Here is a 57,181-nt window from a genome sequence, read left to right as displayed (position 1 = left end):
CAGGCATCTGTGAAATCGTTTATTGACATACGAGGCATAAACACGTTGGATGGCTCGCACGCACCCTCCGCCAACAAAAACAATCCCGGACCGCACCGGGCAAGGAGACGTCCAATGCGCTTTCATGGCCTTGATCTCAACCTTCTGGTGGTGCTCGACGCTCTGCTGGTCGAGCAGAACATCACCCGTGCCGGGGAACGGCTGTTTCTCAGCCAGCCGGCCACCAGCGCCGCACTCGCCCGCCTGCGGGAGTACTTCCAGGACCAATTGCTGGTACCCAACGGACGCAAGATGGTCCGCACGCCCAAAGGCGAAGCACTCATCCAGCCCGTTCGCGACTTGCTGATCCAGATGCGCTCCACGCTGGAAAACCGAGCCGAGTTCGAGCCGGCTCAGTCGCAGCGCAAATTTGTGCTGATGGCCTCGGACTACGTCTGCACCGTGCTGTTGCCTCAGGTCAGCAGGCGCCTGAACGAACTGGCACCGATGGCCAGCCTGGAAATGATCCCGCCCAACGACACCCCGCGGGAAACGCTCGAACGAGGGAACGTCGACCTTCTGGTGTTGCCGGCCACCCACCTGGGCGACGACCATCCGAGCCTGACGATTTTCGAGGACCGTTTCGTCTGCATGACCTGCCAGGACAACCCCCTGGTTGGCGACAGCCTGTCGTTCGAGCAGTACAAGCAGATGGGGCACGTCCTGGTGCGATGGGGTATGCAGCGGGTGCCGTCGATGGACGAGTGGTTTCTCAATCGCTACAACTTCGAGCGCCGTGTCGAGGTCATCACCAACGCCTTTAGCAACGTGCCCACGTTCCTGCCGGGCACCCTGCGCATCGCCACCATGCATCTGCGCCTGGCCCAGCAGTGTGCGCGCGAGCTTCCGCTGAAGATTCTGCCGGTACCCTGGGATGCACCCAGGCTGGTCATGGCCATCCAGTGGAATCGTCACCAGCAGCATGATCCTGGGCTGAGCTGGCTACGCAGCCTGATCGTGGAAAGCGCGGCAGCCATGCCAGACGTCTGAACAGCAACCCACGGCAGCGGCATACCAGTCCACAGGTATCCATCGATCGAATGCTTCGTATGCCAAATTAAGATTTCTCGTATGACTGGACGCTGCGTAGCTTATCGAGGCGAGCCATGCAGCCAAGGGAGCATGGCTCACACTCCGCCACACGTGGGGTGTCCAGAACAAGAACCGACCAGAGAAATCGCCATGCCTCAGCTCCTGTCTTACCTCATCACCGCCGAACATTCCGCAGCCCGCTACGCCTGCGTGGCAGTATTCGTCACCCGCCTGCATCGCTCAGCCCGACGCTAGCGTTCGCTGCCCCACCATCCTTCTAATTCCGCTGCGGTACGACAATCGCCCGCCGTGCGGCTATCCCATGCCCGTCCACCTGGCCGCCACGCCAGGTCGCTAGCTATATGGAGTCATCAGCCATGAATATCATCGGTCTGCAATACCTGACCTTCGGCGTCGAAGACCTGGCCGCCGCCCACCGGTATCTGCTGGATTACGGCCTGGACGTCAGCGAGTACGACCCCGAGGTCGGCGGTACCTACATTGCCCTGGATAGCACCGGCGTGATCGTGCGCCGCAGTGACCACTCCGGCCTGCCGCCACTGCCGCCCGGCGCATGCTCTCCCTGCCTGCGCGAAACCCATTATGGGGTCGCCGACGACGCCACCCTGGTGCAGTTGTACCGCCTGCTGGGCGCCGATCGCGAGGTGAGCGTAGATGCCGACGGCACACTGCACTGCCTCGACGATTCCGGCTTCGGCATTGCCTTTCAGCGCGCTCGGCGCCAGCCGATCCACGCGCCGCGCCTGGGCTTCAACGTGCCGGGCCAGACGCCGGGGCGCGCGCCCAACGACTGCGGCGCTGACCCCTCGGCAGTGATCAAGCCACGCTCACTGTCCCATGTGGTGTACTTCGTCGAAGACGCTGCCAAGGCCGAGGCGTTCTACCGGCGCCTGGGCTTCGTGGTGACTGATCGTCTCAACCAACTGGGGCCGTTCATGCGCCCTGCCGGGACCCATGATCACCACACGCTGTTCATGCTGCACAGCCATAACGAGCACATGGTCGGCTGCAACCACTTCACCTTCCACTTCGGCTCGGCGGGCGAGGTACTGCAGCAAGGCTGGCGCTTCCAGCAAAAGGGCTACCAAAGCTTCTGGGGGCCGGGACGGCATCTGATGGGCAGCAACTTCTTCTGGTACTTCAACAGTCCCTTTGGCGCCGTCATGGAATTTGACGCCGACATGGATCACCACGACGACAGCTGGGTGCCGCGGGCGCTGGAGCCCGGTGCAGACAATTCGCAGATATTCCTTTTCGAGGGTGTCGATAAATGGGCCCCCGGTGAGTGAGGCAGCCACCATGGAGCGCCGTCTTTGCCACCGCGACGAGCTGCCAGACCACCTCGCCCGAGGCCTGCTGCGCGAGGGCCGGCATGACCGGGTGTTCGCCATCCGGCGCGGCGCCGAAGTGATCGTCTGGCTCAACGACTGCCCGCACAACCACCGCCCTCTGGAATACCAGCGCGACCAGTTTCTCTCGGCCGACGGTCAGCACATCGTCTGCTACGCCCACTCGGCGCACTTCGACCTGCGCACCGGCCATTGCTTTGCCGGGCCGTGCGTGGGGCGTTATCTGGTCCCGGTGCCAGCACGAATAGATGGTGCGGGAAATATCTGGATTCCCGACCAACTGCCCGCTCCATCAGCCCTGAACCAAGCCTGAACGAGGTCATCACCATGTTTCAGTACTTCCCAACCAACTATGTGTGGAGCCTGTCAGCGATCATCGCCCTTACCCACGGCGGCAACATCGGCGAGGTGAACACCATGTGCGCGCCGCTGCGCGATGCCGCCCTGGCCGGCGACGATCCTGGCACCGAAGCTTTCTACGCTGCCTGGAAAAGCGGTGGCGACCGCCTGGTGGCCCTTGCCGACGACGACCTGGCGCGCAATCGGCGCCTTTCCGCAGGCGAGAAGCTGGGGCGTGCTGCCCTCTATTACAGCCTCGCAGAACGTATGCAGGCGCACGGCTTCAAGCACCGGCTGGCGCTCTACCAACATTCCCTAGTGCTGTTCGACCAGGCCCGACGCCTGAGCCGGGAAAACTGCGCACGGGTGCAAATCCCCTACGGCGAAGGTCACCTGAGCGCCCTATACGTGCGCGCCGGCGGCCTTGCTCCAGGGGCACGGGCGCCGATCGTGGTGATCATGAACGGCCTCGACAGCACCAAGGAGATGCTGCAGAAAAGCGTAATGGGCCGGCTTTTCGCCCAGCGCGGCCTGTCTGCGCTGTTCGTCGACCAGCCGGGTACCGGCGAAGCCTTGCGCTTGCATGGCCTACCGGCTCGTCACGACAGCGAGGCATGGGCCACTCCGGTAGTCGATTGGCTGCAGCAACATCCTGAGGTGGACCCGACGCGCATCGCTGCCCTCGGCGTCTCCCTGGGTGGCTATTACTGCCCACGGGCGGTGGCCTTCGAGCCACGATTCGCTTGTGCCGCGGTGTGGGGAGCGAACCACGACTGGCGCGCAGTGCAGGAGGCACGGCGGCGCCGCGAAGGCGAGAATCCGGTACCGCACTACTGGCAGCACGTGCAGTGGGTCTTTGGCGCCAGTAGTTTCGACGACTTCATGGCCAAGGCGCAGCACATGCATCTTGACGGGATCTTGGAACGCATCCGTGTGCCCTTCCTGGTCACCCACGGCGAGCAGGACCGGCAAATCCCCCTGCAGTACGCCCAGCGCACCTTTGACCAGCTGGTGAACAGCCCGGACCGCGAACTGGTGGTGTTCACCGAGCGCGAGGGCGGCGTCGAACACAACTCGCTGGACAACCCCAGCAACGCTGGCAACCTCATCGCCGACTGGCTGGCCGAACGGCTGGGCGGCGGCGTCGCCTGATTCATTTGGAGAAGCACCATGGCTCTTATTCAGAAAGCGCTGATCATCGGCGGCGGCGTGGGCGGCATGTGCGCCGCGATCCAACTGCGCAAGCTAGGCATTGCCGTCGAATTGGTCGAACTCAATCCCGCCTGGGCGCCGGATGGCGCTGGCATCACCATCAGTGGCCCCAGCCTACGAGCCTTGCGCGAGGTCGGCGTAGTGGACGAAGTCCTGCGCTTGGGCGGCTGGTGGCGCGCCATTGACCTGCGTGACGCCCAGGGCAACCTGCTGCGTACCGTGCCCATTGCGCCAGCGCTCGGCGCCGAGGACTTGCCCAGCGCGGCGGGTATCCAGCGGCCTGTGCTGGCGAAGATTCTCAGCGCCGCCACCCGCGCTGCCGGTGCCACTGTGCGCTTGGGGCTCAACTTTGAAAGCATCACCCAGGACTCCGATGGCGTCGACGTTCTATTCAGCGACGGCAGCGGTGGTCGCTACGACCTTGTAGTTGGCGCCGACGGCATCAACTCTGCCTTACGCCGCCTAGTATTCCCGGACTTCGCCGGCCCGGTGTTCACCGGCCAGGGTTGCTGGCGGGCAATCGTGCCCCGCCTGCACGAAAACTCCACCATGTACCTGAGCGATACGATCAAGGCGGGCATCAACCCCATCAGCGACGATCAGTGCTATCTCTACCTGCTGTACAAGCGCGACGGCCTGGATTTCATTCCGCCAACAGCCTGGCCGGAGATTTTCGCCGACCTGATGGTGCCTTTCACCGGTGAGCTGGCGGACATCCGCCGGGGGCTGCTCGACGGCAGCCTGCCAGACCCGCACCTGTTGTACCGCCCGCTGGCCGGGCACATGATTCCGGCGCCCTGGCACCGCGGTCGGTTGGTGCTGCTCGGCGACACGGTGCACGCGACCACTCCGCAGCTGGCCTCGGGCGCCGGCATCGCCATTGAGGGCGCTCTAATCCTGGCGGAGGAACTGGGTCGCCGCCATTCGCTGGAAGGCGCACTGACCGCTTACGCCGGCCGCCATTTCGACCGTGCAAACCTGGTGGTGCAGGCATCGGCCACCCTTGGCCACATCGAACTGAGTGGCGGCGGGCCACAGGCCCATGCCCAGGTCATGCATCAGACCCTCGAGCTGTTGCGCCGGCCGATCTAGCGTGGCGCGAACATCCGGGCACGTACCGACTGCAGATGGCTGCGCATTCGCTGCTCAGCCAGCAGCGGATCGTGCCCGGCGATGGCTTCGAGTATTGCCAGGTGCTCGCTATGGGTCTCTGACTTGGGTGCATCGGCCTGGCCAAACACGCTCTCGATCTTTGCATCCAGGCCAAGCTGCGCTTGCAGCCGCAGGCTGTCGTAGAGCATCAGCAACAAGGTGTTGTGAGTGGCTACGGCGATCGCCCGGTGCAGGGTCTCGTCCTGGCGCTTCCATTCCAGATAGCTGCCAGCGGCCGCCATGTCCACCAGGCTTTGGCGCATCGCCGCAAGGTCAGCAGGAGTGGCATGGATGGCCGCCTGCCCGGCCAACTGCGGCTCCAGCAGGATGCGGGCACCGATGATGTCGCTGATGCTGATGGCCGAAGCCCAGGCGTGGTCGTCCATCACCGCCTGACGGGAGCCGATGAAGGTGCCCTTGCCAACGTGTCGCCAGATCCGCCCCTGCTCCTCCAGGCGCCGTAAAAGAGTGCGCAACCGCCCCCGGGAAATACCCAGTTCCTCGCAAAGCTTGGGCTCCGGGGGCAGCCGTGTGTCGCCGCGGGCAGCCGCCTGTTCAATGTATTCGCTCAGCCGCAAGGCATCGTCGTCGCTCATTACGCCAGTTCTTTCCTGCATATCAAAGCCGCCATGGTAGGCCGTGCCAATAGCGCTTGCAAGGTGACAGACGCACTCTCCAGCACCTCAATAAATAATTAAGATCATTCAATTTATTAATTGACACATGTCAATTAGTCGATTTAGTTTGATTGGGCGGTGTAGTCCGCCGCTCCAGCAGTCCCCCCCAGCTTCGGAGGCTTCCCAATGCATCACAGCTTCAGCAGCACCCTCATACACTCGTGCCTGACTGGCACGCGGCCTACGGAGCGTCGGTCATGAGCGCGCCGCAGACCTCGCCGGTATTCGTTTCCAGCGCGGCCGTGCGTGAAGTGTTCAATTGGCCGGACGCCATCTCTGCCCTGCAGGCCGCCTATGCCCGGCCTCCAGTGCCAAGTGCCGTGCCGCCGCGCACCATCGCCAGCGCTGACCGGACCTGGTTGCGCACCCTTCCAGCCATCCCCCCAGGCGGGCGTTACTACGGTGCCAAGCTGATGGGCATGGCATTGGGCGCCGACCTGCCGGGCGTGGAGTACGTGATCGTGCTCTTCGATCGACAGACCAGCCGCATCGCCGCCTTCGTCGACGGCAACCTGGTCACTGGTCTGCGCACCGCCGCCACCACCGCAGCAGCGCTGGACCGCCTGGCCCCAGCGGGGCCGGCCCGGCTGGCGGTGCTTGGCAGTGGCCTGGAAGCCGCCATGCATGTGCGTGCATTCGCCAGTGTCCGCCCGCTCAGCGAGGTTGTCGTCTTCAGCCCGACACCTGAACGCCGCGCAGCGTTTGCTGAAGCCGTCAGCCGAGATCTTGGGGTCAGTGCACGCCAGGTCGATTCCGCCCAGGCCGCCGTGGAGGGCTCCGAACTGGTTCTGGCGGCGGCCCGTTCGCGCGGCGAACAGCCGATCCTGAACGGCGAATGGCTAGCCGCTGGCGCACAGGTGTACTCCATCGGCTCGACCGTACCCGAGCAGCGCGAAGTGGATGTCTCGGTGATTGCCAGAAGCGATCTGATCATCGCCGACATGCTCGAGGAAGTGCTGGAACAAACCGGCGACATGATTGCCGCAAGCGCTGCCGGGATCGACGTGCGCGCCAAGGCGATCTCCCTCGGCGACCTGCTCAACGGCAATCACGCGCAGCGCATCCGCTCGGCTCAGTCGCTTCTTTACAAGTCTGTCGGCAGCGGCCTGCAGGATATTGTGGTGGCCGAACTGATCCTGGAAAAGGCGCTTCAGGCCGGTTTGGCCACCCCCCTGCCCATCAACTTCGAAACCAAACGCTAAAGGAGCCAATCATGGCCAGCTACAGCCGCAATGAAGCCCGTGAATGGGCCCGCGAACACCTCGTTGGCGTTGCCAACGTGACGATCCCCACCGTCACATCGGACTTCAAACACCTCAATGAAAAAGCCATTCGGCACGACATCCAGACCAGCATCGCCCACGGCTTCGTCGGCACCTTGAGCTGTTCCGAGGTCGCCATCACCATGGACGAGTACGAGCAGTTCGTGCGCATTGCCGTGGACGAGGCCGCGGGTCGCCTGTTCGTTGTCCACCACGCGGTGTTCAACACCCTGGAAGACAACATCGAAGCCGTGCGCCGGGCCGAGGCGGCCGGGGCCGAACTGGTGCTGCTGGGCTACCCGCCGTACTTCCACCCGCGTTCGCTGGAAGAGATCTACACCTACACCAAGGCGATGTGTGACGCCACCAAACTGGCCGTAATGCTCTTCCCTATCCCGACCTGGGGCTTCTCGCGACTGGACCCGAGTGACCTGCCAGTGTCGTTACTGCGGAGGTTGATCGACGACTGCCCCAATGTGGCTGCGATCAAGGCCGAGGGCGGTGCGCCAAACATTATGGCCGCCATCGAAGTTCACCGCGCCTTCCACAAGGAAGTGGTTATCTCCTCGCCCATGGAACACGAATATATCCCACTGGCACAGCTGATCCCGATTCCGTTCTGTGGCACCAACTTCTCGGCCTACTACGGCCCCGTGCTGCCGCAAGTCCACCGCCTGATCCAAGAGGGCCGCTTCGACGAAGCGACAGCGATCTTCCACCGCATCGACCCGGCGCGTAAAGCGTTCGCCAGTGTTCCCCAGGCTGGCGGCGGGCTGATCAACCGCGCGCTGTGGAAATACGAGTCCTGGCTGCAGGGCTACAACGGCGGCCCTCTGCGTCACCCCACCGGCCGGGTCTACGCCCGCGACATGGCGGCCCTGCGACGCGGGCAGGAAGCCGCTGGCCTCAACCCTACCGCCGACCCGGACGCTGACTTCTTCGTCGGCCGCAATCCGGCATGACCCTCCCTTTTTCAACCAAGGAGATATCTGGCGTGACAACCTTACAAAACCTACCCCTGCGTGACCCCAGCCTGTTGCGCGAATCAATGCTGATAGACGGCGCCTGGGTCCAGGCCGACAGTGGCAAAACCCTGGAGGTGCGTAACCCGGCCAACGGCCAACTGCTGGCCCTCGTCCCCGACGCCGGGGCGGCCGAGACCGAGCGCGCCATTGCCGCCGCCGAACGTGCCCAGCGCCGCTGGCGCGAGGAGTTGCCCGCCGAGCGGGCAAGGATCCTGCTGCGGCTTCATCATCTGCTGCTGGACAACATTGACGACCTGGCGCTGATCCTGACCTCCGAGCAGGGCAAGCCGCTGACCGAAGCCTACGGCGAGTTGAAGTATGCCGCCGGCTTCATCGAATGGTTCGCTGAAGAGGCGAAGCGTGCATACGGTGACCTGATTCCGCCGAACGTCCCGGGGCGGCTCATCCTGGTGCAGAAGGTGCCCATCGGTGTGTTCGCTGCCATCACGCCGTGGAATTTCCCAGCGGCGATGATCACCCGCAAGGCGGCACCAGGCTGGGCCGCCGGCTGCGCCGGCGTGATCAAGCCGGCCCGTCAAACGCCGCTGTCGGCGCTTGCGCTGGGGGTGCTGGCCGAGCGCGCAGGATTGCCGGCGGGGCTCTGCAACATCGTCACCGGCGCTGCCCAGCCAATTGGCCAGGCCTTGACTGACAGCCCGGTGGTACGCAAGCTGTCCTTCACCGGCTCAACCGAGATCGGCGCTCGCCTGTTGGCCCAGTGCGCTCCCACCATCAAGAAGACCAGCATGGAACTGGGCGGCAATGCGCCTTTCATCGTCTTCGACGATGCCGACCTTGAAGCTGCGGTGAGCGGCGCCATGGCAGCCAAGTACCGCAATACCGGGCAAGCCTGCATTGCCGCCAACCGCTTCCTCGTTCAAGCTGGAATCTACGAAACCTTCGCCGCCCGCCTGGCCGAGCGCTCGGCTGCCTTGGTGGTGGGCCACGGCGTCGAGCCCGGAGTCGCCCAGGGGCCGTTGATCGACGACCAGGCGGTTGCCAAGGTCGAAGAGCACATCGCCGATGCCTGTGCGAGAGGCGCCCGTATACTCACGGGCGGGCAACGCCATGCACTGGGCGGCAACTTCTTCGAGCCGACGGTGCTGGCTGACGTCCCTCTGGAGGCCAAGATCTTCGCCGAGGAAACATTCGGCCCGGTAGCGCCGCTGTTCCGCTTCGAAGACGAAGCCGAGGCCATTGCCCTGGCCAATCACACGCCGTTCGGCCTCGCGGCCTATGTCTATACCCGCGACCTCGGGCGGGCGTTCCGGGTAGTGGAAGCGCTGGAAACGGGCATGGTCGGCGTCAACGAAGGGCTGATCTCCACCGAAGTCGCGCCTTTTGGCGGCGTCAAGACATCGGGGCTTGGCCGCGAGGGCTCGCGCTACGGGCTGGATGAGTACCTGGAGCTCAAGTACGTGGCGCTAGGGGGCCTGAGTGCCCCGGAAGTTTCGCAAAAGTCATAGCATGGACTCACCGCCATTACGACCGGTGCTTGGATAAACAGCCTAAAAGGCTGCTTTGCCAAGCGCTCGGCCGTCGTCCCCTCAAGCGAAAACGGCCAGAAAACCCATCAGTCGCGCGTGCGACCATCCAGCCCCAACGGCGTTTCAAACTGAATCCCGAGCAGTACACCCGCCGAAATACCATCATGGCTGTCACAACCAAAATGCGGCGCATTCAACTGTTCGAACTCCATACATTATTAATACACGGGCTTACCACAGTACCATTCGAGACCAGGAAGATTGCATCAAGGTCCAGAGAAATTTAATTACGCGGCGTGCCATGTGAACTGCCAACCTACGCATAGGCGCCCTCTAGAAACTTTTATTCATGATTGGTCAGCCTTACCTAATGCGCCGACAACGCATAGCAGTCAAAGGGGCGGCTCCGCCAAGGGGCTGAAAGTATCAACCCTGTACTGACCTGAGATTGGAGCGTGGTTTCATCATCAAGTATTCGGTAGCCAGCAGCGTAACCTGCCAATGCTGTCGGGTGCTGTTCGCCGTGACGCGAGCCACCGTCTTCACGCTACAATCTTTTTTTAGTCCACGCATAGACCCCATTCAGTCCTTTATTCGTACGCGACTCACGGAAATACAATCGGACGTCGTCGACGCCCCCTATGTCGGGCACGAGCAAACTAGTTCTGTTCAATGGCCAAATCGCAAACGTAGAACATTCCCTTAAATTTGAATCCGCCTTTCTGAACTGAACCATTGTCTCGGGGCACTAGGTGCAGATAAATCAGCTCCTCCGTTTGAGTATTGGCCTCAATTCGGCCATTTTTCAGTGCCCAGCCCTATATACCCATCTGCGTTGGCTCGACCTGATCAGCAATCATCTCTTTAGTGAGTTGAGCTGGCTGGCGGTTGTGGTTATTTTGATGAAGAATCCCATGTACAACGATCTTCGTAAATTCGTATATGGACTCCTCCTCGTTACAAACCTCCTTTGCTTTGGCGCCCGTGCCGACTGCACATATTCGGCCTCTTACTACGGCATCGTTTTGATGCAGGGCCATGATGGGCTATTCGCGCGTCGGCTCCCAATCGCTTTTACGTGCTTTACGCACCTGGACATTAAGGGTTTTGCCGACGCCGGTTCGACCGGTTTGCCATTGCTCGAGTTGCTTCGCAATCGAGGTGTGTGGGGCTTCTCCCGGATGAATGGGTCAGGCCGCTGCCCGATCCAGTTGGTAATCAGTGCCGTTGTGCAGCATCGCCCAAGCCATGCGTGCAGTTTTGTTGGCCAATGGTTGTCACCCATGCTTTGACTATTCAAGCGTATTGCCTGGTGGATAGATGGTCTGAGTTGTGCAACCGGGTCGGAAACAAGAAGTCCTCGCTGCGTAGCCTGTCCGACGAAATCCAAGTGCTGCCCGAACACTGCGTTTCGCAGGCTCGCTCGCAGCGGCCATGAAGCCGCTCGTGATGTGGCTCGGCGCATCGCAGCGACGGCGCAATACGTGCGCTCTCGCCACGAACGTAAAAAGGTCGAAATGTTGTTTGCCCACCTCAAGCGCATCCTGAAACTTAATCGCTTGCAACTACGTGGCATGAGTGGCGCGACTGATGAATTCTCCCTGGCCGCTGCGGCACAGAACCTGCGACGGCTGGCCAAATTTACATCTCAATGGCCACCGGTCACGGGATAGGTGCGTCTGCACCAAGCAAAAAACCTCAAACCAACCCAATAACAGAGCAGCAAAGGTCAACGAAGAGCCGAGAAACCACTCAACGTGGTGAGTAGTTTCTCCAGTGGTTGGCGTGCCTGAGCTCAGGCGAGCTGAAAATCCGAGTTTTTCAACAGAATCGGCCGATTTCTGCCTATCGCGACCGGCGGAAAACGATCGAGGTAGTGTGAAAACGTTCTAAGGGCAAGTTTGACAGTCAGGACTGGAACGAAAGTCGCGTTCCCACGAAAATTTTAGGTCTGCGGATTAACCAGACGCTGGCAGATTTCACGTAGCAACGCAGACTACAAACCGGTGTATGCGTTTTCACACAGCCTGAGCCACGCGATCATCATCTTTCGTTACCCGTTCGACGAAGCTCATTGAGAAGAGTGGAGTCGCCCAAAATCCCCAACCATTTTTCACCAAAGGCTGAAGGGCCACATAGCTGCAAGTAAACATCTCCAGCGCTCCCCCAGAAAAAGCGATCCACCGTCACTCGCTTTTCTTACTGAACAACCCCTCTATTAGCTCAATTCTGACCCCATATTCACATGGGGCAGAATCATGCCGACTACCGCCTTTCGCTGCTGGTTACTGCTCTCACTGGCCATCGTCCATAGCAGCGTCTACGCCGCCTCCGCTCAAGAACAGGATCAGCTCAGTCTGATCCTGCAGCAACTCGACACGATCGAACACCTTGCCACGCGTGCCGAGGAAGCCAGCACATCTGCCCCCAACGAACGTTATCGCTTCGACTACCCCCGCCTGGCTCAGGATCTCCAGCGCATCCGCCAAGGGATACAGGGGTACCTGTCCCCCTCCCGCGCTCAACCCCGCGATACCGATGAACTAGCGGGCGATTACCGCGTTGACGCTCCGCACGCGGAGCCCTCGCCATGAGCATGACTGACGCCCAAACCTCAGCGTTCCAAAACGCATCCGGTTTCTCACCGCAGAGCAGTTCGACGCTCTGGCTATCCCTGGTGCTCGTTCTGGCGTTGCTTTGGTGCGCCTGGGTGATGTGGACGGCTTACCGGGGATGGGCGACAGGCAGTGTGCGCTTCGGCGCGTTTGGCGGCAGCGCCGCGCGCGTGCTGCTCGCATTGTTGGTCCTGATGTTCTTCACCCTGTCCTAACCCAGGAGATCGCCGTCATGCTCAAGTGCCTTGTCCCCCTGAAAAACAACCTGCGTGATCGTGCCAGTCAGCGCCTGATCGGTCTGCTGTTGGTACTCGGTCCAAGCCTGGCTTTTGCCGAACTCCCGACCATGGAAGCTCCTTCACGTGGTGAAGGTTCCGGATTGATCGAGACGATCAAAAACTACGCCTACGACGGCGGTATCCTGCTCGGCTTACTGATCGCCCTGCTCGCTTTTTTGGGCGTGGCGTGGCATTCCCTGACCGTGTATGCCGACGTGCAGAACCAGCGCAAGACCTGGAAAGACCTCGGCGCGGTGGTTGGCATCGGCGCCCTGCTGGTGGTGATCATCATCTGGTTCCTGACCAAGGCCGCCGCGATTTTGTGAGGTTGGCATGAACGACACTATCGAACGTCTTGCCGACGGCACCTTGGTCTTTCTGCCGGAGCGACTCAACCGTGATCCCGCCGTGTTGCGCGGCTTGACCAATGATGAGATGTGGGTAGCGCTCGGCACCGGCGCCGTCATTGGTCTGCTGTCAGGCGTTCCTCTGGCGATCACCACTGCCTCCATTGCATTGGCGCCGACCGGCATGATCGCGGGCATGACGGTGGTGCTATCGGCCGGTGGCACGCTACTGCGGCGGGCCAAACGAGCCCGCCCCGAGACCTGGCTGTACCGCAAGCTCGAATGGGTACTGGCCAGCCGTTGGCGCCTGGGGCGCGGCAGTCTGATCGTCCACTCCGGCGCCTGGACGGTTCGCCGTTCGCGTCGACTGCGTCCTGCCCTGTCCCGGTGGCAGCCATGAGCCGATTTCGGAACAAGGTGGATGCCCAACAGGCCCATATCTTCAGTCTGCGCCTGGCGGTAATGATCCTGACCCTGCTCTGTGCCGGACTCTGGTACGGCTGGCGCTCGGCACCGACCGATCTGACCGTGCATGTCCCCCCGGATCTGCGCTCGGGCAGCACGCGCAAGTGGTGGGATATCCCCTCAGAGAATGTCTATGCCTTTGCCCTGTACATCTTCGGTCAGCTCAACCGTTGGCCCTCGGATGGCGAGCAGGATTATCGCCGCGCTATCTATAGTTTGCAGTCCTACCTGACACCCGCCTGCAAGGCCTTCCTCGACGGCGACTACGAGTACCGCAAGGCCGCCGGCGAACTGCGCCAGCGGGTGCGTGGCGTCTACGAAATTCTGGGTCGAGGTTACAGTGAGGATCCGGAACTCAGGGTCAAGCAACTCGACCGCGACAGCTGGCTGGTCAAGCTCGACCTCAATGCCGATGAATATTACGCCGCCGAACCGGTGAAACGGGTGGTGGTGCGTTATCCATTACGCGTGGTGCGTTTTGATCTGGACCCCGAACGCAACAAGTGGGGCCTGGCACTGGACTGTTATCAGGGCACGCCGCAAAAAATCTCCCTGCCTGGAGGTGAGTCATGACGCGGATGTCTACTCTGGGGCTCACCATCGCACTGATGCTATGGGGAGCTGCAGCGCAGGCCGTCGAGTTGATGCGTTGGGAACGCCTCCCCCTCGCGGTCCCGCTGGTGATCAATCAGGAGCGGGTGGTCTTTGTCGATGAGGATGTTCGAGTCGGCGTGCCCTCAACCCTGACGGACAAGCTGCGCGTGCAGTCCACCGGCGGCACGCTGTACCTGCGCGCGTCGGAAGCCATTGCCCCGACTCGCCTGCAACTGCAATCGGTCGCGACGGGCGAGATTATCCTGCTGGATATCGCGGCCACTCCTGGTGATCAACCACTGGAGCCCGTGCGTATTCTCAAGAATGTTCCGGTGCAAGCTACCGAGACTGAATCGAGTACCGTACCTGTTCCAGAACGTACACCGATCCCGGTCGCTTTGACGCGCTATGCCGCACAGAGCCTGTACGCGCCGCTGCGCACCGTAGAATCCCTACCCGGCGTACGCCGCGTACCGCTCAAGCTGCGCACCGAACTGCCGACCCTGTTGCCGACCGAAAACGTTTCCAGCACACCTATCGCCGCCTGGCGACTCGGTGATTATTGGGTGACGGCAGTGAAGTTGCGCAATCGTGGTTCAGGGACTGTGCAACTCGATCCGCGTCAGATTCAGGCCACCCTGTTCGCCGCGGCCTTCCAGCATGCGTTCCTCGGGCCTGTCGGCAGCGCTGAAGACACCACGCTCGCCTACCTCGTCACTCGCGGTGCCGGCCTCGAGAAAGCCGTGCTGCTGCCGCCCGTTGCGCGAGGGGCTGACGATGAAAGCTAACGCCCTGCTCAAATGGCTGGTACCGGCTGCGCTGCTGGCCGTGGTGCTGATCATCCTGAAAACCTGGGTCCCGGGTGGCAGCACGCCTTCTCCAGAGCACCCAGTTGATCAGGGCAATCTTCAATTATCCGCCGAGCAAGCCAAGTCGCTCGGCATTGCTGGCGATACCCCACGCGATACGGTCGCCACCTTGGTCGGCCAAGTGAAGGCCATGCGCAGCGACATGCTCGGTTTGAAGAAGCACAACGATTCGTTGTTGACGGAAAACAACCGCCTGCGCGAGCGGGAAAACAGTGTCGATTCGCGTATCCAGACGGCGCTTGGCAGCGTGACCCAGCAGGTCGACGAAGGTCGCCGACAAGCCAACGAGGCCCGGCTCAAAGCGGAACAAGACAGTCGTCAGGCTCGCGGTCTGCTGACGCAATTGCAGGGCCAGTTGTCGGGGCTGACCGGCAAAGGCAAGGATATGCCAATAGGATTGGGGCTTGAGCCGGGCGACGGGGCTCAGTTCGACGGGCAGCATTCTGCCAATGATGCGCTGCAGTGGATTGAGCCCTCGGATGCTCCGCCCACCAACGCCCGAGGCAAAACCAAGATCTCTTCCGCACTGAGTCTGCCTACCGCCTTCAACTCACTGGAAGGCTTGAACGATAACGCGAATGATCGCAGCCAGAAGCCGCTAGGTGCGGTCACCAACAATAAGCGCGACCTGGCGCAATCCGTCGATCGTGCCGAAGGCGCGAGACCGGTCTACACCATTCCCGAAAACGCGACATTGATGGGCTCGGTCGCCATGACTGCGCTGATCGGCCGAGTCCCGGTGGACGGCACCGTGAATGATCCCTATCCCTTCAAGGTACTGGTTGGTCCGGAGAACCTGACTGCCAACGGCATCGACCTGCCAGACGTCGCGGGTGCCGTGATGAGCGGCACAGCGTCCGGTGACTGGACGCTGTCCTGCGTACGCGGACAGGTCGAGTCAATTACCTTTGTGTTTACCGATGGCACCATCCGCACGGTGCCTCAGCCGAAGGCGGTAGCCAGCCGCACTGCCTCCACCACCCAGAGCTCGAACACCGACAAGATCCGTGGCGGGCTCGGTTACCTGTCCGATCCGTATGGCATTCCTTGCATCGCTGGCGGGCGCCGCTCGAACGCCCAGCAATACCTCGGCAGCCAGAGCCTGATCACTGCCGCCGGTGCCGGTGTCGCCGCCCTGCTCGGGAATGAGCGGAACAACAGCAGCGTGATCAACGCAGGCGGCACTACGCTCGGGGTCACCAGCAGCACGGGCAACAATGCACTGAGTTCGATCCTCAGTGGCGGGGTCAGTGATGTCCGCGAGTGGGTGAACAAACTGTATGGCGAAGCCTTTGCTGCCGTGTACGTACCACCTGCAGCGCAGGTCGCACTGCACCTCGACCATGAGATCACCATCGACTACGAGCCCAAGGGCCGGAGCGTTCGCCATGAAAAAGACCATGCTTCTCTGCCTGACCTGGATTAGCTTGTTGTGCTGGGTCCTGACGGGGTGTTCCACCGACAAAGACACGCTGCTGCCCCATGGCGAGCAAACCATGCTGGATATCTGGAACGGCGCCGGTTCGCAAGGCACTCAGCAGCAACTGCTGGAGGCTCGGCAGCAGTTGCGCCGCCCTTTGGCTCAAGCAGATTTCTCCGTTGCTCTCCAGGAACCGTACACTCGCACAGCAGTGAACGAGATCCGCAACCTGTTCCCTCGCTTGCCCAATCCCGATCTAGTGCTGTACGTGTATCCGCATTTGAGTGGTACCGAGCAGGCACCAGTTCCGGGTTACTCGACAGTCTTTCCGTTTTACCAACGGGTGCAGTACGCATTGCCGGGTGAACGTCAGGAAGACTTGTAGTGCGTGCCGGCGATTCGGGTAACCACGCTCCCGCGTGGAAAGACTGGCGCAACCCATTGCGCCCGCGCGCGACCTTGGCCGATGAAGCTGCACTCTACGCGCACAACCCCAGCTTCACCGATCACCTGCCTTGGGTCGAGTACCTCGACACCGAGCAGTGTTTTCTGCTCGATGACAATCGCTCGGTGGGTGCGGTGTTCGAGTTGCTGCCCATCGGCACCGAAGGGCGCGAACCCGATTGGTTGATGGCGGCCCGCGATGCACTCGAGGATGCCCTGCAGGATAGCTTTGACGAGCGGGATCAAGCGCCTTGGGTGGCGCAGTTTTTCTGCCAGGATGACAACGACTTCTCCCCCTACCTCAATCGGCTCACTGGCTATATTCAGGACAGCGCGCGAGGCACCGTCTTCACCGAGGCGTATTTGCAACTCAGCCGCCGTCATCTGAAGGCCATCGCCAAGCCGGGTGGGCTGTTTGAGGACAAGGTGGTGACGCGCCTGCCCTGGCGTGGCAACAACCGCCGGGTGCGCCTGGTGGTTTATCGCTGGCTCGGGTCTGGCGATGAGGAGACGGGACTCAGCCCGGTGCAATCCCTGCAACAGGCTTGCGAACGTATCGGTGCTTCGTTGCAGGCGTGCGGGGTTCAATCGACACGAGTCGATGGCCGAGGCCTATATGCCTGGTTAGTGCCCTGGTTCAATCCGGCCCCCACGCTCACCGATGAAGCACCCGAGGATTTCTACCGCCGCGTAGTCTATCCGGAGCCAGGCGATGGCGAGTCGCTGGAACTGCCCTTCGATCACGACTTTGCCGAGCGGCTGTTCTTCAACGAACCGCGCTCGGATGTGCAATGCGGACTCTGGTTTTTCGACGATCAGCCCCACCGGGTGATGGTGGTGGACAAACTGCGGCGGGCACCCTTGATTGGCCAACTCACCGGCGAAACCCATAAGGGCGATGCGGTGAACGCACTGTTCGACCAGTTACCCGAAGGTACGGTGATGAGTCTGACCTTGGTGGTCAAACCGCAGGATATACTTGAGGAGCAGTTGAACCGCCTGGCCCGCAAGGCCATCGGTGAAAACCTGGCCTCGACCCAGACCCGTCAGGATGTCGAAGAGGCTCGCGCGATCATCGGCCGCCAGCACAAGCTGTACCGGGGCACCCTGGCATTTTACGTGCGCGGTCACGATGAGCAGCAATTGCACCAGCGCTCGGTCAGCCTGGCCAACGCGCTGCTGGGTACGGGGCTGCAACCGGTACGCGAAGGCGATGAAGTCGCCGCCTGCAACAGTTACCTGCGTTGGCTACCGATGGCTTACAACCCGGCCCGCGACACGCGCAACTGGTACACGCGGCTGATGTTCGCCCAGCACCTGGCGAACCTGGTTCCGGTGTGGGGCCGCAGCACCGGCACCGGCCACCCGGGCATCACCCTGTTCAACCGCGGCGGTTCGCCGTTGAGCTTTGATCCGTTGTCACGCCTGGACCGAGCCATGAACGGCCATCTGCTGTTATTCGGTCCCACCGGCGCCGGCAAGTCGGCCACCTTGGTCACCCTGCTGATGCAGGTCATGGCGGTGTATCGCCCTCGCCTGTTTATCGTCGAGGCCGGCAACTCCTTCGGTTTGCAGGGCGACTACTTCGCGACACAGGGCCTGTCGGTCAACAAGGTCCAATTAAAACCGGGTGCCTCGGTCAGCCTCGCGCTCTTTGCCGATGCCTGGCGCCTGGTCGAGCAGCCGGATCAGGTAGCGAGTCTGTCGATCGATGAGCTGGACGATGAGGCGGTAGCCAGTCGCGAAGACCAGCGCGATGTGCTTGGCGAATTGGAAATCACCGCCCGGTTGATGATCACCGGCGGCGAGGCCAAGGAAGAGGCGCGCCTGAGTCGAGCGGATCGCAGCCTGATCCGCGAGTGCATTCTCGATGCGGCGCAGACCTGCGTCACCGCGGGCCGTCAGGTGCTGACCCGCGACGTGCGCGACGCCTTGCTGCGCGTCGCCGCCGACCAATATCTGCCCGAGAAGCGTCGTGAGCGCGCCCAGGAAATGGGTGAGTCCATCGACCTGTTTTGCCAGGGATTCGAGGGTGAACTGTTCGATCGCGAGGGCACGCCTTGGCCCGAGAGCGATGTGACCATTGTCGATCTGGCCACTTACGCTCGCGAAGGCTATGAGGCACAGATGTCCATTAGCTACATCAGCCTGATGAACACCGTGAACAACCTCGCCGAGCGCGACCAATACCTGGGCCGACCGATCCTCATGGTCACCGACGAGGGCCATATCATCACCAAAAACCCACTGCTGGCGCCCTTCGTGGTCAAGGGGACGAAGATGTGGCGCAAGCTCGGCGCTTGGTTCTGGCTAGCGACGCAAAACCTTGCCGACTTTCCCACTGCTGCGCAGACCATGCTCAACATGATCGAATGGTGGATTTGTTTGAACATGCCGCCCGCGGAAATCGAAGAAATCGCACGCTTCAAGAAACTCACGCCGGCACAGAAAGCCTTGTTGCTCTCCGCCAGCAAGGAACCGGGCAAATTCACCGAGGGGGTCGTGCTGTCGAAAAAACTCGAAACGCTGTTTCGAGCCGTACCACCCAGCCTCTATCTCGCCTTGGCCATGACGGAGCCCGAGGAAAAAGCTGACCGCTGGAGGTTGATGCTGGAGAACGGTTGCTCGGAGTTGGAAGCGGCTTTCCAGATAGCTGCGCGCATTGACCAAGCCCGTGGAATCGGGGCATAGCTACCCGATTTTAAGCCCAAATAGCGTTACATCCGTAGAAGGCTGGAGAGCGGTTTTGTAGTGGATATCGAAGAATTATCTGAGTAGATTACTCGTCAACACCCAGCCAGCGGAAGGAGTCACACATGAATAAAAACGATCTGATCGAGGCCATAGCGAGCTCCGCTGACCTCCCGAAGTCCACTGCCGGGCGCGCACTGGAAGCCCTCACAACTATCATATCCACTTCGTTGCAAAGCGGTGAGAACGTCACCTTGGTTGGTTTTGGCACCTTCGCGGTAAAAGCACGTGCGGCACGCGACGGCCGTAACCCTCAGACTGGGGCCACCATCAAGATCGCAACGGCCAAGACGCCCAGCTTCAAGGCCGGTAAATCGCTGAAAGATGCGGTGAACTAGACGCTGGTAGCGATGACCCAATACCAACTCTCCGAGCACTGGTATTGGGGCGTGAGCAGCCGAAACGCTTGCTGAACATCGGGAGCCGTTCAAGCCATGTGTATGAACGCGTCTTAAACGTCGTTTTTCTCAGCTTTGATTGGGCTGGGGGGCACTGCTCAGCCGCTGCTGAATCCTCAACAGGAATCCAGCTTCAAAAGCATCTTGGCAGTCACCGACTGGAAAGGTCTTGCGGGTTTGCGCCAACGCCCACCACAGTGGAATCTCGCCGGGCGTATCAAGCCAAGCCTGAGCGCATTGCACGCCACGTTCGATCATCGGGGCAAACTCGCTGCCCCAAGGTGTCAAAAGACTTGGACAACCATCCGCAGCGGGAATTGAAAGGTAGTTTTCGTTCATACGCACCCTGGATTTCTGATTTATTGTTAGACGCTGGGCCCAGCTTCGAAAATCTTAACGAAACCAAATGAACGCTCGATAACAGGCATGAGCATCAAATGGCCTAGATCAATGTCAATGTAGACTATATCCCGTGGATTGAGAGTCCCTCAAGGCGCAATTTGCGCGCATGACTCAAGACTACGAACAGCTTCGTCTGCATCTGTCGGAAAACATCCGCTGGATGAGACGCGTGAAAAACCTGACCCAAGAGCAACTTGCGCTCATGGCCGAGGTGGATCGCACCTACGTCAGTCAGATCGAACGATGCACGGGCAATCCGTCGCTGTTGGTCCTGTGCAAACTCGCCAATATTCTCGAAATCACCACGGATCAGCTACTTACGGAACCCGATATGTTGCGCAGCTTCCTTCACGTCAAATAATAGTCTCACGCCTCACAAAATCGATACACCCAACTTCATTTTATCTACTGACAGTCTCCCGCCCGAAACCGAACCTGACCTGGCTATTTACCTAATTGAGCCTGGATCATGCCTGCTGCCTGCTCTTCAATCACGCCCCCAAAGCTTCGGCCCTTGGCGCTGAGCATCCTGCTGGCGTGCGGCCCAAGCATGGCGCTGGATACCAGCAGCATCACCGCCTCTGTTCTTTCGCCAAATTGCCTCGCCTACAGGGTCGCCGGTATTTGTTTCTGGCTGCTCTGCACGCCCTTCGGCTGCACAGTCAAAACGTCGACCAAGGTGCGTCATTTCATTCCTGAACTGGTGGTCTCGAGCTACGCCACCACTGGCAACAACCCCTGGATCGAAATGGCCACCCTCTCTTCTCCCATCAGCGGTGCGGAAGGTGGCGGCAACCTGATCACGCCGAACACCCACCGTGACAACCTGCCCCGTTTCAAGAACGTCGATGGCATTGGCCACCCCGGTGGCTGGGCCGCCACGCAACTGGCTTCGCAAGCCGGCTATGCCTGCGCCAGCGGTGCGACTGCGTTCATGCCCTACTACCTGAGCACCCTGGATTCACTGGCCTGGCGCCATGGCATCCCAGAAAGTTTCTACCCCGAGTCGCTCATGCCGGGGATCCGTGAAATCGGTCGTCAAGCTTCGGGAAACATGTGGGGCAGCGTCTATCCCCGTCAGGGCTTTCTGGTACAGCCTGACGACTTCAAGGCGGCCGCAGTCATGGCGCAACGGACCGGCGATGTAATCACCCGTAACGGGCAACCGCATGTGTATGTACCGCTCACGCCCGCCAAACGCGACGGCTACTGGCCGCCTGGCCCGATCATTGAAAACGACGCTTCGACTCACAAATGGCAATTGCTCTCCCCCCAGGTTCAGCCGACGTGCGCCATCTTCCCCAGCGGTCCAATCCAGAGCGCGGATGGCGGCTATGCCTGGTCGCTGTGGCGTCCCTATAGCTGCTGCAAACGCGAAGGACAGACCTTCCTGTTCAGCATCGATTTCGAAGGCGGTGCTTCATGAGTCAGCTTCGCGCGCGACCCTCCTTGGGCGTGATGAGTCTGTTGCTCTGCATGGCCACGCATGCCCCCGCCACCGAGGGCGATTACCGCCTGGGTACTCAAGGCGAAGTGCTCGACGACCGGGTGATGTACACCCTCGGTGGCGGCTCGGCAGTCGGCTCACCGAGTTCGTTCTACCGACCCAGCGGTCTCAGTGTCGGTGGGTCCTGGCGAGCGAACATGATGTGCGGCAACATGAGCCTCACCAATACCCTGCAAAACCAGCTGAACGGTGCCACCGAAGGTTTCCAGCAGATCATGGGCAGCGTCGTACAAAACGCGACCCAAGCGGTGATGTCGCTGCCGGCGTTGATCATCCAGCGCGCCAACCCCGGTCTCTATGAGCTACTGAGTAACGGGGTGATGCAGGGCCGCATCGACTTCGATCGTTCCAAGCTGACCTGTCAAGCCATGGCCGAGAAGATGGCCGACAAGGTCGGTCAAGCCGGCTGGGGTGCGCTGGCCACAAACCAGGAGATGCAGAGCAATCTGGAGCACACCGGCGGTGATGCAGTGGCCGCGGTGAAAAACACCGAGACCCATAACGGCAACAACGGGGTGTCCTGGGTCGGCGGTTCGAAGGCAGGAGGTAACGGACAGACGCCCATTCGGGTGACCGCCGACGTGGTCCGCGCAGGCTATAACCTGCTGCATAACCGGACGGTGGATGACAGTGCCTCGATCAGTAGCAGTGATTGCCTGGGAGGGGCTATTTGTCAGACCTGGGCTTCGCCCCAAGAGGAGTCCGACTGGGCCGTTCGGGTGTTGGGCGAGAGCGAAGTCGCGACCTGCGACACCTGTGAAACCCTGCGTGCTACCGCTGGCAGCGGATTGACGCCGCTGATCCAGGAGGCCTACAGCGAACGCCTCAAGGCCCTGCAAGGGCTGTTGTCCGGTTCACAGTCGCCTACCCCTGACAATCTAGCCAAAGCCTCAAGCCCAATGCTGCCGGTGACCCGTGGCGTGATCGAAGCCCTACGCGACGATCCTGACCAGGATCTGCTGGCGCGACGCCTGGCCAGCGAGACGGCCCTGTCCAGTGTACTCGACAAGGCACTGCTGCTACTGCGCACGCTGCTGGCAGGCAGTCACGAACCGAACATCGCCTCCGCCGAGCCGGCCCAAACCGCCTTGACGAAAAACATCGACGCTCTGGAGCGCGAAATACGCCTGCTGCAGACCGAACTGCAGGTCCGGCAGATGCTGGCCACCAACACCGCCAGCCTGGTGCTCGACCGCCATGCCGGTGGTGCCGATGCTTCGCGTACCGTCGAGCAAGGCGACCCCGAACCTGGTCGACTCAATGACGCTGACGCCAGGCGCAAGTGAGCCATGAAACGCTCACCGCTAGTCACTTTGCTTTCGAGTCTGGGGATTGCCGCGAGGATGATCCTGACCGCCGCACTGATCGCATGGATCGCCCGTGCTGCGCTGGGAAGTTTCGAGGCCTGGCAGCAGGCATTCGAATCTGTACGGCCCTATTTACGGTGGTGGCGTGCCCTGCTCTACGGCGCCCTCTTTGCGCTCTGGTGGAATCTGCTTCGACGCTACCGACACCGACCACAGGATCGGCTACGCGTGAAGCGCATCGGGGTATTTGGGTTCGTACTCTTTATCTGCGTAGAACTCACCCGATTGTGAGGCCACCACCATGCTCATGAGCACCAACAGTTACTTGGAGTTTTACCTCTCCCTACTGGCCTGGATCATCAACAACGGAATCTGGAGCGTCATGTCCGATACCGGGCTGTTCGCCGCGCCCTTCGGCGCGATTATCTTGCAAGAGTGGCTGTCGGCCCGTCAGCAAGGCGCAGATGAAGGTAATAAAGGATTACTCTCGGTGCCTCGAATTGAGAACCGGCTTTGGCTGGCCTACATTGTCGTATTGTTCGGCTGCGCGCCGGTCTTTCCGCTAAACCTCGCTTCAATGGCGTTCGATGATTCAGCGAGCCAACGCTGCGGTGTCAGTGTGGCCAAGCCAGCGGAAACCGCCTGGGGAATCACTTTCAACACCATCGGCGAACGCTCTGCCAATGTGCCGATCTGGTGGTTTCTTGTACACGCCTTGAGCAAAGGGGTGACCGCGGCGGCCACTGCCTCCATCCCCTGTGCACCGGATATCCGGCAGATGCGCATGGAGATCGACAGTTCGCGCATCGATAACCAGGTATTGCTGCAGGAAGTCGCCGACTTTACTCGCTACTGCTACGGCTATTCCCGTTCTCGGCTGTTCACCAACCGTCCTCAGTTGGAGAAGGCACAAAGTCATGATGCGTCCTGGATCGGCTCACGCTATTTTCTCGACACTCCAGGCTACTACGACACCGATCGCTCACGGACACCACGAGTCAGTTGGCCCTACGATGAAACCCGCGATATTTCCCTGCCACGGCTGGGGAGCGGCGCGGGCTACCCCACTTGCAAACAGTGGTGGAGTGACAGCGGTGTCGGGTTGCGAGCTCGATTAATCGAGCAAGTTGACCCTTCGCTGCTGACTCAACTGAAAGGCTGGTTGACTGGCCGCTCAAGCCACGAAATCGAGGATACCACCCTGCGCGAACTGGTCAGCCCGCGCCAACAATCGATGTCCATGTCGCCCGGACAGGTGTACCAGGACTATGGCGCCAGCGCTCGTGGCGGCTCGATCAATCAGGGGCTCAATAACCTGGCCACCAACACTGGGCTGGCCCTCGGCTCCTTCAGCAACTTCCCGGCAATGAATGCACTGCGCGCAGCACTGCCGATGGTGCAGGCGTTCCTGATCATGGGCGTCATCATCAGCTTGCCGCTGATCTTGCTGGTCAGCACCTACCAGCTAAAGACCGTCATGACGGTGACGTTCGCGCTGTTCACGCTGCACATGCTGAGCTTCTGGTGGGAGTTAGCACGCTGGGTCGACTCCAGCATGCTCGACACCTTGTACAACCAAGTGTCGACTTCCAATCAAGTGCTGTTGTCGCTGCCCACATCTGGACTTATGGATGGGACCGTCACCGCGCAGGTAATCGAGTACGTGATGGGGGCAATGTTCGTCGTGCTTCCGATGTTATTTTTGGCTGCGATGAGCTGGGCAGGATATAGCGTTGGCTCAATTGCCGACGGCATGCTTAGCAAAGGAGCAGCTCAAGCGCAGGACGCTGGTGCAAGGGGTGCTGGAGCTCTGATGTCTGCTGGAAAAGCCTTGAGGAAGGGGTGAAAATCTCTACTACAGGTCTTTTAAATCAGGCTGACCGGGTGCGCGGCCATACTCATACTCACCATATGGGTCGTCATATGCTTTGTACCGAAGAGCATCCTTAGGTTTGATAGGCGTTCCATTGGCTATGGCCCAACACAAGACAATAAGGATCATCACCGATACGGTGAACCATAAGCTCACTAGAAGGAGTCCGGCGGCTATTGCCAACTTGATAACTAGAAAACTCCCGCGAACAAGTAATTTACCTGCGGGCATTCCTGCCGTCTCCGCACCCTCGACCACGCGGGATTCAAACGCTTTCAACTTACGGTAACCACGCTTCACCGACAGACCACAGGCGTACGCCCAGCGGTGGGCACGTGAACTTTGAACAGGTTGCTGAGTCGGCATGGTCTCGCCCTCTTCTGAGCGTTTTCACGGTGAGGCAAGGGTATTAGCCTACTACTGAAAGCGGTCCATATCTGACCGTTTATCAGTTTGCTCAGACGGCGCCGCCAGCGTTGATATGGGCTGCGCGTTGAAAACAGCCCCTGTATCTTAGCCCGCCAAGAATAGGCCCCGTAAACGGCTAGTAACCTTTCGGTATGCGATAGGTCTTACCCTTTTTCGTGCGGTCTTCGAAAAAGTCCGCATGCTCCGATTCGTCCGTGCGTATGCAATCGCGCGTCTGGCCATTCCCAACATTGCATTTCGACCACTCAACCCGACTGCCTAATTCGTCCAGCCTCGCCACCTCGCCTCGACGCGCTTTTATTTCGTCTAACGACGGCACCCACAGATAGAGAGACGCTACTACCAATGCAAGGATCGTAGCTTGCGCCGACAGGAAGTAGAGCCAACGCCTGCCATTCAATTTTTTTGCTGCCCTGCTGTACAGTTCAGCAGCCCGCTGAGCGGCGGTATCTGCCTCGGTGAATCTTTTGCTCAACAGCTCAGCGGCTTGATTCGCAGTTGCCTGTGCAGAACTCTCGATACTCTGCCTGACGCCAGCCTCGAGTCGAACAAGCTTCTTCTCGACGCTATCCTGCAGCTCACGCAACGCATCAGTAGCCCGTCGAGACTTGCTCTGGTCGATCTCTACCGCTTCGAGAACTTTGCGAGCCGCGCCAAAGAGGGCCTGAAAATTTCGATCATGCGCTTGTTCTTGACTTGTTACGGGCATCAATATCTCTCTAAAGTTGGACCTTTTAGGTCGGGCATCTCGTAATCTGGTTGCTTCATCTCTCTCTCAAGGGAAAGATATCGCTCTTGGCTGTACTCGATCCATTGTTTGTGGGACAGGTTCAAATCCATCAAGTCCTGTAAGGCGGCGAAATGCAGACCTCCGCCGCTGCCGGCCACCAGCACCAATCCGCCTGTTCCGGTCTCCTCTGGCCCCTGTGCAAGCCGCACCAAATCGATGTAGTCACGCTCAGCCCTTGTGATCTCAGCCGACCTGCGTTGCAGAATGCCAACAGCCAGCTCCTCGATAAAATTTTGGAATCTCTCGGCTGACTTAGGCCTTTGCCTGGCGCCTTCGCCAAATGCATCGAGATAGGGCTCAATGCGTGCCGACAGTGCAACGCTGGGAAGAGGTGCAGTTTCAATGTACCAATGCACCCGCCGCGAAGTACCGAGCAGGTCCGGCAATTCGTCCAATTTCTCAGAAAAAATCCGAGATAGAAACTGGTGACGACCAGCCTCTTTTTTTGACTTGTTAGCCTCGGTCTTAAACTCGATCAAACGCACAGTGCCAGGGAATGCCATCAGCAAATCCCCCAATCGTTTATCGTCTGGCGTTTGTTGAAGCAAGTTCACCATGCTTGGTAACTGACCGGATCTCAGCTGTGAACCAAGAGCGAACCCCAGCCCGTAGAGAAAATTTCCGATAACCACATTTTCATACAACTTCATTGAACATCATCACCCTAGTATCACGCCCTTTAGAAGCTTGCCGGTAGCGCTCCAAGCCTAACCGCTTGTCAGTCAATCCGGTCGAAAAAACAAGGCTGGCTTTCAGTAGACTCAGTTCGTCTAACGCGTTGGTTTATCTCGTTGCTATTCGCGAACAGCTCGGCTAAACCCAGGGTACGGATCGCTGTTATAGACAGCACTTTCCCAGGTAGCCAGAACCTTCAAGGCTACGTCACTTCGATGATGGTTCTTCCCAAGTGCGATTAGCGTTCGGTGGCTCGCACGGTGACCGTTGCTACGGTGATGAACGCCTACTGCTCATCTAAGTGCCTTCCGAGCTTCGCTCGCCAGGCACGCTTCTTGTTTTTCTTCAACCCACTGCGGGGAAATCTTTCCCGCACGGGACAGGTTTCTTCGCGTTTTCAACGGAGACATACCATGCCCGACTCACTTACACCGGAAACACTGAACACCCTCCGGTTGCCCATCGTGTTCACCCCTGGCGCGTGGCAGCGCGCAGTAATGCTCGAGCAATCCGATCACGCTGAGAAGCTGCAGGTCGATCGGTTGAGCCAAGTATTGCGCGCAGCCTTCGAAGCCCACCTGGCCTATCCACAAAAGCCCTATGTGCTGTTCGAGGTAGTCCACATTGAACCAACCGATCAATTCGACCACGACCCGTTGCTGCAATTGAGTCTCAGCCTACTCCAAGAACCGGGTCAGCCTGGCGCCTTACTGATAGCGCTTGCAGGAGAACACCAGCGCTAAGCGCAATGGGCGGCGCCCACCTCCACATTCGGATGGTATGCAGGCCTGCATCAATCCAGCCCATCACCCACCGGGGAACCCTCCCCCGGCGGGCAAGGCGTTCCTCCATTTTTCTCTCGAGGAAATTGCCATGCGCGATATCTACCAAGACGTAACTGACAAGATCGTTACCGCGTTAGACCAAGGCGTTGCTCCCTGGATCAAACCCTGGTCCTCAAGTGGCTCCGCTTACATCGGCCATCAACCCTACCCCATCAATGCCATCACGCGACGTCCGTATTCGGGCATCAATTTACCGCTGCTCTGGGCCGAGGCCAGATTGCAGGGGTTCACTCAAGATCGTTGGCTGACCTTCAACCAAGCTAAAAAGGCCGGTGGGCACATCCGTAAGGGTGAACACAGCACTCTGGCTGTGCTCTACAAGCCTAGGGAGCGCGAGGAACAGACTGAGTCAGGCCAACCCGTACTCGATGAAAACGGTCAGCCTAAGGTCGCTCACTTCGGCATTCTCAGGACACATTTTCTGTTCAACATCGAGCAAACGGAAGGGCTCGAGATGCTCAATGGCACCCTGCTCGAGACGGAACAGAGTGATCCCTTCCAGCCCAACAGCGCCGCGGAAAATCTGCTTTTAAGTTCAGGTGCACGCATCGTTCATCGGCCTGCCGACGAAGCCTTTTACCATCCGATCAGGGATCTCATCCAACTGCCGACAAAGGCACAATTTCACGATGAAAGCGGGTACTACGCCACGGCACTTCATGAGCTGACGCACTGGACCGGGCATCACTCTCGGTTGCAGCGCGAAGGCGTGACGTCAGCCTGTCCGTTCGGCTCGCCAGGCTACGCGTTTGAGGAGTTGATCGCCGAGATGGGCGCTGCTTTTTTATGTGCCTACGCCGGTATACAGGGGGAGCTACGGCACGAGGGCTACATCGACTCCTGGCTCGGCCTGCTCAAGGCTGACAAACGCGCGATCTTTCGCGCCAGTGGTCAGGCCCGAAGCGCCTCGGATTATGTACTCAACCTGGAGCAGCAACTGAAGCAGATGGTAATGGATGACTCACGATGCATGAACGATGGAGTTTGAGCGTTAACTCACCGTTGCAATCGCATCACAGAGCCCAACGCGAGTTGGGCCCTGTGATGCGCCCAGAAAAATCCCATGCCGTAGTGCTCTAATGCAAAGAGTCAGGGATGGGCACACACTCGCAGCCTGTCATTCCGCATCCAGGTTCTGCGCCAGAAAATCCACCAGCTCGAGCGGACTTCGGCTATCGATTACCTTGTAGATCAGATCACGTTTACTGCGCGGCAACTTCTTGACCACGCTCTTCGCCGAGGCCCGGACGGCTTCGTCGGTCCCATGGATACGTGCCGCGAGCAGCAGCACAAGCGTGGCGTCAGTGAGGTTCATGGCAAGACCTAAAAAATATGCACCGCAGTGTATCGATTCTTTTCTTTTCCGTACTAGCCCCAAAAAATGATGCCTAGGAGAATCCATATTACGATTGCCGCACAAAGGGACACGAGCCAAAAGGACGGGTAAGGGTTGGAAGGGAATGGGCACTCAAGGGTAAGAGCGCTATCCGAAAAGGCTAAAAGGCCACTGACCCAGCCACTTCCCGGAGGTCACGATGCTAAGTCTGTTTCGCCACAAAAGGCAGAAGCCACCTCCGCCACCGACCGTCAACGTCGCCGAAGGTTACCTACCCGTTGAGTCGGCCCACAGCTTATTAGCGGCGGAGCACCGCCGTCAGTTGCTTGATCGGATTTGGCAGTACACCGCCCTCTCCCACGCGCAATTCATCCAGCTCTATTTAAATCCGATCCATCGCTACGCCGAACAGGTCCAGCAACTCCCGGCCAGCGAGACGCACCACCATGCTTATCTCGGCGGCATGCTCGATCATGGCCTGGAACTGGTCGCGTGCAGTTTGAAACTACGTCAGTCGTATCTGCTGCCCACCGGCGCCGCGCCCGAAGACCAGGCAGCCCAGACTGATGCCTGGTCCGCCGGCATCGCTTATGGCGCTTTGCTGCATGACATCGGCAAGATCGCCGTGGACCTGCTGGTCGAACGCCAGGATGGCCGTCTTTGGCATCCTTGGCAGGGTCCGCTGGATCAGCCCTACCGTTTTCGCTACCTCAAAGGTCGCGACTATCACCTGCACGGTGCCGCCGTTGGCTTGCTATACACTCAAATTATCGACCGTCCTATCTTGGACTGGCTCAGCGGCTTTCCGTCACTGTGGGCCAGCCTGCTGTATGTCCTGGCGGGCCAGTACGAACGTGCCGGCGTGCTGGGTGAGTTGGTGATGCAGGCCGACCGAGTTTCCACCGCACAGAACATAGGTGGTAACCCGAGCAAGGCGCTGCAAGCGCCGATTCATTCGCTGCAACATCACTTCATCAGCGGGCTGCGTCATCTGGTTCAACATGAACTGAAACTCAACCAGCCGGGTGCCGCGGGTTGGCTCACTCAAGATTCACTCTGGCTGGTCAGTAAGACGGTCACGGACAAGCTGCGAGCCTATCTGCTGTCGCAATCAATTGAGGGCATTCCCTCATCCAACATCGCGGTGTTCGACGAACTGCAATCGCATGGGCTGGTCGAGTCCACACCAGAAGGCAAAGCCATCTGGACCGCGCTTATCGCGCAGGGAAACTGGCAGCAGAGCTTTACCTTTCTGCGCATTCAACCGGCATTGATATGGGGAAGCGAAGACCGCCCAGAAGCTTTCAGCGGAACAGTGAGCATTGCAGTCGATGACCACCCGACTGACGTTCCGGCACCTGCACTGGCCCCCAAGGCAGGCGGAACAGGATCGCATCAAAACCAATCGCTGGAAGATCCTATGGCGATGGAGGATGCCGACTACCTAGGAACGTTGCTGAACATGTTCGAATTGGCAGACCCCAAGGCCAGTGGCGCACCGTCAGAAAGCGCTGTCGAAATCTCAAATCCCCCTTCGAATAACCCTGGTCAGGTTTTCCTAAATTGGGTCAAGGAAGGCATCCTGAGCCACAAGTTGATCATCAACGACAGTAAGGCAAAAATCCATACCGTAAGCGGAACTGTGTTTCTAGTAACACCCGGCCTCTTCCAACGCTACGCTCAGGAGTTTCCTGGTATCTCACAGGGTGCCACTCAAGAGATTGAAGAATGGCGTTGGGTGCAGAAGCAGTTTGAGAAACTGAAGGCCCACAGAAAACGTGACGATGGCTTGAACATATGGATCTGTCAGGTCGAAGGTCCTAGGAAGAAAGCAAATCTCAAAGGTTACTTACTCGAGACACCGGCGTTGTTGCTCAACATTGTGCCTGCCGACAATCCTTTTCTTAATATCGTCAGTGCTTAAATTTCCATAGCAGGCTATTGGATCCCTACGACGTTCTGTATCGCGAGTACTTGCCAGCTTTCGTCCTCTGCACTCAGTACTTTCACGATCAATAACGGTCTTTGCGGCCTCATATTTTTTTTCAATTCGATGCTTTAGCCACAACTGCACCTGCTTTCGAACTCTCACATCCCCCAAGTCGTCAAGCACCGTAACCGCTCGTGCCCCAGGCTGTAGCGAATCGCCACTGCGGCCATCCACCTCAACCGCTTGTCCAACCCGGAGAGCGGCTGTGATGAGACTCTGCCATCGCGCTCCCTCTTCAGGGGCGGGTAGGACCGTCGCTCGATCACCACTTCGGGTCGCCTAGCGCTAGAGAGCGTTACGCGGTGGGTAGTGGAAGATAAGTCCTGCTACGGTAAAGTCCGAACGTCACCAATTGAACTGCAGCAATGCTGGCCACGCCCTCTTCGTCTGGACATTCTAGCTACTCATCGCCGCACGGCTTATGATGATGGCAGCTTGGCATTGCCCCGCTTCCTTGTCGGAGCGTTTAGGAGCTACGCAGCTTTTCTAACAACGGATGGATCCTGGGCTCCGCGATTCGCGAAATGGTCGTCAGGACTTACATTCAAGAGGAAAGTACGCTTCCCGCACAATGTCAGTCACTCAATGCTAGGAGCAAAAATTGGCTGAAGAAGCAGTATCATTCATCTCCCCAGAAGACGAAGCGGCTGTTCGAGGGGACAGAACTCAAGCTCCCGAACTGTTCACCCTCGACTCCGGTCAGCTACCTTTCGAACGAATGGGTGATGCTCATTTTGAGCTTTTGGTCGCTGATGTCTTTCGCGCTGAACTGAAAGCTGGCTCAGAAGACTGGTTCGACACTGTAAGTCGTCTAAATGACGGCGCAGACCAAGGGCGTGACGTAATTTTGTTCAACGATGGCAATCCCGTCGGCGTAATTCAGTGCAAGCGCTTAAAGACAACACTTGAGCTCGAAGCACTGATTTATGAGATCTGTAAATTCTTTTTATACGCCCACATCAGACCTCAAATCTGCTCGGCTCCGGGAACTTCCTTTAGATATTACGTGGCAGTTGCCGATAGCGTCAGCACCAAGCTTTTTGAGTTTATGCAAGGCACGGGGCAGGCGCGCTTTGATGATTTGCATGCGACCTTCCAAACCAAATGCGGCACTGTGCGCACAAGGTCTGAAACCCTAAAAAAACACCCACTGCTCAAAGACCTCTCAAAAGCTGAGCTGTGCAATATTGTCTGGCAATGGATACCGCACTTACGGACTGCGGTTTTCAAGAAAGATAGCCTTTCAAGCCTCGTGACGAAGTACCCAACAGTAAAACGTACCTATTTCCAACTAGAATCCGATAGCGCCGCGATTATCGAAAGCATTCGTGACTATCTAGTATCTCAAGGTGGAGCGCTTTCAGGTGCTGACGAACCGTACCTGAAAAAGATCCGTACAGAGTACATTGATCGGGAGCTGTGTGAGGGCGATCAACTCAATATCGGACTCATCCAAGGTAAGGATTTAATTCCTTTTCTACAGACCATGCTTGCTCCAGAAGTGGGGATATTCGAGCAAACTTTTGGTAACCGCCCCGTAGTGCTCGCGGCAGGTTCGGCAGGCGCTGCTCCTGGGCAGTGGAGCGACATAAACGCCCTTGTAAAAGCCTACCCAAATCCTCTCGTATTCGTAGTCGGATGCGGAGAGGTCACCGGCGCTATGTTGATCGACTGGACTGCAACCGACGGAATGTCGTCCATAGACCCTTTTTGGAAGCCGGCACCCGCACAGAAATTCAGGGCGGGATGGTGCTGGGTAACCGACCCTGCCGAAGGGCTTATCAACTGCTATGTTCTGGTCGAAAACGAACCCAATAATACTGACTTTGATCGAGGTAACATTTCTCTGAGGCTTGCTTTCAAGGATCTTATCGTCTGGCCTACCTTAGGAAATGATTTCACTAATCCACTCCAGAATAAAAACTCTCAATTGCGGAGAATTATCGCGAGCCAAGCTGACGATCGGCAACGGCGACAGAATCTGATCCTCGCCTCTCAACACATCTCCGACCTCAAGGGGATCGCTAAATCTCTGCCGGATTACCACGCAAGACGGCTGGCTTCTTCGGTTGTAGTTGCGGCGGCCAACAGTGAGCAGCTGCGAAATTGTGCGATGAAGATTCACAGCGCAACCGGGATTTTTCCAGCTTCAGACGGAGCACACAGCACCCGCTCGAGCCTACCAGGGATACAGCCTCCAAGCCGTGTCATGCGCAGGAGCACCAGTGGTGGGATGACGCTCACGCTGACATGGGACGCGAATGGGTCTCTGGAGCGTGTGAAGGGCCATAGATTGCAAGATGGTGTAGTCGAAGATGACCTGGAACCAGCTGCGCTAGAGTTCCACGAACTCTTCGACCGTCATCCGCCGGACGCTTATTATCTTGACGTGGTAAAGGAAGAATTCCAGCGGCTTGACACACTCGTGCAAGCAGGAAGCATTAAAGACTCGCAGGGCTTTGCCTATCAGACCAGGTACGGAGTAAGGCCCGATAACGATTTTACGTTAGAAGAGATGGCCTCCTCCGGAAAATATGTGATGAGAGCTGTGAAAGCGCTGAGCTACCTCAAGTCTCACAAAGACTCTGCTTGGATCAGCGAGTCTGGGACGAAAGGTCACCTGCAGTTCAGCAACGCTGAAGGCGAGTACAACGTGCTGGCGTGGGCAAATGACGATTTCGGTGTAAGAGATATGGCGAACGACCTTTACCGATGGGCTAGAGGTACTGCCAATCATCCACAACTTGTTGTTTTCGCCAATTGCATTGGTCGCGTTGAGGATGCCAAGCCCGGTGAGACCACCGAAGATGAGGAAACCAGTCCAGAGCGCTTCGACATTTCAGCTCCACCGAACAGAAAAGACTCCATCACCGATGTAGCAATGGTGAATAAGGTCTACTTCTTCGCTCTCGACGGGGTCGAGTCTATGTATGACAAGGCAAAGGCTATACCCGCTGAAGATTTTATGGATGACATATCTACTCGCAGGAAAACACTAGATGCTCAGTGACCTGATTAAGCTCTTGGATGAGCGAGCAACCGAAGCCGGGTTCACATCCCCGGAGAATGGTGTCTTGACGTTTATAGACGATCCTCACTGGCCGGGCCCTCCTCCAACGACTCAATTGAAGTATTGGTCGACTACTTTTGCATCTGTTTTGCTTGTGCGCGTCGACGGCGCTACGGCGGAGGAAGCCTGGATAGAAACAAAGCATGCTGAAGCGTTTCTAGACGCAGGACTCCTACGGCTGGAAAAAAAAGGATCCGTTGTGGATGGCTACTTGGTTCTAGCGCTGACTCATTCAAATGAAGAGCTCAAGCGATTCATTATCGACGTTGAGAAAGACACGAGGTTCGTCAGGAAGCACGTCGTGTACCAGGATGTCGAAGGCTGGCAGCGCTGCCAACGTATCACCCCCCTTGGTTTGGCAGGACCCTCTGAACAAGCTGACTACTCTCAATTCGTCCCTGAAAATCAAGAGATGACTAATCTGCTGGCATCTCTGGCGACATCAAAAGGAAAGGAACTCGCACGCACTCATGGAAAGAAGTGGGATTTGAATGAATAACTTATCTATTAAATTTATTTCGGTAGAGATCCAAAATTTTCGCGGCGTGCCGGATGTTCTACGAATACCGCTGAGCGCACCATTAACGATTATTCACGCAGCCAACGGCACCGGTAAAAGCACCATATGCTATGCACTAGAATGGCTGCTCACAAATAAAGTAGGCGACCTTCCAACAACCACAGATTTTTCTTGTCAGTGGGGATCAGGAAACACCTCTGTAAGCGCCGTCTGTGAGATAAATGGTGAGATCTATCAGCTAGAGCGGGCCAATGGCAAAGCCGCAATCAAGAAACATGATGATCGCAGAAAGCGGCAGATTAGAGACGCGGCTCTACTCGAAATGCTCACGCCAGCATCTGTTTCCGGTAGCAGTACCCAAGCAACGACCAAGGCACGTCGGGACTGGCTACGCAATTGCAGGTGGCTATACGCAAACTCCTTGGCCCTTCTGGTAGACAACAGTGAATCGGCGCTCCGACAACAGATATTTGCGGACATATTGGGGCTGGGCCACCTTGCGAGCACACTCAGCAATTTAAAAGAATACCGGACTGAGCTTCCCAAAACCCAAGGTTTGGAGACAAAGCTGCAGGCGCTTGTGACAGAAATCGAAGCGCTTGAAGCAAGGCTTTCTGAAAGCCGGCATGAGCGCGACCAAGTCGCTCTCAAGCTGAAGGAGGTGCTAGCTGGATTTCCAGACACTCAGTCAACAGGAAACCTTCTGCATGATTTCAAAACTGTTCAATTGAAGGTGGCCGGGCTACTGCAGACGGCTACGCGTCAGAAGACCGTATTGAGTTTGTTGCAGGAGGGATGGGCGGGATACGAATCCGGTCTTCAGCAGTTGGGAATCAACCGGGATTTGCTGAAAGAGATTACTGAAACCATCGCGAAATTGAACAATGAACACAGCCAACTAGCTGAGAAGCTCTCTGCCCTCAATGCACAAATGGGCCAAGCCAAGATTAATGTTGACTGGGCGCGAAAAAATACCGAAATTCTGGATCGCTGGGACACCATCATTGCCGATCCGGTCTTCGTCCAGCGGTTCCCTCAACCCGATATTTCCTTCGAATTTTTGCAGCAAAACTTCGTTGAATATGGCTGGGATGCCGACCGGCAACAGCGATGGCTGAATGCTCTCGAATACTTGATCAGCCAGAAGAGCACCTTGTTGGATCTCCTCCAACGAAAAGAAGATTTGCTACGCAACCCTGTCTTACCACCAGCAAACTTCGTTCAGACATCAAAATCTGCAGATGAGGCCAAGCAAGCGAGAATAAAAGCTCAAGCCGAATTCGACGCTTTATCAAGCGTTATAGATCGTCTAAGAGCTCTCGGACATGAAGCGATGAAAGCTCTCACGAGTGGTCATTGCCCCTTGTGCAGCCATGACTGGAAATCGGCTGACGCATTGCACGAGCACCTTACTTACGCTGCTGCAACACCAGAGTTGCAGGCGGCCAAAAGCAACCTGGAAACGGCTCAGGCGACCGAGCAGCTGTGGAGCTCATCATTACAAACCGCTAACCTACAGCAATCTTCAGCTGAAAATTATTCTGCCCAGCTTAAGTCTGTAGCCGACAAACTGAAGTCAATTGACGAGAAAACAAGCTATTTAGCAACCATGAATAAAGCTGAGTTCTCAGCTTCTGACGTCAACAGCTTTGAATACCTGCTAACCAGTATCAGAATCGCGCTTGATGCAAAAAAAATCGCAGATGCAATGCCAAGGATTGATGAGTTCTTTCAGCTGCCGTCTTCAGTCAACGCAAGAGATGGGGTACCTGCTGCACGGAAGGCCCTGATTCATTACACCCAGCATTTCGAGCAACAACTTAAGTCGGACGGTGCAGAGCAACCGGCTCTCACCCGCTCCGTGGCCGAGAAGCTCCAAAGTATTCAGGCCAAAACCCAAGAATCTCACCAGGTCAACGCCAGCATTGCGGCGGTTTCTGAAATAGTAAATCGTTTCCAAAGCCAATGGAACGAAGTCAACAGCGGTCTCCCAGTTTCAGTGGAGTTGCACGCCGCAACACAAACTCGCGTGGAAGGAGAACTCGCGAGAGCGGAGGGATATGAACTTAAAATTAGCGAGTGCAAAATCCTCCTGAGTGTCGATGACGACTCCGAGAGATTGAGGAGCCTTCACAAAGAAAAGCAGGTGGTTACAGAGAAGCTCAAGGCAGGCCAAAGCCACATAACAGCCGCTGACAATGCGATCGGTCGATACAGCGATCATGTTCGTAACGCGACCGTTTCGAGTCTATCCCCCCTTTTAGGCCCAGCGACTGAATTGTTCTCGCGGATGCACGCCAACGAGGTCTATCACAAGCTGAGTGTCTCTGGGGACGATTTGAACTGGATGGTACTCGCTGAAGGTCACGACACACCGTTGGAAGCTCAAGAAAAATTGAGCCAAGGACAGCGGCAAGACCTGGCGCTATCGCTCTACCTTGCCAGAGCAAAAAGTACCGGCGGCAGTTTCCTGCTAGATGAGCCGATCGCCCATCTGGATGACCTGAACCGCGTAGCTATGCTGGACATTTTCAGACTCGCCGCAACGTCAATGCCGAACATGAATTTGATCCTTACTACCGCAAGCGACAGTTTAGCCCGACACCTGATGCAGAAATTTTCTAGCATTTCAGATAAGCAGCTATTGAACACAATCTATCTGGAAGGAAACCCGCGTACGGGCGTGAAAGCGACTGTAAATGGAATTCCAACCGATACAGCGGCGTAGTTTTCTAGGAATTGGAGAAACCACTGGCCCGGGAGATTAAGCATTTCCTGACTCAGCAGCCGAAACTGATACCACCCGTTAAAAAATGAAAGCACATAGTTGGCCTGACAAGCCTAACTCCAAGGATCAAAAAATGGGCCGAGGAAAAGAGTTCTTTCGAGGGATGACGAAAACCCGTCTAAAGGAGGTGATTCGGGAGGAAGTTGCAGCGGTTGATTTCGGACAGGAATTTGAGTCCTCCCTCATTTCCGACCTCATACTCCTGAAACATTACCACTGCGCAGCGCAACGCCTTCGCCCTAGTCTCTTTCGAAAACTACTCCGACACGGAGCAGCTTACGATTTCCAAGGCTACTTTCCAGCCCATGGCTGGCACGGAGTCTCATGGACGCAATGCCTCGACTCTCGAGATGAAATGGCCTGGTTGGATCGCGCGCTCAGGGATGCCGCACACCCTATAATTTCCAGTTATAGGTCGACACACCCAATTTGCGAACGGTGCGGGAACAACCCCTCAAGTGAAGTTGACCACGTTTCTCCTGAGTTCAACGTTGTGGTCACCCAGATCATTCAGACGCTTAGCCCTCCTCAGATCGAGGAGATATTTTCCCGCTTTAACTGGCTGGACAAAAAGCCATTCTCTTTGCCGCTAGGGCACGCTGCTTTGCAGCTTCTTGATGATGCTCATCAGACTGCGATCCTCCAAGCCGTATGCAGGCCGTGCCATGTGCTCAACGGGAATGAACGGCGGCGCTGAGCGATTCGGAGACTGGGGATGAATCCAAGCTGGCTACCTCCTCGTGAGTAATCCCCAGCAATTGGACTTGCTGGCACACAGCCCGCTTATGAAGGCGTCCACGAAACCCGGGGCGATTCAGACTTCAGGTGCGTGATCAGCTAGCAAGCTTGTGCTTGCCGATTCACTGCGCTGGTCAAGGAACGACAATGCGATCTCCAAGCCGCTTTCGTACGGCTTCTCTCAACTGGACTTTGCCGAGATCGTCGAGAATTGAGGCTGAAAGAGGTTCGGAAGCCATCAACAATTGACGTCCAGGATGATCCGGTTCAAGCAGATCGAGGATTCGATCGGCAGTCGTACGATCACCCCTGGCCATAGCGTTGGCGCCAACCAGCAGCAGAGCGCGTCGCTTGTTCGAGTTGGCGACCCGCTCAAAAAGTTTAAGGGCATTTTTCGCGGAAGCATGAGCCCCGACGAGATGAGCCGCTGACGCGGCGAGGATTGGCGGCGTACTCAGCAGAAACGCGGATGTCAGATGCGCGACAATGCTAGGGTCTACGAAATCGGCGTCGGCCAGGGCTTCAATGGCGTCGAGGCGTATCCAACGGGCTTCCGGAATATTGACGAGGTTCAATATCTTCTGCTGGATTCTCGCACTGCAGCAATTCGCTGCGACGATCAGGGCATTTCGGCTAAGCGCGCGGTCGAGCGTTGTGGTGGCAAGATCGAGAAGAGTATTGCCGATTGCATCGGATAAGGGACCGTTCACTGCAAGGGCAACGACCGCCTCTTGCGCAATATCAAAGCTCTCGGGCTCGTCGTAGTGCGGTTCGGCGCTCGACCAAGTGTCATGTATCAGAAACAACAGCGTTTTGAGGTGATCCGGGTGCGGCCGTTCTGCAAGCAGGGCGACTAAGGCGCGGCGAACGCGGCTTCCAGGATCGGATGCCATTGCGAGGATTGCAGGCGGCAAGGGGTCCGGGAATGTCGGCGCCAGATGTAACAGCGCCGTACGGCGCGCATCGGCGCGCTGGTGGCGAAGCGCAGCCTCAACAAGGACGGTATCGCCAATCGCAATCGCCGCCTCGGTCGCACTGACGGCATGCTCTGTACGGCTGGCAATGGTCAGCCACTGGATGATCGCTGGCGAGGCGTCGCCACTGCTTGCAATGATGACCGGCACGACAAGGTCGAGCGCATCCGCATCGAGTTGCGAGGCACAAGCCGTCAGGAATAAGAGCGTCGGACCCTGGACCTTACGAGCTTTCCGCTTCCTAGTCGGGAGCGCTTTGTAGATTTCCTTTAGTTCCCTTGGAAGCGCGTCCGTAATCAGACTTAGTGTGGCCGCAGGGCTGTCTTTTCCGAGTTGCCGGCAGGCGCGCTGCATGGCAGTTAGCAGGGTGACTTGTCGATCAGGCTGTCCACTATTCACCTGGAATGCGGCGACCAAGGAATTTGGTGCGACCATCAAAGCTGTGGACGCAAGCTCGTCACGCAGATCCACCTCGGAGGGGACTGAGCTAATCCGCGCCGTAAGCATAGGTTCCAGCGCTTCGCGCCAGTGCTCTCGCGCTGCCGTCCAAACATTTGACTCCTCATCCATACCATTGCCCGCTACAAGAATGGCTCGAAGCTCGCCTTCACCCACCGGTCCGGGGGAGGCTGAGAGCGCCTGCGCCCAGGCACGGACCAATTCCGCTACGCGCGGATGGCTGGCAAGAACCAGCCAGCGACCCTCTACGCGAAGTTGGCGGATGTAGGCATCGATGAAGACACCGGATGTGTAACCGTCGCCTTCATGGCTCGACTGCGCGGCCTCTTCAGCGGCATGGTCACGTTCGCCATCCTCAATTGCACGCCATTCCTCTCGGCCACTCTTAGCGTATTGACGGTGGATGCTCGCACAGTCATCCAACGCAGCCTGCACTATCCTCTCGAATCCCGCTAGATCACGCACGGCGCCGGCCGCGACAGCGTTAGCGTTAAGCTCGAAGCCGTGGCCGACCATCTCGTGCGCGGCGTCGAGATAGGCGGTGGTCAGGTTGGGGGCGAAGCGATCGAGCCGCTTAGCGAAGTCCGCTCCGTAGTCCCCTCGGTCGAAGCCAAGCTCCTCACGAATAAATCGCGCGGCGACTTTGGACCCGATGGGGCTCGCGGACACAGTGTCGTACCAGGCATCGTCAAAGATCGGCGGCTGCCAGTTACGGGTGAAGAAGGAAGCCCCCCGCTGTGTACCTTTCAACAGCCATCGCGCCACGCGACTTGGTATCGAGGCATCGCTACCCACCTCGGACGCTAGCTCCAGCAATGGTGCGAACTTGGAGCCGGGGTCCAGGAGGCTTTCGTCCAGCCAGGCATCGATCGCTTCCTGGCTGTCGGAGTCAATTGCGAAGGTTTGCTCAACGTCCTGTCGGCAAGCGAACGTGCGAGCAACTTCATAAACTCGTGCTGCCGTTTCCATGCCCCAGTTGCGATGCGTTGACGGCAGCTGAACGAGCGCGGCGATCAAGGTCTCGATCGCAAACTCGCTCTGCCCCCAGTTGCTGCTTGCGAAGGCCTCAAAGCCTTGGCGGACGCTCGGGTGAGCGAAGGCGATCGTGCGGGCCGGCTGCCGCAGATGGCGGGACGCGACCATACGGTCTACGAGGCGATCCAGGCCATCGCCTAGTGCTCGATCAAGTCCACGTAGGGCGCGTTGAAGAGCGTGAAGTTGGCCGCGGTCGAACTGGCCACGCGCCGCCAGCAGCGCCCAAACGATGGCTGAGGTTCCGCAAGTGTCGATGGATGATAGAGCTCTGACGACGACACCTTCCACCGCATCGCGCTGCGCCAACTCGAGCAACCGGCGAAAGAAGATATGGTCTTTTTCCCCGGCATCGGGGCCGGTTTGCATGTGGGCGAAATACAGCTCTATCTCGAGCGGCGTCCCAAGTTTGTCTAGCACTTGATTGCGAAACGCGTACGCCGTGGTTTGCAGAGCGGCCGGTAGCTGATCCATGCGATTGTCATGAATGTCGCGGAGTTGACCATCCCGATACTGGCCGGCATCCAACTCGACTGACCAGGTGTTGAGACTCACCCCGACCTTGGCGCTCTGCATCATGTCGCTGCGGGACGTGATAACGAACTGGTGATCCGGCGTGGCCTTGGCGAGTAGGCGCGGTAGCTGCTCGGTCCATGCTTCGCTGCCCCCGCGAAGGCTAAATTGGCCCCACGGGTCATCGACATAGAAGAGTGTCGATCCGTTGTTAACGACCTTACGCGCGCTGGTCGGCGAATCGTCAGCGCCGATCGTAACGACTTCCAACGCACCATCGCGCCGTCGCGCGATATCGCATAGCTTGAGCGCCGCTTGCGTCTTGCCCGTACCTGAAGGGCCCATAATCACGACTGCATTCTTGTCGTTTAGGATTCTGAGCATCTCATCGAAGTTCGCAGGCGCCACGAAATGCTCGAGGCTGGCAGAGCTGGCCAGGAACCCGCCGTGCGTCCTAACCGTCGCGAGAAGATCGTCGCTCGTCCATAGACCAGGCGTGCTGCCTCGGGTCCTCCGCTTAGCTTCGAGACGCAGCTTTGCAATCAGATTTGGCTGCTCGACCTTCGGGACATGCAGCAGGTCCGACATCAGTTCCCGGATATCGGATGCCAGCTGCTTTTCGGTGAGCTTGCCCCAGATCGCGACGCGACCTTCGGGCGAAGCTTTCAGTGTGGCATGAAGGCTCGGAGGGAAGCTTACCTTGTCGGATACCTCTTCGAAGCCTTCGACCAGCAGGTTACGCGCGACACCCTTGGTGTCGGCATTGGTCACGAGCAGATAGTGGGTGTTCGGATCGTCGAGATGATGCAGTGCTTTTCGGCGTCCACCTTTTTTGTCGGAACCGTGCTTGAGCAGATCCTCGAAATCTTCGACCGACCAGGGCTCGCCGTTGTCCATTTTGACTTGGATAACAAGCTTGTATCCGCCAGAGACAGCCGCACTGGGTTGTACGCGTCCTGGCACGTTGGGCTCCAGATCCGCCTCCAGATCTTCCTCGTTTGCTGGTTCCAGCACCAGGCGCGTAGCCGCTTTGGAAATGAGGAGGAGTTGCAGGGCTGCGAGGATAGAGACGTCTAGCTGATAGTCGAAGCCGGCTTGAGCGGCGGCCGCGCCCCGCAGGGGACGCCTTGCATCCGCGCTATAGGAGAAGGATGTGTCCGACGCGTCGGACTGCGATTGCTTGATGTCTCGACTATTATTTATCGACATCGTCGAACACCGAACGCTTTGTCACTACGGGGGTGGAAGGCAGAGCTTCCTCCTTCTTTTGCGTCACGATGTGCGTCCAATCCGCTTCGTCTTCAGAGCTTTCATCATGCTCGCGCTTGCGCTCTTCAAGCGCCTCGACTGAGCGTTTCACGTGATCTCGCGCGTCGTCGATCAAAGCCGTGGCGTCCGCGTCGACACCAATCGTCTCAATGCGATCAAGCACGCTGAGAAGCTTTTTAAAATGGCTGTCAGGCTCTTCGTCCAAGTCAGCGTCGGCGGCGATCTCATCGATCCTCTCTTCGAGCGACGGCAGCACAGTTGTCCGCAGCGCCAAGCCCACACCGATAAGCCTTAGCGGCGGTATGACCGCTAGCATCTGTGGCTCGTCGAAGAAGGAGACGTCGAGACCGTTGAGCACGGCAGATTCCAGCCTGTCGGCTAACTCAGAGCGCAGATCGTTAGGCAAGACGCTGAGGTGATGAGCACGTGCATAGGTGGCGATCCGGGGATCGTTGCTAGTTAGATCAGATTGCCAGCAGGACCGTCGAAGTAGATTGGGAAATTGCTCGACGGCTTTGACGAACAAGGCCTCGCTCGAACGATAGGAGAGGAAGTGGAACAGCATCCAATTGCGGTGCAATTCGTCGGGCGTGCGGCCAAGTCGTGCGACCAGAGCGTCGTCGAGGGCTGTCTGGATGACAAGCGCATCTCGAATGAGCGGCGAGCCCTCGCACGTGAAACTGCTGAGAATGGTGTCGATAGTCGCGCCTCGTATGAGCGCCGCCATCATATGGGGCTTCTGGCGCAGAATCTCCGTTAGGGCGTCGGAGATCGTCGGATGGGCGAAGGTCCATTTTGATCCGGAAAGCTTCAGGAACGAGCCCTTCAGCTCAGCGAAACAATCCTGAATCTTACTGAGAGTGTACCCAGTCAGCTCGGCGACCGCCTGTGCGGCCGAAGCGTCATGATCGCTAGGATCGAATCCGGCCTGATGGACATACACGAGGATGAGCGCGGCCTGCAGTTGATCATCTAAGGCGTTGACGGTATCAATCAGATGCTCTGTCGGCTCCTCCATAAAGCGTACGAGTGAGCTTTCGCGGGGCGCTAGGCCCTTGGTGAAGTTTGGGTCCCCGAGACGTTCGGCGATCCCTGGGAGAAAATCGCGAACCGCAGCGACAGCGGTTAGATGCGGTTTGATGCTCGATCGCCAGCTCTGGCTCTGCTCACCGAAATTCACATGATTATAGAGAATCTGCGTCTTCTCCTCGAACGTCAACTCGCCGACATCCACCACCGCGCTACCGTCTGCGAATTGGGCAAGGTTGCGCTGCCCGAGCCGGCGCCGCGCCGCTTCATAGATATGTTTTCGGGAAGTTAGAAGAAATCGATTGCCATGTTTGATCGCGGCCCGCAGCTTGGAGAAGGCAGACGTCCAATCCTGCACATAGTCGTCGCGTAGCACATTGGAGCCGAAGGCATCGTCGATCCAGAAGAAGCGTCCCGGATCATTAGGATTCCAACCCGCCTCAAAGTCGCGCGGGCTGGTCAAAGCAAGTACCGTGTTGTCTGGATTCTCCGACGCTATGGTCGACACGATGGCGCCAATCGCCGATTTACCGCTAGAGGGATTACCGAGTAGCAAAACTACGCCGTGCTCGGCGATCGCGTTGACTGCATCGCGATGAGCCTGCGTAGGTACATAGGTGCGAAGCTTTGGAATCCAGCTGTCAAGCAACGCCCGGCTCTGCTCGCTGAGCCGCTCATCTACGATCGATGTGAGGTCGCCTAGGCCGTAGACCTGCGGAACGAGGGCCCGGAGGCGCGGGCTGCTCCTGATAACACGGACGATATACTGGCGACCGAGAATGTGCGGCTTACGCACGCCAAGCGCGCGGAGTTTGGCACGCATTGCGGATGCGACGGGCGCATCTACGCTCATGTTCGTCATGAAGGCGTAGGTCTCTGCTTGACCGGCTTTGACCAGTTCCTCGACATGAGCAATCTCGGCGGTGAGATCACTGAGCTTCAACGCCTTTGCGGCATCGGACGTATGCTTGCATTGCACGGTTCCGATCAGCAGAGCGTCGCTTTCTGCAGAAATGAGGAAGACCGCATCCTGACCGCCGTCTTGAGCTTCGCGGAAGATTTCCACGGGCCGGCCAATCACGACCTCGCATACCTGGGAGCATAGATCCTGAAATGCGCGCCAACCGATGGTGTGAAGCGCTAGATCGCTCCAAGGGCCGTTTGCTCTACGTTTGGCCAGCACAGAAGACTTGATTAACACAGTCTCGCGCTTCATGCAGTGGCAACAACACGTGAAGCGCCGACCGGCACAGGAGGGATCTTCGCGTCTGTGAGGTCGCAATTTGCACCCAAATAAAGACGGTATTTGTATTTATAGAAGCAGCGCTTTGCCACCTCTCTAGCTGACGGCAGACAAGAAGGAGGATCCATGGAAAGCCTAGCACCGCACATCAGTAAGAGGCTGGCGGTGTTCTCAGGCGTCAAGCAACCCCCCCACGGAGAAATATCTCGCCTACCTGATTCAGCTGCGATTTCGTCGATCCAGTTGATCCAATTAGTAGCACTCACCGTGTTCCTCACTTGGGCTTTCTCAAAGCCCTTCTTCCCTGATCGGTGATCGAAGGAGTCATACCGCAATACGTCACTCCCTGGTCTCCTCAAATCTATCCTGTCCGACCTTGATCGCATAGCCTGACTTCGGACTGCTAATCAGCAGGTACCCGCTTCACGCTCAGAAATTCCGTTGAAGGTCGCACGATTTGCGGCATGTAAGCTTCAGGCGCAGGGAGCGGAACGCCAACCTCTAGGGCATCTAATAAGTCCGCCCAGTATTGCATCATCCTACGTCTCGGCTCGACGTATTCTGCATGATTGTATGCAGCCCGAATTTGGTTGTTATCAGCGTGTGAAAGCTGCGCCTCAATCCACTCTTCTACAAAGCCAACCTCGTTGAGCGCCGTTGAGATGGTGGCCCTGATGCCATGACCGGTGAGCCTTCCTTTGTAACCCATCCGGCTGATCGCGGTATTAAGGGTATTTTCACTGATCATTTCCTGCGGTTCGTATCGGTGAACCAGCAGATACCGCGCACCGCGCGCCCTTAACTGCACCAGCCGCCGCACAATTGCAATTGCTTGAATAGACAGTGGGATCACATAAGGTGGGATCTCATTCCCCTGTGTTCGAACACGACTCCGGAGTTGCTTCACACCCTCCGGCGGCACCAGCCAAATCCCCTTGTCGAGATCGAATTGGTCTGGGGTCGCCGCCCGCAGCTCTCCTGTGCGCACCCCTGTCAGCAGCAATAGCCGAATACCAAGCCGTGTTGCTTCTGCACACCCATAGTGGGTAACGGTCCTGAGCAGTCCTGGAAGTTCATTTACCTGGAGGAAGGGATTATGGCGAACTGGCCGCGGCGTCTCGGCAACGATATCAAGATCTGCTGCTGGGTTCACATCAACGAGCCCTTCCGCCATGGCAAAACGAAAGATCTGGTTGAGCCAGGTGCGTACCTTTCGAGCAGAAACCAGCGCCCCTCTGCGCTCAATTCGCCTAATGAGCTCCAGCACGTCACCACGAGAAATATCTGAGATCGGAAGATTGCCCAAACACGGCAGCATGTCCTTCTTCAGGTATTTACCGGCTTGCCCTGCACTGCCTTTCTTACTTTTCGTCAGCTTTTTACTTCGGAACTCATGCCAGCGACCAGCAACCGCTTCAAACGTGTTGTTGGCGGCGTGAGAGGCTTTTTGGCGCTCGGCGCGACGATGTGAGCGGGGATCGATATTGTTGGCCACCAGAGCACGTGCAGCCTCTCTCCGCTGACGAGCCTCCTTGAGGCTAACGTCAGGATAGGTGCCGAGGGAAATGCGCAATTGCTTGTCATGCCAATAGAAACGGAAATGCCAGCGTTTCGAACCCGTCGTAGGCACTTGCAGAGATAAGCCATCCCCATCAGTTAACGTATAAGGCTTGCTGGCGGGCTTGGCTTGCTTGATCGCTGTATCTGTCAGAGCCATCAGACACCTCCTTTTGGATCAAGGAGGGGAATACAACCCAGCGGTAGACGGACCAATACGAAAATTGATGCGCAAGGAATCGTAAAAGGCTGTGCCAGCGGTGTACTTAAATGTGTACTTAAAAACCGTGGCTGGAGATGGATTCCAGTGGAATTCAGAAAACGAAAAAAGCGGCTCAAGGCCGCTATTTCCGTAGCTTCCAGGCGTTCAGTGGGCCTTAGTGGAAGCAAATATGGCGCAGCGGACGGGACTCGAACCCGCGACCCCCGGCGTGACAGGCCGGTATTCTAACCGACTGAACTACCGCTGCGTATCGCTTGTGAAACTCTTTTAATCGACCTGAAACAAACTTTCGGTAGTTTGAATCACTGCCTGATTGAATAGCCTTTCGGCTCTTCAATCCCGGACCCGGCGAACCCGATCTGGATAATATGGCGCAGCGGACGGGACTCGAACCCGCGACCCCCGGCGTGACAGGCCGGTATTCTAACCGACTGAACTACCGCTGCGCATGTGTTGCTTCAATCTTGAAAGCCCTCGTACAACAGCTTTCAACCTCAACGATGGTGGGTGATGACGGGATCGAACCGCCGACCCGCTGCTTGTAAGGCAGCTGCTCTCCCGGCTGAGCTAATCACCCTTTGCTTCGCTGAGGCCGCGAAATTTACGCACCTACCGTACCTAAGTCAATACCCTGCTTGAAGTTTTTTTCAAAAAGCCGAAAAAAGCCATTACTGCGCAACACCTTCAAGGGACGGATAAAAACAAAAAAGGCGCGATCACTCGCGCCTTGCTTGCAGCTCACAGCATGAAGCTGAAGCTCATTCCACATAAATCATCTTTCTGCTCATGCCGCCATCGACCACGAACTCCTGACCGGTGACGAACCCGGCATTCCTCGACAGCAACCAGGCCACGATGGCCGCAACATCTTCCACAGTCCCTACCCGGCCTGCCGGATGCTGCGCATGATCGCTCTCGGACAGCGGTTCGGCACGACGCGCGGAAGGATCGCGTGCATCGATCCAGCCAGGACTCACGGCATTGACGCGAATCTCGGGACCAAGACTGATAGCCAGTGCATGAGTGAGGGCCAACAGGCCGCCCTTGCTCGCTGCATAGGCCTCGGTATCGGCTTCCGACTGTCTGGCACGGGTTGAACTCAGGTTGACGATGCTGCCGCAGTGAGCGCGCAGATAAGGCGCACAATGCTTGGCCAGCAACATCGGACCACTGAGGTTGACGCCCAGCACCCGGTTCCAGTGAGCCAGATCGAGGCTTTCAAGGGTAGTGTTGTGCGGATCGGCAACAGCGGCGTTGCAGACCAGCGCATCGAGGCGACCGAAGCGCCTGAGTACCTCGGCCACACCTGCGGCCACCTGCTCTTCGCTGGCAACGTCCATGGCAATGAACAGGGCGTTGTCACCCAACACCCCGGCCACTTTGCCGCCACGATTACGGTCAAGATCCGCCAGCACCACCTGCCAGCCTTCGGCGATCAGCCAGGCAGCGATGCCCAGGCCAATCCCGCGTGCCGCGCCGGTTACCAGCGCCACCCGGCCATTGTTGGTGCTGGCGATTTTCATCGCCCAGTCACTCACAACGCCGCCAGACCGCGTGCCAGGTCTGCCTGAAGGTCTGCAACATCTTCCAGGCCGACCGCAACCCGGATCAGGCTGTCGCGAATCCCTGCCGCTTCACGCTCTTGAGGCGCGAGACGACCGTGGGACGTGGTACTCGGATGAGTGATGGTGGTCTTGCTGTCACCCAGGTTGGCGGTAATGGAGATAAGCCGCGTGGCATCGATGAAACGCCATGCGCCTTCCTTGCCACCCTTGACCTCGAAACTCACCACCGCCCCGAAACCCTTTTGCTGGCGCTGGGCCAACTCATGTTGCGGATGGCTCTTGAGTCCGGCGTAGTGAACCTTTTCAATACCATCCTGCTGCTCAAGCCATTCGGCGACGGCCTGGGCATTGGCGCAATGAGCGCGCATGCGCAGGCTCAGGGTTTCGAGCCCCTTGAGGAAGATCCAGGCATTGAACGGGCTCAGGGTTGGACCTGCGGTGCGCAGGAAACCGACCACTTCCTTCATCTGCTCGCTGCGCCCGGCAACCACGCCGCCCATGCAACGACCCTGGCCGTCGATGAACTTGGTTGCCGAGTGCACGACGATATCCGCACCCAGCTTCAACGGCTGTTGCAGTGCCGGCGTGCAGAAGCAGTTGTCCACCACCAGCGACGCACCCCTGGCGTGAGCAATTTCAGCCAGGGCAGCGATATCCACCAGTTCGGCCAGCGGATTGGACGGCGACTCGACGAACAACATTTTCGTGTTGCCCTTGATCGCCGCATCCCAGCCGGACAGGTCCGCCAGCGGCACGTAGTCGACTTCGATACCGAAACGCTTGAAGTACTTCTCGAACAGGCTGATGGTCGAGCCGAAGACACTGCGCGACACCAGCACATGATCGCCGGCGCTGCACAGGCTCATCACCACGGAAAGGATTGCCGCCATGCCGGTGGCGGTGGCAACCGCCTGCTCTGCCCCTTCCAGCGCCGCAATGCGCTCCTCGAAGGAACGCACGGTGGGGTTGGTGTAGCGCGAATAGACGTTGCCCGGAACCTCACCCGCAAAACGCGCAGCTGCATCGGCAGCCGTGCGGAACACGTAGCTGGAGGTGAAGAACATCGGATCGCCATGCTCGCTTTCCGGCGTGCGATGTTGTCCGGCGCGTACGGCGAGGGTATCGAAACCCACGCCTTCCAGGTCGCTGTCCAGCCGACCGGCATCCCATTCCTGAGTCATGCCGTCACTCCTTGCTCGATTAGTTGTTGTACAGATCGATGATGGCGCTCACTGCCTGGCTTTTTACCTTGGAAGCGTCGTTACGCGCATGCTCGATCCGGTTCAGATAATGCTCGTCGATATCGCCGGTCACATACTTGCCGTCGAAAACCGAGCAATCGAAGTTGTCGATCTTGATCTTCTTGCTGCCGCTGACCGCTTCGATCAGGTCATTGAGGTCCTGATAGACCAGCCAGTCGGCACCGATAAGGTCGGCCACGTCCTGAGTGGTGCGGTTGTGGGCGATCAGTTCATGAGCACTCGGCATATCGATGCCGTAGACGTTGGGGTAACGCACTGCCGGAGCAGCCGAGCAGAAGTAGACGTTCTTGGCGCCCGCTTCGCGTGCCATCTGGATGATCTGCTTGCAGGTGGTGCCGCGCACGATGGAGTCGTCCACCAGCATCACGTTCTTGCCGCGGAATTCCAGCTCGATGGCGTTGAGCTTCTGGCGCACGGACTTCTTGCGTGCAGCCTGGCCCGGCATGATGAAGGTCCGGCCAATGTAGCGGTTCTTGACGAAGCCTTCGCGGAACTTGACGCCCAGGTGGTTGGCCAGTTCCAGCGCAGCGGTACGGCTGGTGTCCGGGATCGGGATGACCACGTCGATATCGTGATCCGGGCGCTCGCGCAGGATCTTGTCCGCCAGCTTCTCGCCCATGCGCAGACGCGCCTTGTAGACCGAGATGCCGTCGATGATCGAATCGGGACGCGCCAGATACACGTGCTCGAAGATGCACGGTGCATATTTCGGGTTGGCCGCACACTGACGGGTGAACAGCTTGCCGTCTTCGGTGATGTAGACCGCTTCGCCCGGTGCCAGGTCGCGAATCAGGGTAAAGCCCAGTACGTCCAGGGAGACGCTTTCGGAGGCGATCATGTACTCGACGCCTTCGTCGGTATGACGCTGACCGAAGACGATCGGACGAATTGCATCGGGGTCGCGGAAGCCGACAATCCCGTAGCCGGTGATCATCGCCACTACGGCATAGCCGCCACGGCAACGATTGTGCACGTCGGTCACGGCCGCGAAGATGTCTTCTTCGGTAGGCTGCAACTTGCCACGCACGGCCAGTTCATGGGCAAACACGTTGAGCAACACTTCCGAGTCGGAGCTGGTGTTCACGTGGCGCAGGTCAGATTCGTAGATCTCCTTGGCCAGTTGCTCGACGTTGGTCAGGTTGCCGTTGTGCGCCAGGGTGATGCCATAAGGCGAGTTGACGTAGAACGGCTGGGCTTCGGCCGAAGTCGAGCTGCCCGCTGTTGGATAACGCACATGACCAATACCCATGTGCCCGACCAGACGCTGCATGTGGCGCTGATGGAATACATCACGTACCAGGCCATTGTCCTTGCGCAGAAATAACCGGCCTTCATGGCTGGTTACGATACCGGCAGCGTCCTGGCCGCGGTGCTGGAGGACGGTGAGCGCGTCATACAGCGCCTGATTGACGTTCGACTTACCGACGATACCGACGATGCCACACATGCGACACAACCCCTACTTAGTGGAACTTGATTTACCGAGCACTTCCTGCGGCATGGTAGCCGGCAGGATCTGCTCCTTGAACGGCAGCTCAGCAGGAACGCTGATGCCGCTGGCGAGCCACTTGCTGGACATCCCGAGAATCAGGTTTTTCGACCAGTCAGCGACCATGAGAAATTGCGGCAGCAGTCGCGACTGCTGCCACCATTGATCCTGTTGTACCGGTCCCAGGCTCAACAGCCCGACCGCTACCACGACAAGCAGGCCTCCGCGCGCCGCGCCGAAGACCATACCCAGAAAACGGTCGGTCCCGGAAAGCCCGGTGACGCGAACCAGTTCGCCGATAAGAAAGTTGACCATGGCGCCCACCAGCAAGGTGGCGACGAAAAGAATGATGCAGCTCGCAATCACGCGGGCCGAAGGTGTTTCTATGTAGTTGACCAGATAGTGGGACAACCCCGCACCGAACATCCAGGCTACTGCACCCGCAATGATCCACGTCAGCAGAGACAGGGCTTCCTTGACGAAGCCGCGCTTGATGCTGATCAGAGCGGAGATGGCGACAATTCCGATAATCGCCCAGTCAACCGGAGTAAATGGCACGGTGCAGCCTACAGACTGATGAGGCGGCGCATTTTAGCAGAGCGCCCGCCTGCCGGTAAGCTGCGATTAGCACTGCGTTACGACTTTTAGCCACGCTCCGGCTGAAAGCGCACCACAATCCCCTTGAGTTTCTGCTGTTTGTCCAGTTGATCGCGCAGACGATCGGCTTCGGCACGTTCGATCAACGGTCCGACAAACACCCGGTTCACGCCATTGGCGGTCCGAATGTAAGCGTTGTAGCCCTGGGTTCGCAGCGTCTTCTGCAGGTTATCGGCATTGGCACGATTGGACATGCTGGCCAATTGCACGGACCAGCTCACGGACAGGCCATTGGCATCGACACCCGCCGGAGCAGCAGGCTTGGCAGCTGCGGCCGGAGCTGCAGGAGTTGCCGGAGTTGCCGGAGCGGGAGCCTGGGCCGGTGCGGGCGCCGGCCTGGCAGGTTTTGGCGCAGGCGCAGGCGCACTGGCAGCCGGCGGTGACGGCGCGATCGGCATGGACGGCGGCTGAGCCTGACTGGCAGCACTCATGTCCTCATCACCCGGCACCGGCTCCTGCGGCAGGATCTGCGGCTCGGGAACAGCCACCGGCTCCACTTTCACCGCCGGAGCGACTGGTGCTTGCGGCGCAGCAGGTGCCTCGACCTGCACCTGACGCACCTCATCCTGGCGCGTGAACAGCATCGGCAGAAAGATGACCGCCACCGCAATCAGAACCAGGGCGCCAACCATTCGCTGCTTGAACACTTTATCCAGCAAAGCCATTTGCCGCTTCCTCGTCGGTGTTCCGGGCCAACCACTCCAGAGCCTCGGCCACACAGTAAAAAGATCCGAACAGCAGAATTTCGTCATCGGTCGTAGCGCGCGCGCACTGAGCTTCGAGTGCCAGCGCAACACTGTCGTAAGACGCTACTTGCGCGCCAAGGTTCTGCAATACCGAATGCAATTGTGCGACAGGTCGACTACGTGGTGTAGGCAATGGCGCCACAGCCCAGTCCTGGATACTGGAAACCAGCTCGCTTGCCACGCCATCCAGATCCTTGTCCGCCAGCAGGCCGAACACCGCAAGACGCTTGCCGCAGACCGGACGCTGGGCCATGCGTTGCGCCAGGAACTGCGCGGCATGCGGATTGTGGCCGACATCGAGCAGCAGGTTCAGGGTCTTGCCCTGCCACTGAAATACCCTACGATCAAGACGACCGGTAATTCGTGCGCCGGCCAATGCAGACTGAATGACCTCGGGCTGCCATGGCAGATCCAGCAACAGACAGGCCTGCAGTGCCAGCGCGGCGTTCTCCATCGGCAAATCCAGCAGAGGCAAAGCGGACAGCTCCACTACCTGCCCCGCCTTGTCTCGACCACGCCAGCTCCAGGCCTGACCCTCAACCGTCAGATCGAAGTCACGACCACGCAGAGACAACGGACAACCCAGTTGCTTAGCCTGCTCAAGCAATGGCGCAGGCGGATCCAGATCACCGCAAAGTGCCGGACGACCCTGACGGAAAATACCGGCTTTCTCGAAGGCAACCGATTCACGGCTGTCGCCCAGCCAGTCGGAATGATCAAGACCGATACTGGTCACCAGCGCAATGTCCGCATCGACCAGATTCACCGCATCCAGGCGTCCGCCCAGACCGACTTCAAGAACCACGGCATCCAGATGCGCCCGCTCGAACAGCCAGAAAGCCGCCAGCGTGCCCATCTCGAAATAAGTCAGGGTGATATCGCCACGCGCCGCCTCGACCGCTGCAAAGGCAGCACACAGCTCGGCGTCGGAAGCTTCAACACCCTGAATCTGCACCCGCTCGTTGTAGCGCAGCAGATGCGGAGAACTGTAGACACCGACCTTCAAACCCTGGGCCTGGAGCAAGGCTGCGACGAACGCACAGGTCGAGCCCTTGCCGTTGGTGCCGGTGACCGTGATCACCCGGGGCGCTGGCCGGACCAGCCCCAACTGCTGCGCCACCTGTCGCGAACGCTCTAGCCCCATGTCGATGGCCGAAGGATGCAGTTGCTCCAGATAGGCGAGCCAGTCGCCCAGGGTTCCAGGGGTCATACAGTGGCCGGTGCCGGTGGAACGACGATAGGTTCCAGGACTGGCGCGACGAACTTGGGAGTCGGCAGGTTCATCATCTGAGCCAGCAGGTTACCCAGGCGCGGACGCAGCTCGCTGCGCGCAACGATCATGTCGATGGCGCCGTGGCTCAGCAGGAACTCGCTGCGCTGGAAGCCTTCCGGCAGTTTTTCGCGAACGGTCTGCTCGATGACCCGCGGGCCGGCGAAACCGATCAGTGCCTTTGGCTCGGCAACGATGACGTCGCCCAGCATTGCCAGACTGGCAGATACACCACCGTAGACCGGATCGGTCAGCACGGAAATGAACGGCAGGCCTTCTTCACGCAGACGCGCCAGAACAGCCGAAGTCTTGGCCATCTGCATCAGGGAAATCAGGGCTTCCTGCATCCGCGCACCACCGGAAGCAGCGAAACAGATCATCGGGCAGCGGTTTTCCAGCGCATAGTTGGCAGCACGCACGAAACGCTCGCCGACGATTGCCCCCATCGAACCACCCATGAAGGAGAACTCGAACGCCGACACCACGACCGGCATGCCCAGCAGGGTACCGCTCATGGAAATCAGGGCATCTTTCTCGCCGGTCTGCTTCTGCGCACCGACCAGACGGTCCTTGTACTTCTTGCTGTCACGGAATTTCAGGCGATCCACCGGCTCCAGATCGGCACCCAGCTCGGCACGGCCTTCAACATCCAGGAAGATGTTCAGGCGGGCACGGGCGTCGATACGCATGTGGTGGTTGCACTTGGGGCAGACGTCCAGGGTCTTTTCCAGCTCGGGGCGATAAAGCACCGCTTCGCAGGAAGGACATTTGTGCCAAAGTCCCTCGGGAACCGAGCTTTTCTTGACCTCGGAACGCATGATCGAAGGGATCAGTTTGTCTACCAACCAGTTGCTCATGCTTTATTTCTCCAGTACCGGTTTGGCTCCCACGCTGGCGATTACATGCCAGGCGCATGCCCTTGACTTAAATTCGTGTAGGTGGCGGCGATTGTCGGGCAGCGATCCAGCAGACCTGCATGCCTCTTCACCCCACTGTTAATCGGCGACACACGCAAATGCAGTCGCTCGTTCAATCCGACCCGCATACTTATGGCGGGGACAGGCTTATGGACGGCGGCAAACCGACAACCGTCACATCAGGCACCGTGGACCGCACTCATGAAGGCAAGAATCTTGTCGCGATCCTTGATCCCCCTGCTCTTTTCCACGCCACCACTGACATCCACGGCATACGGCCTGACCTGAGCGATGGCCTGCGCGACGTTGGCCGAGGTCAGCCCGCCAGCCAGAATCACCGGTTTTCCCAGGTTGTCGGGAATCAACGCCCAGTCGAAGGTTTCCCCGGTGCCGCCCGGCACGCCGGCCACGTAGGCATCGAGCAGCACGCCGCTGGCCGTGCCGTAGGCTCGGCAGGTGGTCGCAATATCATCACCCGCCCTGACCCGGAGCGCCTTGATGTACGGACGGTGATAACCCTCGCACTCCTCAGGCGTTTCATCGCCATGAAACTGCAAAAGATCCAGCGGCACGGCCTCCAGCGTCTCCTGCAGTTCGCACCGACTGGCATTGACGAACAGCCCGACGGTGGTAACGAAAGGCGGCAAGGCGGCAATGATGGCCCGCGCCTGCTGCACGGTTACAGCTCGCGGACTTGGAGGATAGAACACCAGACCGATGGCATCGGCTCCCGCCTCGACGGCGGCCAATGCATCTTCTATGCGGGTAATCCCGCAGATCTTGCTGCGAACGGCTGACATGTGGTGAAAACCTCAGGCCTTTCGGAAAGTCCCGGATGTTAGCAAATGCTTTTCCGGACGTCAGCCGTCAAGCTCGAAACCTGTGAGAAAGTGCGGACCGATGTAGCGTTCAGGCAACGGGAACTCGTCCCGATACTCCACCTGTACCAGATAAAGGCCGTAAGGATGCGCCGTGACGCCCCCGGTGCGACGGATGCGGCTTTCCAGCACCTCCTTCGCCCACTCCACCGGCCGCTCCCCGGCGCCGATGGTCATCAGCACACCGGCAATATTGCGCACCATGTGATGCAGGAAGGCATTGGCGCGCACATCGATGACAATCATCTTGCCATGCCGGGTGACGCGCAAATGGTGCAGTTGCTTGACCGGCGACTTGGCCTGACACTGCCCGGCCCGAAAGGCGCTGAAGTCATGGGTGCCGACAAGGTATTGAGCGGCCTCGGACATCCGCTCGACATCCAGTGGCCGGTGATTCCAGGTGATTTCCTGGCCCAGGTGCGCCGGGCGAATCTGATCGTTGTAGATCACATAGCGATAGCGACGGGCAATGGCCTTGAAGCGCGCATGGAAATGCGCAGGCATGACCCTGGCCCAGGTCACGCTGATATCGTGAGGCAGATTGATATTGGCGCCCATGACCCAGGCTTTCATCGAACGCTCGGCCCTGGTATCGAAATGCACCACCTGACCACAGGCGTGCACACTGGCGTCGGTACGCCCGGCACACATCAGCGAAACCGGGGAATCCGCAACCCTGGACAAGGCATCTTCCAGGGTTTCCTGCACGGTGAGAACGCCTGATGCCTGACGCTGCCAGCCGCAATATCGCGAGCCCTTGTATTCGACGCCCAGCGCAATTCGGGAAAAGCCCTCGGCGGCCATCTCGGCGGCCGGGTTATCTATGTTCGCCAAGGTGCTACAGCCTGTGAGTCTGCGAAAAGGCGGCCATTATACGGACGCCGAAAAAAGACGCCAGTCAACAGGCCGTAAATGCAAACGGCCGCAAAAGCGGCCGTTCACGTACTGCAGGAGCCGAATCAGGCCAGACGCGACAACATATCGCGCGCTTCGCTCTTCTGCCCGTCATCGCCTTCGCTGACCACTTCATCGAGAATATCCCGAGCGCCGTCGGCATCACCCATATCGATGTAGGCCCGCGCCAGATCCAGCTTGGTCGCAGCCTCATCGGTACCCGACAGGAAGTCGAACTCAGGCTCGTCCTCCAGAGCCGCATCTTCAGCCGTGAAACGCGGCTCATCGAGCGGTGGATGCTCAAGGTTCTGCGAAAGACGATCCAGCTCGGCGTTGACGTCCTCGATCTCGGAAGCGAAAGCCTGGGTGGCCTGATCGGTTTCGATCTCATCGGCCAGCGACAGATCGAAATCCTCAGGCAGCTCCAGATCCGCCAGCGCTTCAGGCGTGGTTTCACCCAGATCGAGGGCGTCGTCCTCCAGACTCAACAGCAGATCATCTTCGGTCTTGAGCGCAGGCTCTTCTTCCGAAAGGTCCAGGTCGAAATCCGTCAGGTCATCAGTCCCGGCAGCGGCACGGGCATCGGCCTGCTGCTGCATGATCGACTCGAAACTCAGTTCCTCGTTATCACTCGCACTGGCAACCAGCGGCTCATCCAGCAACAGATCGTCCAGATCGTCGATGATGGCAACCTCGGCTACAGGCGCTTCGTCGAACTCGTCCAGACTCAGATCGAAATCATGATCGAACGCTTCCTCGTCGACGGCAGACTCTGCCACCAGAGGCGCGGCAGTCTCGACAACAGGTTCTGATTCCGGCTCTGGCTCCGGTTCTGGCTCAAGAGCCAGGTCTGGAACCGGATCCTCGGGATCTTCGGCCAGAAGCTCCTCTACGTACCTGGCATCCAGCTCGGCCGCAACCGCTGCGGCCGTGACAGCCGCCGCCGCGACCGCTACCTCGGGAACAACCGAAGGAGTCGGTGCTGGAGCAGGTGCCGGTTCAGGCGCAGCAACTGCCGGAACAGGTTCAACAGCCGCCACTGCCACTACGGGCTCAGGGGCCTTGTCGGTCGAGTCTCGATCCTTTAGCTGCTCGACCTCAGCATTACGCTTTCCCGCAGCCACCAACTTCCGCTCATGGGCCGCATAGGCTTTGTTG

The 57,181-nt window shown here is 58.4% G+C and carries 50 protein-coding genes, 3 tRNA genes and 2 pseudogenes; 31 read left to right on the top strand and 24 right to left on the bottom strand.

Annotated features, from left to right (window positions below; genetic code table 11):
- Positions 1-114 precede the first annotated feature (114 nt).
- From ALQ04_RS25695 to ALQ04_RS25675, 5 genes are all read left to right on the top strand, one after another.
- Complete coding sequence (locus tag ALQ04_RS25695; RefSeq protein WP_122318596.1) at positions 115-1,029, top strand: LysR family transcriptional regulator; 915 nt, start codon at positions 115-117, stop codon at positions 1,027-1,029.
- 419 nt (positions 1,030-1,448) lie between these two features.
- Entirely contained in the window at positions 1,449-2,381 is a 933-nt protein-coding gene (locus tag ALQ04_RS25690) for a VOC family protein (RefSeq protein WP_012723204.1), read from the top strand.
- Between the two features lie 10 nt (positions 2,382-2,391).
- Entirely contained in the window at positions 2,392-2,754 is a 363-nt protein-coding gene (locus tag ALQ04_RS25685; protein WP_012723203.1) for a Rieske 2Fe-2S domain-containing protein, read from the top strand.
- A 14-nt stretch (positions 2,755-2,768) separates the two neighbouring features.
- On the top strand, positions 2,769-3,932 hold the full coding sequence (locus tag ALQ04_RS25680; RefSeq protein ID WP_012723202.1) for a S9 family peptidase: 1,164 nt from the start codon (positions 2,769-2,771) through the stop codon (positions 3,930-3,932).
- Between the two features lie 18 nt (positions 3,933-3,950).
- Positions 3,951-5,084, top strand: a complete 1,134-nt coding sequence (locus ALQ04_RS25675) for an FAD-dependent oxidoreductase (RefSeq protein WP_012723201.1) — start codon at positions 3,951-3,953, stop codon at positions 5,082-5,084.
- Here the strand turns inward: ALQ04_RS25675 and ALQ04_RS25670 are convergent.
- The gene (locus tag ALQ04_RS25670) at positions 5,081-5,740 is read right to left on the bottom strand and encodes a FadR/GntR family transcriptional regulator (RefSeq protein WP_043205073.1); all 660 of its coding nucleotides are present in this window, start codon (positions 5,738-5,740) and stop codon (positions 5,081-5,083) included. The two genes, ALQ04_RS25675 and ALQ04_RS25670, sit on opposite strands and share 4 nt — an antisense overlap.
- A gap of 278 nt (positions 5,741-6,018) precedes the next feature.
- Between ALQ04_RS25670 and ALQ04_RS25665 the strand changes: the two genes are divergently transcribed.
- Genes ALQ04_RS25665 through ALQ04_RS25655 form a run of 3 tightly spaced genes read left to right on the top strand, consistent with a single transcriptional unit; the run spans position 6,019 to position 9,574 of the window.
- Positions 6,019-7,023 (top strand): ornithine cyclodeaminase family protein, encoded by a 1,005-nt coding sequence (locus tag ALQ04_RS25665; protein WP_122318595.1) that lies wholly within the window; start codon positions 6,019-6,021, stop codon positions 7,021-7,023.
- Between the two features lie 11 nt (positions 7,024-7,034).
- On the top strand, positions 7,035-8,045 hold the full coding sequence (locus tag ALQ04_RS25660; protein WP_043205071.1) for a dihydrodipicolinate synthase family protein: 1,011 nt from the start codon (positions 7,035-7,037) through the stop codon (positions 8,043-8,045).
- Positions 8,042-9,574, top strand: coding sequence for an NAD-dependent succinate-semialdehyde dehydrogenase (locus ALQ04_RS25655; RefSeq protein ID WP_052308639.1), 1,533 nt, complete (start codon positions 8,042-8,044; stop codon positions 9,572-9,574). Before ALQ04_RS25660 ends, ALQ04_RS25655 begins: the two co-directional genes overlap by 4 nt.
- A gap of 107 nt (positions 9,575-9,681) precedes the next feature.
- Here ALQ04_RS25655 and ALQ04_RS27435 read toward each other — a convergent pair whose 3' ends face one another.
- Entirely contained in the window at positions 9,682-9,807 is a 126-nt protein-coding gene (locus ALQ04_RS27435; RefSeq protein WP_255610765.1) for a hypothetical protein, read from the bottom strand.
- Positions 9,808-10,347: 540 nt separating this feature from the next.
- Here ALQ04_RS27435 and ALQ04_RS26815 point away from each other — a divergent pair.
- Positions 10,348-10,887: a hypothetical protein gene (locus tag ALQ04_RS26815; protein WP_012723196.1), complete on the top strand. Its 540-nt coding sequence runs from the start codon at positions 10,348-10,350 to the stop codon at positions 10,885-10,887.
- 7 nt (positions 10,888-10,894) lie between these two features.
- Here ALQ04_RS26815 and ALQ04_RS27430 read toward each other — a convergent pair.
- Positions 10,895-10,969 (bottom strand): annotated as a pseudogene (locus tag ALQ04_RS27430) (integrase); the annotation flags it as partial.
- Between ALQ04_RS27430 and ALQ04_RS25640 the strand changes: the two are divergent.
- The 11 genes and pseudogenes from ALQ04_RS25640 to ALQ04_RS25590 form a co-directional block, all read left to right on the top strand.
- Positions 10,960-11,268, top strand: a pseudogene (locus ALQ04_RS25640) (transposase); the annotation flags it as partial. The pseudogenes ALQ04_RS27430 and ALQ04_RS25640 sit on opposite strands and share 10 nt — an antisense overlap.
- Before the next feature lie 585 nt (positions 11,269-11,853).
- Positions 11,854-12,189, top strand: coding sequence for an RAQPRD family integrative conjugative element protein (locus ALQ04_RS25635; protein ID WP_012723195.1), 336 nt, complete (start codon positions 11,854-11,856; stop codon positions 12,187-12,189).
- On the top strand, positions 12,186-12,425 hold the full coding sequence (locus ALQ04_RS25630) for a TIGR03758 family integrating conjugative element protein (RefSeq protein ID WP_012723194.1): 240 nt from the start codon (positions 12,186-12,188) through the stop codon (positions 12,423-12,425). The genes ALQ04_RS25635 and ALQ04_RS25630 overlap by 4 nt, the downstream gene beginning before the upstream one ends.
- 17 nt (positions 12,426-12,442) lie before the next feature.
- Entirely contained in the window at positions 12,443-12,814 is a 372-nt protein-coding gene (locus ALQ04_RS25625; protein ID WP_003174125.1) for a TIGR03745 family integrating conjugative element membrane protein, read from the top strand.
- 7 nt (positions 12,815-12,821) lie between these two features.
- On the top strand, positions 12,822-13,235 hold the full coding sequence (locus ALQ04_RS25620) for a TIGR03750 family conjugal transfer protein (RefSeq protein ID WP_122318594.1): 414 nt from the start codon (positions 12,822-12,824) through the stop codon (positions 13,233-13,235).
- Positions 13,232-13,873, top strand: coding sequence for a PFL_4703 family integrating conjugative element protein (locus ALQ04_RS25615; protein ID WP_043205068.1), 642 nt, complete (start codon positions 13,232-13,234; stop codon positions 13,871-13,873). The genes ALQ04_RS25620 and ALQ04_RS25615 overlap by 4 nt, the downstream gene beginning before the upstream one ends.
- Positions 13,870-14,682: a TIGR03749 family integrating conjugative element protein gene (locus tag ALQ04_RS25610; RefSeq protein WP_012723191.1), complete on the top strand. Its 813-nt coding sequence runs from the start codon at positions 13,870-13,872 to the stop codon at positions 14,680-14,682. The genes ALQ04_RS25615 and ALQ04_RS25610 overlap by 4 nt, the downstream gene beginning before the upstream one ends.
- Positions 14,672-16,189: a TIGR03752 family integrating conjugative element protein gene (locus ALQ04_RS25605; RefSeq protein ID WP_012723190.1), complete on the top strand. Its 1,518-nt coding sequence runs from the start codon at positions 14,672-14,674 to the stop codon at positions 16,187-16,189. Before ALQ04_RS25610 ends, ALQ04_RS25605 begins: the two co-directional genes overlap by 11 nt.
- Positions 16,152-16,568 (top strand): TIGR03751 family conjugal transfer lipoprotein, encoded by a 417-nt coding sequence (locus ALQ04_RS25600; RefSeq protein WP_012723189.1) that lies wholly within the window; start codon positions 16,152-16,154, stop codon positions 16,566-16,568. The genes ALQ04_RS25605 and ALQ04_RS25600 overlap by 38 nt, the downstream gene beginning before the upstream one ends.
- Positions 16,568-19,318: a conjugative transfer ATPase gene (locus ALQ04_RS25595; protein ID WP_122318593.1), complete on the top strand. Its 2,751-nt coding sequence runs from the start codon at positions 16,568-16,570 to the stop codon at positions 19,316-19,318. The genes ALQ04_RS25600 and ALQ04_RS25595 overlap by 1 nt, the downstream gene beginning before the upstream one ends.
- Positions 19,319-19,443: 125 nt before the next feature.
- A complete protein-coding gene (locus ALQ04_RS25590) occupies positions 19,444-19,716 on the top strand; it encodes an HU family DNA-binding protein (protein WP_122318592.1) in 273 nt (90 codons plus the stop codon).
- Between the two features lie 129 nt (positions 19,717-19,845).
- Here ALQ04_RS25590 and ALQ04_RS25585 read toward each other — a convergent pair whose 3' ends face one another.
- A complete protein-coding gene (locus tag ALQ04_RS25585; protein ID WP_122318591.1) occupies positions 19,846-20,115 on the bottom strand; it encodes a LasR-specific antiactivator QslA in 270 nt (89 codons plus the stop codon).
- 169 nt (positions 20,116-20,284) lie between these two features.
- Between ALQ04_RS25585 and ALQ04_RS25580 the strand changes: the two genes are divergently transcribed.
- The 5 genes from ALQ04_RS25580 to ALQ04_RS25560 all read left to right on the top strand — a co-directional run bounded on the left by ALQ04_RS25580 (position 20,285) and on the right by ALQ04_RS25560 (position 24,838).
- Complete coding sequence (locus ALQ04_RS25580) at positions 20,285-20,539, top strand: helix-turn-helix domain-containing protein (RefSeq protein ID WP_122318590.1); 255 nt, start codon at positions 20,285-20,287, stop codon at positions 20,537-20,539.
- 108 nt (positions 20,540-20,647) lie between these two features.
- The gene (locus tag ALQ04_RS25575; protein ID WP_122318589.1) at positions 20,648-21,604 is read left to right on the top strand and encodes a TIGR03756 family integrating conjugative element protein; all 957 of its coding nucleotides are present in this window, start codon (positions 20,648-20,650) and stop codon (positions 21,602-21,604) included.
- Entirely contained in the window at positions 21,601-22,971 is a 1,371-nt protein-coding gene (locus ALQ04_RS25570; RefSeq protein ID WP_122318588.1) for an integrating conjugative element protein, read from the top strand. The genes ALQ04_RS25575 and ALQ04_RS25570 overlap by 4 nt, the downstream gene beginning before the upstream one ends.
- Before the next feature lie 3 nt (positions 22,972-22,974).
- Positions 22,975-23,283 carry a hypothetical protein gene (locus ALQ04_RS25565; RefSeq protein WP_122318587.1) on the top strand — a complete coding sequence of 103 codons (309 nt, stop codon included), beginning with the start codon at positions 22,975-22,977 and terminating at the stop codon, positions 23,281-23,283.
- Positions 23,284-23,293: 10 nt separating this feature from the next.
- Entirely contained in the window at positions 23,294-24,838 is a 1,545-nt protein-coding gene (locus tag ALQ04_RS25560; protein ID WP_122318586.1) for a conjugal transfer protein TraG N-terminal domain-containing protein, read from the top strand.
- Between the two features lie 9 nt (positions 24,839-24,847).
- Here the strand turns inward: ALQ04_RS25560 and ALQ04_RS25555 are convergent, their stop codons facing one another.
- From ALQ04_RS25555 to ALQ04_RS25545, 3 genes are all read right to left on the bottom strand, one after another.
- Positions 24,848-25,231, bottom strand: a complete 384-nt coding sequence (locus tag ALQ04_RS25555) for a DUF3742 family protein (RefSeq protein ID WP_122318585.1) — start codon at positions 25,229-25,231, stop codon at positions 24,848-24,850.
- A 178-nt stretch (positions 25,232-25,409) separates the two neighbouring features.
- The gene (locus ALQ04_RS25550) at positions 25,410-26,003 is read right to left on the bottom strand and encodes a hypothetical protein (RefSeq protein ID WP_122318584.1); all 594 of its coding nucleotides are present in this window, start codon (positions 26,001-26,003) and stop codon (positions 25,410-25,412) included.
- Positions 26,003-26,734 (bottom strand): hypothetical protein, encoded by a 732-nt coding sequence (locus ALQ04_RS25545; RefSeq protein ID WP_122318583.1) that lies wholly within the window; start codon positions 26,732-26,734, stop codon positions 26,003-26,005. The genes ALQ04_RS25550 and ALQ04_RS25545 overlap by 1 nt, the downstream gene beginning before the upstream one ends.
- A gap of 438 nt (positions 26,735-27,172) precedes the next feature.
- Between ALQ04_RS25545 and ALQ04_RS25540 the strand changes: the two genes are divergently transcribed.
- A complete protein-coding gene (locus ALQ04_RS25540) occupies positions 27,173-27,502 on the top strand; it encodes a hypothetical protein (protein ID WP_122318582.1) in 330 nt (109 codons plus the stop codon).
- 130 nt (positions 27,503-27,632) lie between these two features.
- Entirely contained in the window at positions 27,633-28,592 is a 960-nt protein-coding gene (locus tag ALQ04_RS25535; RefSeq protein ID WP_122318581.1) for an ArdC family protein, read from the top strand.
- A 129-nt stretch (positions 28,593-28,721) separates the two neighbouring features.
- On the opposite strand, the gene ALQ04_RS25530 is transcribed toward ALQ04_RS25535, so the two are convergent.
- Positions 28,722-28,919, bottom strand: a complete 198-nt coding sequence (locus ALQ04_RS25530; RefSeq protein WP_007901093.1) for a hypothetical protein — start codon at positions 28,917-28,919, stop codon at positions 28,722-28,724.
- Between the two features lie 220 nt (positions 28,920-29,139).
- Between ALQ04_RS25530 and mobH the strand changes: the two genes are divergently transcribed.
- The 4 genes from mobH (at position 29,140) to ALQ04_RS25510 (ending at position 37,248) form a co-directional block, all read left to right on the top strand.
- Positions 29,140-30,864, top strand: coding sequence for a MobH family relaxase (mobH, locus tag ALQ04_RS25525; protein ID WP_122318580.1), 1,725 nt, complete (start codon positions 29,140-29,142; stop codon positions 30,862-30,864).
- A gap of 667 nt (positions 30,865-31,531) precedes the next feature.
- Complete coding sequence (locus ALQ04_RS25520; RefSeq protein WP_122318579.1) at positions 31,532-33,940, top strand: ABC-three component system protein; 2,409 nt, start codon at positions 31,532-31,534, stop codon at positions 33,938-33,940.
- Complete coding sequence (locus tag ALQ04_RS25515; protein WP_054092849.1) at positions 33,930-34,499, top strand: hypothetical protein; 570 nt, start codon at positions 33,930-33,932, stop codon at positions 34,497-34,499. The genes ALQ04_RS25520 and ALQ04_RS25515 overlap by 11 nt, the downstream gene beginning before the upstream one ends.
- Positions 34,492-37,248: an AAA family ATPase gene (locus tag ALQ04_RS25510; RefSeq protein ID WP_122318578.1), complete on the top strand. Its 2,757-nt coding sequence runs from the start codon at positions 34,492-34,494 to the stop codon at positions 37,246-37,248. The genes ALQ04_RS25515 and ALQ04_RS25510 overlap by 8 nt, the downstream gene beginning before the upstream one ends.
- Positions 37,249-38,180: 932 nt before the next feature.
- On the opposite strand, the gene ALQ04_RS25500 is transcribed toward ALQ04_RS25510, so the two are convergent.
- The 16 genes from ALQ04_RS25500 to ALQ04_RS25415 all read right to left on the bottom strand — a co-directional run.
- Positions 38,181-42,233 (bottom strand): hypothetical protein, encoded by a 4,053-nt coding sequence (locus ALQ04_RS25500; protein ID WP_259645091.1) that lies wholly within the window; start codon positions 42,231-42,233, stop codon positions 38,181-38,183.
- A complete protein-coding gene (locus ALQ04_RS25495) occupies positions 42,220-44,538 on the bottom strand; it encodes a hypothetical protein (protein ID WP_221033423.1) in 2,319 nt (772 codons plus the stop codon). The genes ALQ04_RS25500 and ALQ04_RS25495 overlap by 14 nt, the downstream gene beginning before the upstream one ends.
- 430 nt (positions 44,539-44,968) lie before the next feature.
- Positions 44,969-46,282: an integrase arm-type DNA-binding domain-containing protein gene (locus ALQ04_RS25480; RefSeq protein WP_122318574.1), complete on the bottom strand. Its 1,314-nt coding sequence runs from the start codon at positions 46,280-46,282 to the stop codon at positions 44,969-44,971.
- Between the two features lie 233 nt (positions 46,283-46,515).
- Positions 46,516-46,592, bottom strand: a tRNA-Asp gene (locus ALQ04_RS25475).
- Between the two features lie 122 nt (positions 46,593-46,714).
- Positions 46,715-46,791, bottom strand: a tRNA-Asp gene (locus tag ALQ04_RS25470).
- A gap of 55 nt (positions 46,792-46,846) precedes the next feature.
- Positions 46,847-46,922 (bottom strand) — tRNA-Val (locus tag ALQ04_RS25465).
- Positions 46,923-47,103: 181 nt separating this feature from the next.
- The gene (locus tag ALQ04_RS25460; protein WP_122318598.1) at positions 47,104-47,868 is read right to left on the bottom strand and encodes an SDR family oxidoreductase; all 765 of its coding nucleotides are present in this window, start codon (positions 47,866-47,868) and stop codon (positions 47,104-47,106) included.
- 11 nt (positions 47,869-47,879) lie between these two features.
- Positions 47,880-49,091 carry an O-succinylhomoserine sulfhydrylase gene (locus ALQ04_RS25455; protein WP_122318573.1) on the bottom strand — a complete coding sequence of 404 codons (1,212 nt, stop codon included), beginning with the start codon at positions 49,089-49,091 and terminating at the stop codon, positions 47,880-47,882.
- Positions 49,092-49,110: 19 nt separating this feature from the next.
- Positions 49,111-50,619, bottom strand: a complete 1,509-nt coding sequence (gene purF / locus ALQ04_RS25450) for an amidophosphoribosyltransferase (RefSeq protein WP_122318572.1) — start codon at positions 50,617-50,619, stop codon at positions 49,111-49,113.
- A gap of 12 nt (positions 50,620-50,631) precedes the next feature.
- Positions 50,632-51,219, bottom strand: coding sequence for a CvpA family protein (locus ALQ04_RS25445; RefSeq protein WP_122318571.1), 588 nt, complete (start codon positions 51,217-51,219; stop codon positions 50,632-50,634).
- A gap of 86 nt (positions 51,220-51,305) precedes the next feature.
- Positions 51,306-51,983, bottom strand: a complete 678-nt coding sequence (locus tag ALQ04_RS25440) for an SPOR domain-containing protein (RefSeq protein WP_122318570.1) — start codon at positions 51,981-51,983, stop codon at positions 51,306-51,308.
- Positions 51,967-53,274, bottom strand: coding sequence for a bifunctional tetrahydrofolate synthase/dihydrofolate synthase (gene folC, locus ALQ04_RS25435; RefSeq protein ID WP_122318569.1), 1,308 nt, complete (start codon positions 53,272-53,274; stop codon positions 51,967-51,969). Before folC ends, ALQ04_RS25440 begins: the two co-directional genes overlap by 17 nt.
- Positions 53,271-54,191, bottom strand: coding sequence for an acetyl-CoA carboxylase, carboxyltransferase subunit beta (gene accD, locus ALQ04_RS25430; RefSeq protein WP_122318568.1), 921 nt, complete (start codon positions 54,189-54,191; stop codon positions 53,271-53,273). The genes folC and accD overlap by 4 nt, the downstream gene beginning before the upstream one ends.
- A gap of 239 nt (positions 54,192-54,430) precedes the next feature.
- Entirely contained in the window at positions 54,431-55,051 is a 621-nt protein-coding gene (locus ALQ04_RS25425) for a phosphoribosylanthranilate isomerase (RefSeq protein WP_122318567.1), read from the bottom strand.
- Between the two features lie 60 nt (positions 55,052-55,111).
- Positions 55,112-55,933 (bottom strand): tRNA pseudouridine(38-40) synthase TruA, encoded by an 822-nt coding sequence (gene truA / locus ALQ04_RS25420; protein WP_122318566.1) that lies wholly within the window; start codon positions 55,931-55,933, stop codon positions 55,112-55,114.
- Positions 55,934-56,088: 155 nt separating this feature from the next.
- The coding region (locus tag ALQ04_RS25415; RefSeq protein ID WP_310886518.1) for a FimV/HubP family polar landmark protein at positions 56,089-57,181 on the bottom strand (1,093 nt) is incomplete at its 5' end.

This window comes from Pseudomonas cichorii (assembly GCF_003700275.1).
Lineage (GTDB): Bacteria > Pseudomonadota > Gammaproteobacteria > Pseudomonadales > Pseudomonadaceae > Aquipseudomonas > Aquipseudomonas cichorii_B.
The sequence above is the reverse complement of the archived record's forward strand: the minus strand, read 5'-3'. Positions and strand labels throughout refer to the sequence as shown.

What these genes read in the sequence shown, in the direction of transcription:
- ALQ04_RS25510 (WP_122318578.1), top strand. Translation starts at nt 34,492, where the DNA reads ATGAATAACTTATCTATTAAATTTATTTCGGTAGAGATCCAAAATTTT.
- ALQ04_RS25550 (WP_122318584.1), bottom strand. Translation starts at nt 26,003, where the DNA reads ATGCCCGTAACAAGTCAAGAACAAGCGCATGATCGAAATTTTCAGGCC.
- ALQ04_RS25680 (WP_012723202.1), top strand. Translation starts at nt 2,769, where the DNA reads ATGTTTCAGTACTTCCCAACCAACTATGTGTGGAGCCTGTCAGCGATC.
- ALQ04_RS25540 (WP_122318582.1), top strand. Translation starts at nt 27,173, where the DNA reads ATGCCCGACTCACTTACACCGGAAACACTGAACACCCTCCGGTTGCCC.
- ALQ04_RS25660 (WP_043205071.1), top strand. Translation starts at nt 7,035, where the DNA reads ATGGCCAGCTACAGCCGCAATGAAGCCCGTGAATGGGCCCGCGAACAC.
- ALQ04_RS25585 (WP_122318591.1), bottom strand. Translation starts at nt 20,115, where the DNA reads ATGAACGAAAACTACCTTTCAATTCCCGCTGCGGATGGTTGTCCAAGT.
- ALQ04_RS25630 (WP_012723194.1), top strand. Translation starts at nt 12,186, where the DNA reads ATGAGCATGACTGACGCCCAAACCTCAGCGTTCCAAAACGCATCCGGT.
- ALQ04_RS25575 (WP_122318589.1), top strand. Translation starts at nt 20,648, where the DNA reads ATGCCTGCTGCCTGCTCTTCAATCACGCCCCCAAAGCTTCGGCCCTTG.
- ALQ04_RS25460 (WP_122318598.1), bottom strand. Translation starts at nt 47,868, where the DNA reads ATGAAAATCGCCAGCACCAACAATGGCCGGGTGGCGCTGGTAACCGGC.
- ALQ04_RS25560 (WP_122318586.1), top strand. Translation starts at nt 23,294, where the DNA reads ATGCTCATGAGCACCAACAGTTACTTGGAGTTTTACCTCTCCCTACTG.
- ALQ04_RS25570 (WP_122318588.1), top strand. Translation starts at nt 21,601, where the DNA reads ATGAGTCAGCTTCGCGCGCGACCCTCCTTGGGCGTGATGAGTCTGTTG.
- ALQ04_RS25495 (WP_221033423.1), bottom strand. Translation starts at nt 44,538, where the DNA reads ATGAAGCGCGAGACTGTGTTAATCAAGTCTTCTGTGCTGGCCAAACGT.
- ALQ04_RS25665 (WP_122318595.1), top strand. Translation starts at nt 6,019, where the DNA reads ATGAGCGCGCCGCAGACCTCGCCGGTATTCGTTTCCAGCGCGGCCGTG.
- ALQ04_RS25690 (WP_012723204.1), top strand. Translation starts at nt 1,449, where the DNA reads ATGAATATCATCGGTCTGCAATACCTGACCTTCGGCGTCGAAGACCTG.
- folC (WP_122318569.1), bottom strand. Translation starts at nt 53,274, where the DNA reads ATGACCCCTGGAACCCTGGGCGACTGGCTCGCCTATCTGGAGCAACTG.
- ALQ04_RS25590 (WP_122318592.1), top strand. Translation starts at nt 19,444, where the DNA reads ATGAATAAAAACGATCTGATCGAGGCCATAGCGAGCTCCGCTGACCTC.
- ALQ04_RS25635 (WP_012723195.1), top strand. Translation starts at nt 11,854, where the DNA reads ATGCCGACTACCGCCTTTCGCTGCTGGTTACTGCTCTCACTGGCCATC.
- ALQ04_RS25685 (WP_012723203.1), top strand. Translation starts at nt 2,392, where the DNA reads ATGGAGCGCCGTCTTTGCCACCGCGACGAGCTGCCAGACCACCTCGCC.
- ALQ04_RS25535 (WP_122318581.1), top strand. Translation starts at nt 27,633, where the DNA reads ATGCGCGATATCTACCAAGACGTAACTGACAAGATCGTTACCGCGTTA.
- ALQ04_RS25480 (WP_122318574.1), bottom strand. Translation starts at nt 46,282, where the DNA reads ATGGCTCTGACAGATACAGCGATCAAGCAAGCCAAGCCCGCCAGCAAG.
- ALQ04_RS25625 (WP_003174125.1), top strand. Translation starts at nt 12,443, where the DNA reads ATGCTCAAGTGCCTTGTCCCCCTGAAAAACAACCTGCGTGATCGTGCC.
- ALQ04_RS25565 (WP_122318587.1), top strand. Translation starts at nt 22,975, where the DNA reads ATGAAACGCTCACCGCTAGTCACTTTGCTTTCGAGTCTGGGGATTGCC.
- accD (WP_122318568.1), bottom strand. Translation starts at nt 54,191, where the DNA reads ATGAGCAACTGGTTGGTAGACAAACTGATCCCTTCGATCATGCGTTCC.
- ALQ04_RS25605 (WP_012723190.1), top strand. Translation starts at nt 14,672, where the DNA reads ATGAAAGCTAACGCCCTGCTCAAATGGCTGGTACCGGCTGCGCTGCTG.
- purF (WP_122318572.1), bottom strand. Translation starts at nt 50,619, where the DNA reads ATGTGTGGCATCGTCGGTATCGTCGGTAAGTCGAACGTCAATCAGGCG.
- ALQ04_RS25620 (WP_122318594.1), top strand. Translation starts at nt 12,822, where the DNA reads ATGAACGACACTATCGAACGTCTTGCCGACGGCACCTTGGTCTTTCTG.
- ALQ04_RS25545 (WP_122318583.1), bottom strand. Translation starts at nt 26,734, where the DNA reads ATGAAGTTGTATGAAAATGTGGTTATCGGAAATTTTCTCTACGGGCTG.
- ALQ04_RS25440 (WP_122318570.1), bottom strand. Translation starts at nt 51,983, where the DNA reads ATGGCTTTGCTGGATAAAGTGTTCAAGCAGCGAATGGTTGGCGCCCTG.
- ALQ04_RS25600 (WP_012723189.1), top strand. Translation starts at nt 16,152, where the DNA reads ATGAAAAAGACCATGCTTCTCTGCCTGACCTGGATTAGCTTGTTGTGC.
- ALQ04_RS27435 (WP_255610765.1), bottom strand. Translation starts at nt 9,807, where the DNA reads ATGGAGTTCGAACAGTTGAATGCGCCGCATTTTGGTTGTGACAGCCAT.
- mobH (WP_122318580.1), top strand. Translation starts at nt 29,140, where the DNA reads ATGCTAAGTCTGTTTCGCCACAAAAGGCAGAAGCCACCTCCGCCACCG.
- ALQ04_RS25555 (WP_122318585.1), bottom strand. Translation starts at nt 25,231, where the DNA reads ATGCCGACTCAGCAACCTGTTCAAAGTTCACGTGCCCACCGCTGGGCG.
- ALQ04_RS25455 (WP_122318573.1), bottom strand. Translation starts at nt 49,091, where the DNA reads ATGACTCAGGAATGGGATGCCGGTCGGCTGGACAGCGACCTGGAAGGC.
- ALQ04_RS25580 (WP_122318590.1), top strand. Translation starts at nt 20,285, where the DNA reads ATGACTCAAGACTACGAACAGCTTCGTCTGCATCTGTCGGAAAACATC.
- ALQ04_RS25615 (WP_043205068.1), top strand. Translation starts at nt 13,232, where the DNA reads ATGAGCCGATTTCGGAACAAGGTGGATGCCCAACAGGCCCATATCTTC.
- ALQ04_RS25695 (WP_122318596.1), top strand. Translation starts at nt 115, where the DNA reads ATGCGCTTTCATGGCCTTGATCTCAACCTTCTGGTGGTGCTCGACGCT.
- ALQ04_RS25670 (WP_043205073.1), bottom strand. Translation starts at nt 5,740, where the DNA reads ATGAGCGACGACGATGCCTTGCGGCTGAGCGAATACATTGAACAGGCG.
- truA (WP_122318566.1), bottom strand. Translation starts at nt 55,933, where the DNA reads ATGGCCGCCGAGGGCTTTTCCCGAATTGCGCTGGGCGTCGAATACAAG.
- ALQ04_RS25530 (WP_007901093.1), bottom strand. Translation starts at nt 28,919, where the DNA reads ATGAACCTCACTGACGCCACGCTTGTGCTGCTGCTCGCGGCACGTATC.
- ALQ04_RS25515 (WP_054092849.1), top strand. Translation starts at nt 33,930, where the DNA reads ATGCTCAGTGACCTGATTAAGCTCTTGGATGAGCGAGCAACCGAAGCC.
- ALQ04_RS25675 (WP_012723201.1), top strand. Translation starts at nt 3,951, where the DNA reads ATGGCTCTTATTCAGAAAGCGCTGATCATCGGCGGCGGCGTGGGCGGC.
- ALQ04_RS25425 (WP_122318567.1), bottom strand. Translation starts at nt 55,051, where the DNA reads ATGTCAGCCGTTCGCAGCAAGATCTGCGGGATTACCCGCATAGAAGAT.
- ALQ04_RS25610 (WP_012723191.1), top strand. Translation starts at nt 13,870, where the DNA reads ATGACGCGGATGTCTACTCTGGGGCTCACCATCGCACTGATGCTATGG.
- ALQ04_RS25655 (WP_052308639.1), top strand. Translation starts at nt 8,042, where the DNA reads ATGACCCTCCCTTTTTCAACCAAGGAGATATCTGGCGTGACAACCTTA.
- ALQ04_RS25500 (WP_259645091.1), bottom strand. Translation starts at nt 42,233, where the DNA reads ATGTCGATAAATAATAGTCGAGACATCAAGCAATCGCAGTCCGACGCG.